Origin of the sequence: Georgenia sp. Z1344, from assembly GCF_049856295.1 — a bacterium.
Lineage (GTDB): Bacteria > Actinomycetota > Actinomycetes > Actinomycetales > Actinomycetaceae > JB111.
Genome location: NZ_JBNDMZ010000016.1, coordinates 1 through 53,757 on the forward strand (window position 1 = coordinate 1; position 53,757 = coordinate 53,757).

The 53,757-nt window shown below is 72.8% G+C and carries 49 protein-coding genes; 22 read left to right on the forward strand and 27 right to left on the reverse strand.

Annotated features, from left to right (window positions below; genetic code table 11):
• Window positions 1-48 precede the first annotated feature (48 nt).
• Both ACPYO6_RS15430 and ACPYO6_RS15435 read left to right on the forward strand, forming a co-directional pair.
• Window positions 49-1,173, forward strand: coding sequence for an IS30 family transposase (locus ACPYO6_RS15430; protein ID WP_425713196.1), 1,125 nt, complete (start codon window positions 49-51; stop codon window positions 1,171-1,173).
• 57 nt (window positions 1,174-1,230) lie between these two features.
• Window positions 1,231-2,220 carry an asparaginase gene (locus ACPYO6_RS15435; RefSeq protein WP_425715670.1) on the forward strand — a complete coding sequence of 330 codons (990 nt, stop codon included), beginning with the start codon at window positions 1,231-1,233 and terminating at the stop codon, window positions 2,218-2,220.
• 36 nt (window positions 2,221-2,256) lie between these two features.
• Here the strand turns inward: ACPYO6_RS15435 and ACPYO6_RS15440 are convergent, their stop codons facing one another.
• Window positions 2,257-2,910, reverse strand: coding sequence for a response regulator (locus tag ACPYO6_RS15440; RefSeq protein WP_425715671.1), 654 nt, complete (start codon window positions 2,908-2,910; stop codon window positions 2,257-2,259).
• Window positions 2,907-4,349, reverse strand: a complete 1,443-nt coding sequence (locus tag ACPYO6_RS15445; RefSeq protein WP_425715672.1) for a sensor histidine kinase — start codon at window positions 4,347-4,349, stop codon at window positions 2,907-2,909. Before ACPYO6_RS15445 ends, ACPYO6_RS15440 begins: the two co-directional genes overlap by 4 nt.
• A gap of 140 nt (window positions 4,350-4,489) precedes the next feature.
• Between ACPYO6_RS15445 and ACPYO6_RS15450 the strand changes: the two genes are divergently transcribed.
• The 9 genes from ACPYO6_RS15450 to ACPYO6_RS15490 all read left to right on the forward strand — a co-directional run bounded on the left by ACPYO6_RS15450 (window position 4,490) and on the right by ACPYO6_RS15490 (window position 14,853).
• Window positions 4,490-5,356, forward strand: a complete 867-nt coding sequence (locus ACPYO6_RS15450; protein ID WP_425715673.1) for an ABC transporter ATP-binding protein — start codon at window positions 4,490-4,492, stop codon at window positions 5,354-5,356.
• A gap of 12 nt (window positions 5,357-5,368) precedes the next feature.
• Window positions 5,369-6,292 carry a hypothetical protein gene (locus ACPYO6_RS15455; RefSeq protein ID WP_425715674.1) on the forward strand — a complete coding sequence of 308 codons (924 nt, stop codon included), beginning with the start codon at window positions 5,369-5,371 and terminating at the stop codon, window positions 6,290-6,292.
• Between the two features lie 485 nt (window positions 6,293-6,777).
• Window positions 6,778-7,596: an ABC transporter ATP-binding protein gene (locus tag ACPYO6_RS15460; protein WP_425715675.1), complete on the forward strand. Its 819-nt coding sequence runs from the start codon at window positions 6,778-6,780 to the stop codon at window positions 7,594-7,596.
• Window positions 7,593-8,609, forward strand: a complete 1,017-nt coding sequence (locus ACPYO6_RS15465; RefSeq protein WP_425715676.1) for an ABC transporter permease subunit — start codon at window positions 7,593-7,595, stop codon at window positions 8,607-8,609. Before ACPYO6_RS15460 ends, ACPYO6_RS15465 begins: the two co-directional genes overlap by 4 nt.
• Window positions 8,610-8,629: 20 nt before the next feature.
• Window positions 8,630-9,946, forward strand: a complete 1,317-nt coding sequence (locus tag ACPYO6_RS15470) for a hypothetical protein (protein ID WP_425715677.1) — start codon at window positions 8,630-8,632, stop codon at window positions 9,944-9,946.
• A 357-nt stretch (window positions 9,947-10,303) separates the two neighbouring features.
• A complete protein-coding gene (locus ACPYO6_RS15475; protein ID WP_425715678.1) occupies window positions 10,304-11,641 on the forward strand; it encodes a quaternary amine ABC transporter ATP-binding protein in 1,338 nt (445 codons plus the stop codon).
• Window positions 11,638-12,507, forward strand: a complete 870-nt coding sequence (locus ACPYO6_RS15480) for an ABC transporter permease (RefSeq protein ID WP_425715679.1) — start codon at window positions 11,638-11,640, stop codon at window positions 12,505-12,507. The genes ACPYO6_RS15475 and ACPYO6_RS15480 overlap by 4 nt, the downstream gene beginning before the upstream one ends.
• A gap of 58 nt (window positions 12,508-12,565) precedes the next feature.
• On the forward strand, window positions 12,566-13,576 hold the full coding sequence (locus ACPYO6_RS15485; RefSeq protein WP_425715680.1) for a glycine betaine ABC transporter substrate-binding protein: 1,011 nt from the start codon (window positions 12,566-12,568) through the stop codon (window positions 13,574-13,576).
• 269 nt (window positions 13,577-13,845) lie between these two features.
• Window positions 13,846-14,853, forward strand: a complete 1,008-nt coding sequence (locus tag ACPYO6_RS15490) for a glycine betaine ABC transporter substrate-binding protein (protein ID WP_425715681.1) — start codon at window positions 13,846-13,848, stop codon at window positions 14,851-14,853.
• Between the two features lie 34 nt (window positions 14,854-14,887).
• On the opposite strand, the gene ACPYO6_RS15495 is transcribed toward ACPYO6_RS15490, so the two are convergent.
• The 5 genes from ACPYO6_RS15495 to ACPYO6_RS15515 form a co-directional block, all read right to left on the reverse strand.
• Entirely contained in the window at window positions 14,888-15,724 is an 837-nt protein-coding gene (locus ACPYO6_RS15495) for a hypothetical protein (RefSeq protein WP_425715682.1), read from the reverse strand.
• A 74-nt stretch (window positions 15,725-15,798) separates the two neighbouring features.
• Window positions 15,799-16,569: a hypothetical protein gene (locus ACPYO6_RS15500; RefSeq protein ID WP_425715683.1), complete on the reverse strand. Its 771-nt coding sequence runs from the start codon at window positions 16,567-16,569 to the stop codon at window positions 15,799-15,801.
• The gene (locus tag ACPYO6_RS15505) at window positions 16,566-17,456 is read right to left on the reverse strand and encodes a hypothetical protein (protein WP_425715685.1); all 891 of its coding nucleotides are present in this window, start codon (window positions 17,454-17,456) and stop codon (window positions 16,566-16,568) included. Before ACPYO6_RS15505 ends, ACPYO6_RS15500 begins: the two co-directional genes overlap by 4 nt.
• Window positions 17,456-18,172, reverse strand: coding sequence for a hypothetical protein (locus tag ACPYO6_RS15510; protein ID WP_425715686.1), 717 nt, complete (start codon window positions 18,170-18,172; stop codon window positions 17,456-17,458). Before ACPYO6_RS15510 ends, ACPYO6_RS15505 begins: the two co-directional genes overlap by 1 nt.
• Before the next feature lie 161 nt (window positions 18,173-18,333).
• A complete protein-coding gene (locus tag ACPYO6_RS15515) occupies window positions 18,334-19,275 on the reverse strand; it encodes a hypothetical protein (protein WP_425715687.1) in 942 nt (313 codons plus the stop codon).
• A gap of 241 nt (window positions 19,276-19,516) precedes the next feature.
• Here ACPYO6_RS15515 and nrdF point away from each other — a divergent pair, with 241 nt between their 5' ends.
• Both nrdF and ACPYO6_RS15525 read left to right on the forward strand, forming a co-directional pair.
• On the forward strand, window positions 19,517-20,491 hold the full coding sequence (gene nrdF, locus ACPYO6_RS15520; protein WP_425715688.1) for a class 1b ribonucleoside-diphosphate reductase subunit beta: 975 nt from the start codon (window positions 19,517-19,519) through the stop codon (window positions 20,489-20,491).
• A 118-nt stretch (window positions 20,492-20,609) separates the two neighbouring features.
• Window positions 20,610-21,515 (forward strand): macrolide 2'-phosphotransferase, encoded by a 906-nt coding sequence (locus ACPYO6_RS15525; protein WP_425715689.1) that lies wholly within the window; start codon window positions 20,610-20,612, stop codon window positions 21,513-21,515.
• Window positions 21,516-21,518: 3 nt separating this feature from the next.
• Here ACPYO6_RS15525 and ACPYO6_RS15530 read toward each other — a convergent pair whose 3' ends face one another.
• From ACPYO6_RS15530 to ACPYO6_RS15540, 3 genes are all read right to left on the reverse strand, one after another.
• A complete protein-coding gene (locus ACPYO6_RS15530) occupies window positions 21,519-22,127 on the reverse strand; it encodes a hypothetical protein (RefSeq protein WP_425715690.1) in 609 nt (202 codons plus the stop codon).
• A complete protein-coding gene (locus ACPYO6_RS15535; protein ID WP_425715691.1) occupies window positions 22,124-22,381 on the reverse strand; it encodes a helix-turn-helix transcriptional regulator in 258 nt (85 codons plus the stop codon). Before ACPYO6_RS15535 ends, ACPYO6_RS15530 begins: the two co-directional genes overlap by 4 nt.
• Before the next feature lie 97 nt (window positions 22,382-22,478).
• A complete protein-coding gene (locus ACPYO6_RS15540) occupies window positions 22,479-23,804 on the reverse strand; it encodes an NYN domain-containing protein (RefSeq protein ID WP_425715692.1) in 1,326 nt (441 codons plus the stop codon).
• A 173-nt stretch (window positions 23,805-23,977) separates the two neighbouring features.
• On the opposite strand from ACPYO6_RS15540, the gene ACPYO6_RS15545 reads away from it, so the two are divergent.
• The 4 genes from ACPYO6_RS15545 to ACPYO6_RS15560 are packed head-to-tail and all read left to right on the forward strand — an operon-like array spanning window position 23,978 to window position 27,100.
• Window positions 23,978-24,826 carry an ABC transporter ATP-binding protein gene (locus ACPYO6_RS15545; protein ID WP_425715693.1) on the forward strand — a complete coding sequence of 283 codons (849 nt, stop codon included), beginning with the start codon at window positions 23,978-23,980 and terminating at the stop codon, window positions 24,824-24,826.
• Window positions 24,823-25,476: an ABC-2 transporter permease gene (locus ACPYO6_RS15550; protein WP_425715694.1), complete on the forward strand. Its 654-nt coding sequence runs from the start codon at window positions 24,823-24,825 to the stop codon at window positions 25,474-25,476. Before ACPYO6_RS15545 ends, ACPYO6_RS15550 begins: the two co-directional genes overlap by 4 nt.
• A 14-nt stretch (window positions 25,477-25,490) precedes the next feature.
• Window positions 25,491-25,856, forward strand: coding sequence for a GntR family transcriptional regulator (locus ACPYO6_RS15555; protein WP_425715695.1), 366 nt, complete (start codon window positions 25,491-25,493; stop codon window positions 25,854-25,856).
• Window positions 25,856-27,100 carry an acyltransferase family protein gene (locus ACPYO6_RS15560; protein ID WP_425715696.1) on the forward strand — a complete coding sequence of 415 codons (1,245 nt, stop codon included), beginning with the start codon at window positions 25,856-25,858 and terminating at the stop codon, window positions 27,098-27,100. The genes ACPYO6_RS15555 and ACPYO6_RS15560 overlap by 1 nt, the downstream gene beginning before the upstream one ends.
• Window positions 27,101-27,324: 224 nt before the next feature.
• Here the strand turns inward: ACPYO6_RS15560 and erm are convergent, their stop codons facing one another.
• The 6 genes from erm to ACPYO6_RS15590 form a co-directional block, all read right to left on the reverse strand.
• A complete protein-coding gene (gene erm / locus ACPYO6_RS15565; RefSeq protein ID WP_425715697.1) occupies window positions 27,325-28,182 on the reverse strand; it encodes a 23S ribosomal RNA methyltransferase Erm in 858 nt (285 codons plus the stop codon).
• A 438-nt stretch (window positions 28,183-28,620) separates the two neighbouring features.
• Complete coding sequence (gene ehuA, locus ACPYO6_RS15570; protein ID WP_425715718.1) at window positions 28,621-29,406, reverse strand: ectoine/hydroxyectoine ABC transporter ATP-binding protein EhuA; 786 nt, start codon at window positions 29,404-29,406, stop codon at window positions 28,621-28,623.
• 22 nt (window positions 29,407-29,428) lie between these two features.
• Window positions 29,429-30,082 carry an ectoine/hydroxyectoine ABC transporter permease subunit EhuD gene (gene ehuD, locus ACPYO6_RS15575; protein WP_425715698.1) on the reverse strand — a complete coding sequence of 218 codons (654 nt, stop codon included), beginning with the start codon at window positions 30,080-30,082 and terminating at the stop codon, window positions 29,429-29,431.
• Window positions 30,079-30,804 carry an amino acid ABC transporter permease gene (locus ACPYO6_RS15580; protein WP_425715699.1) on the reverse strand — a complete coding sequence of 242 codons (726 nt, stop codon included), beginning with the start codon at window positions 30,802-30,804 and terminating at the stop codon, window positions 30,079-30,081. The genes ehuD and ACPYO6_RS15580 overlap by 4 nt, the downstream gene beginning before the upstream one ends.
• Window positions 30,805-30,808: 4 nt before the next feature.
• Complete coding sequence (locus tag ACPYO6_RS15585; protein ID WP_425715700.1) at window positions 30,809-31,741, reverse strand: transporter substrate-binding domain-containing protein; 933 nt, start codon at window positions 31,739-31,741, stop codon at window positions 30,809-30,811.
• A 391-nt stretch (window positions 31,742-32,132) separates the two neighbouring features.
• On the reverse strand, window positions 32,133-33,047 hold the full coding sequence (locus ACPYO6_RS15590; RefSeq protein WP_425715701.1) for a hypothetical protein: 915 nt from the start codon (window positions 33,045-33,047) through the stop codon (window positions 32,133-32,135).
• Window positions 33,048-33,232: 185 nt separating this feature from the next.
• Here ACPYO6_RS15590 and ACPYO6_RS15595 point away from each other — a divergent pair, with 185 nt between their 5' ends.
• Entirely contained in the window at window positions 33,233-33,769 is a 537-nt protein-coding gene (locus tag ACPYO6_RS15595) for a low molecular weight protein-tyrosine-phosphatase (RefSeq protein WP_425715702.1), read from the forward strand.
• Between the two features lie 172 nt (window positions 33,770-33,941).
• Here the strand turns inward: ACPYO6_RS15595 and ACPYO6_RS15600 are convergent, their stop codons facing one another.
• The 5 genes from ACPYO6_RS15600 to ACPYO6_RS15620 form a co-directional block, all read right to left on the reverse strand.
• Complete coding sequence (locus tag ACPYO6_RS15600; RefSeq protein WP_425715703.1) at window positions 33,942-35,288, reverse strand: ABC transporter substrate-binding protein; 1,347 nt, start codon at window positions 35,286-35,288, stop codon at window positions 33,942-33,944.
• Window positions 35,289-35,479: 191 nt separating this feature from the next.
• Window positions 35,480-36,412 carry a carbohydrate ABC transporter permease gene (locus ACPYO6_RS15605; RefSeq protein WP_425715704.1) on the reverse strand — a complete coding sequence of 311 codons (933 nt, stop codon included), beginning with the start codon at window positions 36,410-36,412 and terminating at the stop codon, window positions 35,480-35,482.
• Window positions 36,409-37,410 carry a carbohydrate ABC transporter permease gene (locus ACPYO6_RS15610; RefSeq protein WP_425715705.1) on the reverse strand — a complete coding sequence of 334 codons (1,002 nt, stop codon included), beginning with the start codon at window positions 37,408-37,410 and terminating at the stop codon, window positions 36,409-36,411. The genes ACPYO6_RS15605 and ACPYO6_RS15610 overlap by 4 nt, the downstream gene beginning before the upstream one ends.
• The gene (locus ACPYO6_RS15615; RefSeq protein WP_425715706.1) at window positions 37,407-37,862 is read right to left on the reverse strand and encodes a SprT-like domain-containing protein; all 456 of its coding nucleotides are present in this window, start codon (window positions 37,860-37,862) and stop codon (window positions 37,407-37,409) included. The genes ACPYO6_RS15610 and ACPYO6_RS15615 overlap by 4 nt, the downstream gene beginning before the upstream one ends.
• A gap of 4 nt (window positions 37,863-37,866) precedes the next feature.
• Window positions 37,867-38,283, reverse strand: coding sequence for a hypothetical protein (locus tag ACPYO6_RS15620; protein ID WP_425715707.1), 417 nt, complete (start codon window positions 38,281-38,283; stop codon window positions 37,867-37,869).
• 183 nt (window positions 38,284-38,466) lie between these two features.
• On the opposite strand from ACPYO6_RS15620, the gene ACPYO6_RS15625 reads away from it, so the two are divergent.
• Window positions 38,467-39,960, forward strand: coding sequence for an NAD(P)-binding domain-containing protein (locus tag ACPYO6_RS15625; protein ID WP_425715708.1), 1,494 nt, complete (start codon window positions 38,467-38,469; stop codon window positions 39,958-39,960).
• A gap of 97 nt (window positions 39,961-40,057) precedes the next feature.
• Here the strand turns inward: ACPYO6_RS15625 and ACPYO6_RS15630 are convergent, their stop codons facing one another.
• From ACPYO6_RS15630 to ACPYO6_RS15645, 4 genes are all read right to left on the reverse strand, one after another.
• Window positions 40,058-40,336: a GNAT family N-acetyltransferase gene (locus ACPYO6_RS15630; RefSeq protein WP_425715709.1), complete on the reverse strand. Its 279-nt coding sequence runs from the start codon at window positions 40,334-40,336 to the stop codon at window positions 40,058-40,060.
• Window positions 40,337-40,485: 149 nt separating this feature from the next.
• Window positions 40,486-41,277: a hypothetical protein gene (locus ACPYO6_RS15635; protein ID WP_425715710.1), complete on the reverse strand. Its 792-nt coding sequence runs from the start codon at window positions 41,275-41,277 to the stop codon at window positions 40,486-40,488.
• A 319-nt stretch (window positions 41,278-41,596) separates the two neighbouring features.
• Complete coding sequence (locus tag ACPYO6_RS15640) at window positions 41,597-42,643, reverse strand: hypothetical protein (RefSeq protein ID WP_425715711.1); 1,047 nt, start codon at window positions 42,641-42,643, stop codon at window positions 41,597-41,599.
• A gap of 150 nt (window positions 42,644-42,793) precedes the next feature.
• The gene (locus ACPYO6_RS15645) at window positions 42,794-47,458 is read right to left on the reverse strand and encodes a DUF3418 domain-containing protein (RefSeq protein WP_425715712.1); all 4,665 of its coding nucleotides are present in this window, start codon (window positions 47,456-47,458) and stop codon (window positions 42,794-42,796) included.
• Between the two features lie 441 nt (window positions 47,459-47,899).
• On the opposite strand from ACPYO6_RS15645, the gene ACPYO6_RS15650 reads away from it, so the two are divergent.
• The 3 genes from ACPYO6_RS15650 (at window position 47,900) to ACPYO6_RS15660 (ending at window position 51,724) form a co-directional block, all read left to right on the forward strand.
• The gene (locus tag ACPYO6_RS15650) at window positions 47,900-49,048 is read left to right on the forward strand and encodes an endonuclease/exonuclease/phosphatase family protein (RefSeq protein WP_425715713.1); all 1,149 of its coding nucleotides are present in this window, start codon (window positions 47,900-47,902) and stop codon (window positions 49,046-49,048) included.
• 244 nt (window positions 49,049-49,292) lie between these two features.
• On the forward strand, window positions 49,293-50,324 hold the full coding sequence (locus tag ACPYO6_RS15655; RefSeq protein WP_425715714.1) for an endonuclease/exonuclease/phosphatase family protein: 1,032 nt from the start codon (window positions 49,293-49,295) through the stop codon (window positions 50,322-50,324).
• A 173-nt stretch (window positions 50,325-50,497) separates the two neighbouring features.
• Window positions 50,498-51,724: a GNAT family N-acetyltransferase gene (locus ACPYO6_RS15660; RefSeq protein ID WP_425715715.1), complete on the forward strand. Its 1,227-nt coding sequence runs from the start codon at window positions 50,498-50,500 to the stop codon at window positions 51,722-51,724.
• A 14-nt stretch (window positions 51,725-51,738) separates the two neighbouring features.
• On the opposite strand, the gene ACPYO6_RS15665 is transcribed toward ACPYO6_RS15660, so the two are convergent.
• The gene (locus tag ACPYO6_RS15665; RefSeq protein ID WP_425715716.1) at window positions 51,739-52,311 is read right to left on the reverse strand and encodes a DUF4287 domain-containing protein; all 573 of its coding nucleotides are present in this window, start codon (window positions 52,309-52,311) and stop codon (window positions 51,739-51,741) included.
• 270 nt (window positions 52,312-52,581) lie between these two features.
• Window positions 52,582-53,709, reverse strand: coding sequence for an IS30 family transposase (locus tag ACPYO6_RS15670; protein WP_425715717.1), 1,128 nt, complete (start codon window positions 53,707-53,709; stop codon window positions 52,582-52,584).
• Window positions 53,710-53,757 lie beyond the last annotated feature (48 nt).

The following is a 53,757-nucleotide window of genomic DNA, read 5'->3' on the forward strand; positions in this document are numbered from 1 at the left end:
GGCGGTTTCAATCGGTTGTTGCAACGTGCGCCTTGGGAGGGTGTACGGATGGCTGGGAAGAGATTGACACTTGAGGAGCGGGCGAAGATCGAGGCGCTGTTCGGTCAGCGATTGACGTTCCCGCAGATCGCTGAGCGGATCGGTCGTCACCGGACCACGGTGTGGCGCGAGGTCACTCGCAATAACTCCTACCGGGGCGCTCACCTGGACACACCCGGGACGCGTTCCCCGGCGGGACGCCGGCAGGCCAATCCCGCCGGTCGTGGTGGCGCCTACCGGTGGGCGTACTCGTGCCGGAACGCGCAGCGCAGGGCCGACAAGCGGGCCCGCAGGCCCAGGCCCGGCAAGTTGACCGGCGATCGCCGCCGCGGGGTGACCTCGGGTCGCGGCCGGCTATGGCCCCTGGTGCGGGACAAGCTCGAACAGCGGTGGTCTCCGCAGCAGATCGCACACTGGCTTCGTCAGGAGTATCCCGACCGGCCGGAGCGATGGGTGTCCCACGAGACGATCTACCAAGCGATCTACTACCAAGCTCGTGGCGGGCTGCGCAGCGAGATCGCACGCCAGGTCGCACTCCGTACCGGGCGGACCAGGCGGCGCCCCCAGTCCCGCCTCGCGCGGGCGGCACACTCGGGCAAGGCCTGGACCCATGGCCTGAACATCAGCACCCGGCCGGCCGAGGTCGAAGACCGGGCCGTGCCCGGGCACTGGGAAGGTGACCTGATCATCGGTGCGCGTAGCGCGTCGGCGATCATCACCCTGGTCGAGCGTTCCACGCGGTACGTCATGCTCGGCGCTCTACCGGAGAGCAGGGTCTCCGAGCAGGTGATCGACGTGCTGATCGAGACGATGGGCCGCCTGCCGGCCGAGCTGGCCGCGACTCTGACCTGGGATCAGGGCGCTGAGATGGCCAAGCACGCCCACTTCACGCTGGCGACAGACTGCCGGGTCTTCTTCTGCGACCCGCACTCGCCCTGGCAGCGAGGCTCGAACGAGAACACCAACGGCCTGCTGCGGCAGTACTTTCCCCGCTCGAGTACCGACTTCCGCACCTACGCCCAGCGCGACCTCGACGCCGTCGCCCGCGAGCTCAACACACGACCACGCATGACACTGGGCTGGCAGACTCCAGCGAAACGACTCAACGACCTACTCGTTGCAACAACCACTTGAAACCGCCGTGCGGCTCAGGGCCGGAGCTTCCCTCACTAGTCGTGGCAGGGTGAGGGGATGACGCACCTGGCGCTCGGGGCGATGGGCGGCACCATCGCGATGTCCACGTCCACGCCCGGCGAGGGTGCGGTCCCCGCGCTGTCGGCGAGCGACCTGCTCGAGCTCACGCCAGGCCTCGCCGACGTCGCCGAGATCTCGGCCGAGCAGCTGACGAACGTCCCCTCGGCGTCGCTCACCCTCGACGACGTGCTCCGCGTCCACGCATGGGCGGACGCGAGGGTGCGCGCCGGCGTCGACGGCATCGTCGTCACACACGGGACGGACACCCTCGAGGAGACCGCCTACCTGCTCGACCTGCTGTGGGGCCACGACGTCCCGATCGTCGTCACGGGCGCCATGCGGTCCGCCGCGATGGCCGGCGCCGAGGGGCCCGCGAACCTGCTGGCCGCCGCCGTCACCGCCGCCTCCGCCGACGCCCGTGGTCTCGGCGTGCTGGCCTGCCTCAACGACACCGTCCACCTCGCCGCCCGCGTGACGAAGGTGTCGTCGACCGCGCTCGAGACGTTCGAGTCGCCCGGGACGGGGCCGGTCGGCGTCGTCGTCGAGGATCGGTACTGGCCGAGCTGGACGCCGGTCGACCGCCTTCCGGCACTCGTCGCCCCGCCCGACGGTCGCGTGGCCGTCCCGCTCCTCGAGTCCCCCTTCGACGACGACGGATCGGTCCTGCGAGCCGTCCTCGCCACCGGCGTGCGGGGTGTGGTGCTCGCCGGGACGGGCGTCGGGCACGTGTCGGGAGAGGCCGCCGAGCTCGTGTCTGCGGCGATCGACGACGGCGTGACGGTGGTCGTCGCGTCGCGCACCCTGCGCGGCGGCACGACCACGCGGCTCTACGGGTTCCCCGGTTCCGAGCAGGACCTCATCGCGCGGGGTGCCCTCATGGCCGGTCGGCTCTCCGCGCGCAAGGCCCGGCTGCTGCTGCACCTGCTGCTCGCGGGCGGGGCCGATCCCGCGACGATCGCCGACGAGATCGCGGCCCGAGGCCGCTGAGTCCGAGGCCGCTGACCCGCACTCTCGACATGTTCGTCAGCTGCGGCCACCCGCCACGCGCACGTGGATCGCGACCTTCACCCGGTTGTCGACCCCGAGCTTGCCGAAGATCCGCGTGACGTGGGACTTCACGGTCGTCTCGGACATGTGCAGCGCCGCAGCGATCTCGGCGTTCGACTCGCCGCGGGCCACGGCGTCGGCGACCTCCCGCTCGCGCGGGGTGAGCTCGTCGAGGAGCCGCCGGGCGGCCGCGACCTCCGCGGTGTCGTCCATCGGGGCGTAGGCGTCGATGAGCGTCCGGGTCGCGGCGGGGGAGAGGATCGCCTCGCCCGCCGCCACCGATCGCACGGCGTCGACGATCTGACGCGGCCCCGCGTCCTTGAGCAGGAAGCCGGCGGCGCCCGAGCGCAGCGCGCCGAACACGTACTCGTCGAGCTGGAACGTCGTCAGCACGCAGACCCGGGCGGTCGGGACGGCCCGCGTGATCTCGGCGGTCGCGGTGATGCCGTCGAGGACCGGCATCCGCACGTCCATGAGCACGACGTCGGGGCGGTGGGCGATCGCCGCCTCGACCCCGGCGCGCCCGTCGGCGGCCTCGGCCACCACCTCGAGGTCGTCGACCGAGGCGAGGATCATCGACAGGCCCGAGCGGACGAGCGCGTCGTCGTCGACGACGAGGACCCGGATCATGGCGTCTCCCTGGTCGGACCGGTCGGGGTGGGTGCGGCGGGCGCAGGCGACGTGTCAGGGGTGGTGCCCGGCGCAGCTGCCGACGGTTCCGCGGGGAGGTGGGCCCGCACGATCCAGTACCCGGCGTCGTCGTGCCCCGTTCCAGGAACGGGTCCGGTTCCGTCCCCCGGCTCCTGCCCGGCGCTCAGCGTGCCGCCGACGCTGCGGGCGCGCTCGGTGAGCCCGCGCAGCCCGAGGCCGGTGCGCCGGGCGTCCTCCGTCGACCCTGCCGTCGCCGAGCCGGCCGAGCGGCGGGGCATCGCGTTGCGCACCCTCACCCGCACGCCGTCGGCGCGGTCGGCGGCCACCGTCACCTCGACGACGGCTCCCGGCGCATGGCGCAGCGCGTTCGTCAGCGACTCCTGGACGATCCGGTACGCCGCGCGGCCGGTGGCGTCCGGGACCTCGGCGCCGGGTTCGACCGCCACGTCGCGGCGCACGGTGGCGCCGGCGCGTTCGGCGTCGTCGAGCAGGGTGTCGACGTCCGCGAGGCCGGGCTGCGGGCCGAGGGCGGCGGGGGCGTCGTCGGTGCCGAGGACGTCGAGGACGGCGCGCAGGTCGCGGGTGGCGGCCGTGGCGGCGGCGCGGACGGCGGCCGCGTGCCGCTCGACGACCTCCGGCCCGGCCCCCGGGTTGACCTCGAGCGCGCCGGCCTGGAGGTTGATGAGGGCGAGCTGGTGGCCGACGGCGTCGTGCATCTCGGCCGCGATCCGGCGCCGCTCGGCGAGGACGGCCTCCCGCTCCCGGGCGACCCGGGCGTCCTCGGCCAGCCGGGCCCGCTCGGCCTCCTCGGCGGCGAGGCGGCGCCGCGCGGCCAGGTAGGCGGCGAGCAGGGCGGGCACGACCACGGCGGCCGCGACGCTGAGGGCCACCTCGAGGGCCGTGGCCCAACCACCCGGACCATCGACCCCGCCACCAGCCCCACCACCACCGTCCCCCGTGACCCAGACGTCGGCGACCCGCTCGCCCCACGGGGAGAGCTGGGTGAGGGCGGCGAGGAGGAGAAAGCCGCCCGCCACCAGGTCGCGGCGGCGCAGGACGAGGGCGAACACCCCGAGCGTGACGAGCGAGGACCCGGTCAGCGCGCCGAGCAGGAGCGTCGCGGCCGGGAGCACGAGGGGCGCGCGCACCCGGTGCAGCACGCCCACGACCACGGCCGGCAGGAGGACGAGGGCGACGACGTCCTGCCACGGCGCGTGCTCCGGCTGGAGCAGGTTGGAGACGTAGTCGCCGACGACGAGGACGAGATAGACGGCCGAGCGCCACAGCCCGGGGCGACGGCGGGCGGCGCCTGGATGGGCGCCGCCCGGGCGGGCGGTGCCGGGGCGGGCGGTGCCGGGGAGGCCGGTGCTGCCCAGCGCACCCCGTCGCTCGCCCGTCGTCCCTCCGACCTCGGTCACCCCGACAGCGTAGAGAGCGGAAGCGCCGGGCGACCCCGACGTTCGGGCGCGTTCCGGCCGCCGCTCCTCCGACTTTCGTCGGGGGCAGGTCTGACCGCACGGCCGAGGATCGCATCCCGCTGGATCACGAGGCTGGAGCCATGATCACCACCGAGCTCCTCACCAAGACCTACGGCCGGCGCACCGTCGTCGACGACCTGACGCTCACGGCGCCCGCCGGTGCCGTGACCGCGTTCCTCGGCCCCAACGGGGCCGGCAAGTCCACCACGATGCGGATGGTCTGCGCGCTCAGCCGGCCGACGTCCGGCACGGCGCTCGTCGACGGCCGCCCCTACACGGAGCTCGTCAACCCGGGCCGCGTGGTCGGCCAGCTCCTCGACGCCGCCGCCCTCCACCGCGGCCGCACCGGGGCCGAGATCCTCGAGCTCGCCCTGCTCACCGTCGACCGGCCGGCCCGTCATGCGGTCGAGCTGCTCGAACGGGTCGGCCTCACCGACGCCGCCGACCGCCGCGTGCGCGCCTACTCACTCGGCATGCGCCAGCGCCTCGGCCTGGCCGTCGCCCTCGCCGGCGACCCGCGCGCCCTCATCCTCGACGAGCCTTTCAACGGCCTGGACCCCGAGGGCATCCGCTGGTTCCGTGGCGTGCTGCGCGACTTCGCCGACGACGGCGGAACCGTTCTCCTGTCCTCCCACCTTCTCGCCGAGGTGCAGACCGTGGCGGACCGGTACGTCGTCATCGGGGCGGGGCGCCTGCTCGCGCAGGGGACGGCGGCCGAGGTCGTCGGCGCGGGGTCCGTGCGGGTCGACGCGACCGACCGGTCCGCGCTCCTCGCCGCCCTCACCGCGGCGGGACTCGACCCCGTGACCGGGACCGACGGCGTCGACGTCCGGGCGAGCGCCGACGAGGTGGGCCGCGCCGCCCAGGCCGCCGGCGTGCCGCTCACGCTCCTCGCCCCCGCGAGCTCCGCGCTCGAGGACGCCTTCCTCTCCCTCACGGCCGCCTGAGAAGTGATCGCGATGACCGCCCCGACCAGCGCCGCCGGTACCCGACCCGGCGCCGACGCCGGTACCCGCACCACCACCGGCTCCCGCACCGCCCCCCGTTCCCCGCACGCACCGGAAGGACCCGAGATGACCACCACCGAGCTGGACGCAGGACCCGCCGCCATGGGCGGCACCGTCACCACCACGCCCGACGACGAGGCGACCCCCGTCCGTGGCCTCACCACGTGGCGCCGGCTGCGGATCGAGCTGCGCAAGTCGGTCGACACCGTCTCCGGCGCCGTGCTCACCGCCGTGACGCTCGGGGCTGCGCCGCTCCTCGTCGTCGCCGCGATCGTGGCCGAGGGCGCGGCCGGGACGACGGTCAGCTTCGTCCTCGGCGCCGGCTCGATCGCCGCGGCGCTGCTCCTGCCCGTGCTCACGAGCCTGCTCATCACCTCGGAGTGGGGGCAGGGATCGATCGTCTCGACGTTCGCGATGGATCACCGTCGAGGGCGCGTGATGGCGGCGAAGATCGCGGCGGGCCTCGTCGTCGGGCTGGTCGTGGCTCTGTCCTGCCTCGTGGTGGCGATCGCGGTCTCCGCCGTGGCGGGCGTGGACCTGGGCTCCGCCGGCGAGCTCGTGTGCGTGTGCGCCGGCGTGACCGCGGCGCTCCTGCTGTACGCCGCGCTCGGGTCCGCCTGGGGCGCCGCGACGCTCAGCACCCCGCTCGCGATCGTCATCGGCCTGGCCGGGCCGCAGGTCGTCAACTCGCTCGAGCTCATGCTCGGGGACCGCTTCGCCGAGATCGCCCCGTGGCTCGCGTTCAGCCAGGCCGTCGGCGACCTCACGCAGGGCACGGTGGCCAGCTGGCCGCACCTGCTGACCGCCGTCGGGCTGTGGATCGTGGCGCCGATGGCCGTGGGCGTATGGCGGGTCCGCCGGGCCGACGTCTCCTGACCCGGCTTCTTCGTCGAGATTGCGGTTGGTGCGCGCCGAGATTGCGGTTGGTGCACGTCGAGCATGCGGGTCAGGACCGCCGGGAGCGGTGCGGACAGGTGTCGAGAGTGCGGGTGGGGGGAGCCCCACCCGCACTCTCGACCGCTGCGATCCACGACCGTCTCAGCGACGACGAAACGTACTCTCGACCGCTGCGATCCACGACCGCCCCGGCGACGAACCGCAATCTCGACGACGACGAACCGCAATCTCGGTGACCGGGCTGAGCCGCACTCCTGGCACATCGCGGCTCCTCAGCCGCACTCTCGACACCGGGACTATGCTGACCGCAACCTCGACCCGGGCAGACAGGGACCCGCGTCATCCCGAGCCGGCCCCAGGGCGGCACCCGGTCGAGGTGGGCACGGGTGACGCGGAACCGGGTCGGACGGCCAGGGCCGACCGGCGGCGCCTACCACCGTGACCCCGACCGAGAGCGCCCCCCGATGACGGCACAGGCCGCACGATTCTCGACCCCGCACGCCGACGCACCGGCCGACGCACCCCCCGACGCCCGGGCCGGCTCGCCGATGCTCACTCTCGACGGCGTGGGCAAGACCTTCGGCGCCGGGAACGGCACCGGCACCGTGGCGCTCACGGACGTCGACCTCACCGTCTCCCCGGGCGAGCTCGTCACGGTGGTCGGCCCGTCGGGCTGCGGGAAGTCCACGCTCCTGCGCCTCGCGGCCGGCCTCGACCGGCCCACCGCCGGCACCCTGACGACCCGGACGGACGCGATCAGCTACGTCTTCCAGGACCCCACCCTCCTCGAGTGGCGCACGGCGCTCGGCAACGTCGAGCTCGCGGGCCACCTCACCGGGGTGCCGCGGGCGCAGCGCCGCCGCGAGGCGCTCGCCGCCCTCGAGCTCGTCGGACTCGCGGGCTCCGAGGACCGCTACCCGCGAGAGCTCTCCGGCGGCATGCGGATGCGCGTCTCGCTCGCCCGCGCGCTCGTCCGGGAGCCCGAGCTCGCGCTGTTCGACGAGCCCTTCGGCGCCCTCGACGAGATCACTCGCCTGACGATGCAGACCGAGCTCCTGCGCCTGTTCACCACCGCCTCCTTCGCCGCCGTGTTCATCACGCACTCGGTGTCCGAGGCCGCCTACCTCTCCACCCGGGTGCTCGTCATGAGCGGCAGGCCCGGCCGGATCGTCGCCGACGTCCCGGTCCCGTGGGGCCGCCATCGCCCGCCCGAGCTCCGCTACGAGCCCGAGTTCGCCGCCCTCACCGGCGAGATCTCGGCCGCGCTGGGGGCCCACGCATGAGCGCCCGAGACACGGACACCGCTCCCAACGACATCGCCCCCGCGGTCACCGGCCGGCCGTCGGAGGACCCCCGGTCCTCACCCCGCCCGACGACGAACGACCCCGCCCTCCCCGCCGACGCCCCGTCGTTCCCTGCCGAGCCCACCCTCCAGGGTGCCGATGCCCGCCCGGACCCGGGCTCCGGCGTCGGGGACGCTCCGGCACTTCCGCGGCGCACCCGGGGGAGCGGCCCCCGCGCGTGGCTCGGCGCGGCCTGGCCGGTCGCCGTGGCGATTGCGGGCATCGTGGCGATCTGGTACGCCGTCTCCTACCTCGTCCTGCCCGAGGACCAGCGGTTCCTGCTCCCGCCGCCGCACGAGGTCTACGCCGGCGCGCTCGCCGACGACCGCGTGATGGGCCCGATGCTCGACGCCCTGGGGAACACCGTGGTGGTGGCCATGGCGGGCCTGGGGTTCGCCGTCGTGCTGGGTGTGGCCTGGGCCGTGCTCATGTCGCTCGCCGGGTGGGTGGAGAAGGTCCTCTACCCCTACGCCGTCATCCTCCAGACGATCCCGATCCTCGCCCTCGTGCCGCTCATCGGCATCTGGTTCGGCTACGGGTTCCCGGCGCGGGTCATCGTCTGCGTCATCATCGCGCTGTTCCCGATGATCTCGACGACCCTGTTCGGGCTGCGCTCCGCCGGCAGCCCGGCGCACGACCTGTTCACCCTCCACCGCGCGAGCCGCTGGCAGCGCCTGCGCCACCTCACCCTCCCCGCCGCCGTGCCGTCGATGTTCACGGGCCTGCGCACCGCGGCGGGGCTCTCGGTCATCGGCGCGCTGGTCGGCGACTACTTCTTCCAGCAGGGTCCGGCCGGCATCGGCGGGCTCCTGCGCACGTACACGCTGCGCCTGCAGATGGACGCGCTGTTCACGGCGATCACGCTGACCGCGCTGTTCGGCGTCGTCGTGTTCGCGGTGTTCGCGATCCTCGACTCCCTCGTCATCAGCCGCTGGTACGGACCGCGCGCGTGAGCCGCAGAACCGGAGACCCCATGACTCCCCGACGACGAACGACGCCCCCGACGACGACGAACCCCGCCCCGGGCGTGCACGAACCGCAATCTCGACGACGACGAACCGCAATCTCGACGACGAACCGCAATCTCGACGGGTACGAACCGCAGTCTCGACGGAAGGGGCGGGGCGGGGTGGCGCTCGTCGGGCTGGCGATGGTGCTCGCGGCCTGCGGCGGAGGGTCCGACGACGACGGGGCGGGCGACGGCCCCGCGCCCGGGACGACCGCGGCCGAGGCGGGCAGTGCGCTCGACCTGGCCGAAGTCTGCCCGGCCACCGTCGTCATGCAGCAGGACTGGCAGCCACAGGCCGAGCACGGCGCGATGTACGAGCTCGTCGGCGAGGACCACGAGATCGACACCGAGGCCAAGTCCGTGACGGGCTCCCTCGTGGCGGGCGACGTCGACACCGGCGTGCAGATCGAGGTGCGCCCGGGCGGGCCGAACGTCGGCTTCCAGTCCGTCGCCGCTCTCATGTACCTCGACGACGACATCACCGTCGGGGCCGTCAACACGGACTCGGCGATCGTCAACCACGAGGCGCAGCCGACGGTCGCGGTCGTCTCCCAGCTCACGGTGTCTCCCCAGATCCTCATGTGGGACCCGGAGACGTACCCGGAGGCCGAGACGGTCGAGGACATCGTCGCGACCGACGCCACGGTGGTGACGAGCGGGCCGGTGCTGCCCGCGCTCGTCGCGTCGACCACCGAGTTCGACCTCTCCCGGTCGGACACGAGCTACGAGGGGACGCCGGCCCGGTTCGTCTCCGACCCGAGCATCGTCCAGCAGGGCCTGCTGACCAACGAGCCGTACGTGTACGAGAACGAGGTCGAGCCGTGGGGCCGCCCCGTGGCGAGCGGGCTGCTCGCCGAGGTGGGGCACTCGACCTACCCCGGGCCGGTCGCCGTGCGGGCGGACCGGGTCGAGGAGCTCGCGCCCTGCCTCGAGCGGCTCGTCCCCGTCCTCCAGCAGTCGCAGATCGACTTCCTCGCCGACCCGGGCCCGGCCACGGACCTCATCCTCGACCTCGTCGAGAGCTACCAGCTCTCCTGGACCTACTCCGAGGGCGTGGCGCAGTACTCGGTCGAGACCCAGCTGGCCGAGGACCTCGTGCACGACGATCCGGCGTCGGGGACGTTCGGGGCGTTCGACCCGGAGCGGATGCAGGAGATCGTCGACACCTACCTGCCGGTGCTCGTCGACCAGGGCGCGGTGTCCTTCGACACCCTCGACCCGGCGCAGCTGTACACGAACGAGTACCTCGACGACTCGATCTCCATGGCAGATCAGTCCTGACGCGGTGAGCCGGGCCACGAAAGCGCATGATCCGGTCACAAAGGGTTAACGATCACCCATCCGTGCCAGATCGTTGATATTCGTTGGGGTTCCACCGGATTCGGGCCGTGGGACGCAGGGAATACGGTCATCGTCATGTTTGCCATCCCTCCACCTGACCCCCACCCTTGAACGGTCACAGCGCTGCTCGGCCGCGCCCGGAAACGGATCCGGCCGGGCCAGGTGCCGCCCTCGCATCCCGGGGACGATGCCGGCCAGGCGCGTGCTCGTGACGACGAGAAGCCTGGTGCGCGCCGAGCGGACCACCGTGTGCCGTCCGAGGACGGGACGCGGACAGGCTCGGATCACGGAGGACAGATGGTCGCACTCAGTGCACGGAACGTCTACAAGGTCTTCGGCCGCCAGGGCCGTCGAGCGGTCGATCGCCTCGAGAAGGGCGCGAGCCGCGACGAGATCAAGCACCTCGGCACCGCGGCCGTCATCGACGCGAGCTTCGACGTCGAGCCCGGCGAGATCTTCGTCGTCATGGGACTGTCCGGCTCCGGCAAGTCGACCCTGATCCGCACCCTCAACGGGCTCCACCCCGCGACCTCGGGGAGCATCGAGATCGGCGGGACCGACATCGCCAAGGCCTCGGGGGCCGAGCTGCGGTCGATCCGCCGCACGAAGGTCTCGATGGTGTTCCAGCACTTCGCGCTCCTCCCGCACCGCACCGTCCTCGACAACGCGGCCTACGGGCTCGAGATCCAGGGTGTCGGGCGGTCCGAGCGCCTCGAGCGTGCCCGCGAGGTCGTCGAGATCACCGGCCTGGGCGGCTGGCAGGACGCCGTCCCGGCCCAGCTCTCCGGCGGCATGCAGCAGCGCGTCGGACTCGCCCGTGCGCTCGCGTCGGACACCGAGATCCTCCTCATGGACGAGGCGTTCTCCGCGCTCGACCCCCTCATCCGCCGCGAGATGCAGGACCAGCTCGTCGAGCTGCAGACCAGCCTCGGCAAGACCATCGTCTTCATCACGCACGACCTCAACGAGGCCGTCCGTCTCGGCGACCGCATCGCGGTCATGCGGGACGGCCGGATCGTGCAGATCGACTCCGGCGAGAAGATCCTCTCCGACCCGGCCGACGAGTACGTGGCCCGCTTCATCGCGGACGTCGACCGGTCGCGCGTCATCACGGCCGGTTCGGTCATGACCCGTCCGGCGACCACCGTGTGGGAGAACTACGGCCCGGGCGAGGCGCTGCGCACCCTGCGCGACGGCCAGGTCTCCGCCGCGTACGTCATCGACCGGCGGCAGAAGCTCGTCGGCTCGGTCTACGACGACGAGCTGCTCGACGCCCAGCGTCGCAAGGAGTCGACCATCGCGCCGTACATCCACCCGGACGACAGCGCCGTCAACGTCGACACCCCCATCTCGGAGGTGTTCGCCCCGGCCGCCGAGGCCCGCCTCGCGGTCGCGGTGACCGACGACGACGACCGGCTGCTCGGCGTCGTCCCTCGCGTGTCGCTGCTCGAGGCGATGGTTCCCAACGAGCTCGAGGACACGGGGACACCGGTCGAGGAGCTCCCGCCACCGGACGCGGCGGGCACGGGGGGTGACGCCGGTTCGACGACCGGCGCCGCCTCCGGCGCCCACCTCGCCGCGGCGACCGACGGCACGACCACCGACAGCACGACGACCGAGACGGAGACGCGATGAACGACGACCTGCTCTTCCGCGTCCCGGTCGGCGAGTGGGCCGACGCGGCGGTCGACTGGCTCACCAGCACGCTGGACGCGTTCTTCGACCTCATCGGCGTCATCTTCAGTGGCGCCTACGACGGCCTCGTCGTCGCCCTGAGCGAGCCCCCGTTCTGGGTGATCATGGCGATCCTCGTCGCCGCGGCCTTCCTCGCCAAGGGATGGCAGCTGGCGCTCGGATCACTCCTCGGCCTGCTGCTCATCTACGGCATGGACCAGTGGACGAACGCGATGATGTCGCTCGCCCTGGTCCTCGTGGCCAGCATCATCGCGGTCATGATCGGCATCCCGCTCGGGATCTGGGCGGGGCTCAGCTCGCGCGCGTCGGCGATCGTGCGCCCCTTCCTCGATCTCATGCAGACGCTGCCCGCGTTCGTCTACCTCATCCCCGCCGTCGTGCTCTTCCGCGTCGGCGAGGTCCCGGGCATCGTCGCCACGATCATCTTCTCCCTGCCGCCCGCCGTGCGCATGACCGAGCTCGGCATCCGGCAGGTGGACCCCGAGGTGGTCGAGGCCGGTCAGGCCTTCGGCTCCACCCCGGGTCGCATCCTGCGGCAGATCCAGCTGCCGCTCGCCCAGCCGACCATCATGGCCGGCGTCAACCAGGTCATCATGCTCGCGCTGTCGATGGTGGTCATCTCCGGCATGGTCGGCGCCCCCGGCCTCGGTGCGGAGGTCTACTCGGCACTCACGCGCATCAACATCGGGCTCGGCTTCGAGGCCGGCCTCGGCGTGGTCATCCTGGCCATGTACCTCGACCGGCTCACCGCCTCCCTCGCCCAGCACGGCGCGGTCAACCGCGCCAACCGCATGGCGAAGGGCTGACCCGGACGATCCCGCGCCCCCGCGCAGAACGACACCCCTGAGGAACCCAAGGAGAGACATGCGAACCAAGCGACTCATCACCACAGCGGCCACCGTCTCGGCCCTCGCCCTCACCCTCGCCGCGTGCGGCGGAGGAGAGGACGAGTCCGAGGACACGGGCGGCGACACCAGCGGCGACTCGGGCGAGGGCGGCGGCGACTCGGGCGAGGGCGGCGGCGAGGGTGGCGAGATCACCATCGGCGTCCACTCCGGCTGGGAGGAGGGCATCGCCGTCTCCCACCTGTGGCAGGCCATCCTCGAGGAGCAGGGCTACGACGTCACGCTCGAGACCGCGGAGGCCGGCGTGGTCTTCACGGGTCTCGCCGAGGGCGACTTCGACCTCAACTTCGACACCTGGCTGCCGAACACCCACTCCGACTACATCGAGCAGTACGGCGATGACCTCGAGGAGCTGGGCATGTGGTACGAGAACGCCCCGCTCACCATGGCCGTGAACGAGGATGCGCCGATCCAGTCCCTGGACGAGCTCGCGGACAACGCGGACGAGTTCGGCAACCGCATCGTCGGCATCGAGCCGGGCGCCGGCCTCACCCGCATCACCACGGACGAGGTCATCCCGACCTACGGCCTGGAGGACATGGAGTACGTCATCTCCTCGACCACGGCGATGCTCTCCGAGCTCAGCGCCGCGATCGACGCCGGTGACAACGTGGTCGTCACGCTGTGGCGCCCGCACTGGGCCTACGACGCCTTCCCGATCCGCGACCTCGAGGACCCCGAGGGCGCCTTCGGCGAGCCGGACAACATCTACACGTACGGCAACGCGGAGTTCTCCTCGGAGTTCCCCGAGGTCGCCGAGTGGATCTCGGGCTTCACGTTCGAGGACGCGCAGCTCGCCGAGCTCGAGAACATCATGTTCAACGAGATGGGCGGCAACTCGAACGACGAGGCCGTCGACCAGTGGCTCGAGGACAACCCCGACTTCATCGACTCCGTGGTCGGCGGCGGCTCGGGCTCCGAGTCCGGCTCCGAGTCCTCCTCGGAGGACGGCGCCGAGACCGAGAGCTGATCCCGCGCCGCTGATCGAGCGGCGACGCCGGGCGCGGCCCGGCACGAACGAGCACGACGCGCGGCCCGCCCCGGCCTCCGGGGCGGGCCGCGCAGCCATCCGGGGGCGCGGCGACGCGGGTAGCCCGAAGGGGAGTCGACCAGGAACGACGAGGATCCGGTGGACGGCGGCGGCACGGGGCGCCGGACCCGAGGTCGCCGAGGATCGATCCCCACCGACGGAGCGCGCAGCTGGGCCGCTCCTGGCAGATGAGCAGTGGAAGGAACCATATGCGCACCATCACCCATCGCACCGCGTCCGTCTCGGTGGCCGTGGCAATCGCCCTCACCCTGGCCGCCTGCGGCGGCTCCGACGACGACGCGGGCAGCAGCGACGAGCCCGTCGTCATCGGCATCCCGGCCGGCTGGGAGGAGGCGCTCGCGACGGGTCACCTGTGGCAGCGGATCCTCGAGGACCGGGGGTACGAGGTCGAGCTCGAGACCGTCGACATGGCGGTGCTGTGGACGGGTCTGGCCGAGGGCGAGTACGACCTCAACTACGACGTATGGCTCCCCGACGCCAACGCGCCGCACATCGAGGAGTACGGCGACCGGGTCGAGGAGATCGGCATGTGGTACGAGGAGGCGCCGATGACCATCGCGGTCAACGAGGACGCCCCCATCACGTCCCTCGACGAGCTCGCTGACCACGCCGACGAGTTCGGCAACCGGATCGTCGGCATCGAGGAGGGGGCCGTGCTCACCGGGCTCACGGAGGACGAGGTGATCCCCACCTACGGGCTGGAGGACATGGAGCTCGTGACCTCGTCGACCACCGCGATGCTCTCCGAGCTCGACGCCGCCGTGTCGTCCGGTGAGAACATCGTCGTGACATTGTGGCGCCCGCACTGGGCGTACGACGCCTTCCCCATCCGGGACCTCGAGGATCCGCAGGGAGCGCTCGGCACCCCGGACGACATCTACGTGTACGGCACCGCGGGCTTCTCGGAGGACCACCCCGAGATCGCCGAGTGGCTCAGCGGCTTCTACATGACCAGCGACCAGCTGCACTCCCTCGAGAACATCATGTTCAACGAGCTGGGCGGCGAGTCGAACGACGAGGCCGTGGACCAGTGGCTCGAGGAGAACCCCGACTACGTCGACGCGATGCTCGCGGGGGAGTACGCGGGAGGGCCCGGCGCAGAGTCGAGTTCGGAGTCCGGTTCCGGATCCGGGTCCGGGTCCGGGTCCGGGACGGAATCATCCGACGACGACGAGAGCTCCGAGACCGAGAGCTGACGCCCGGGGCGGGGGACGGTCGGCGTCGGTGCGCTCAGCGCGTGGCGTGCGGACCGGCCCCCGGCCCCAGGCCGTCCGGGGCGCGAGCCCCCGGTCGCGGCACCGTCGGCTCCGCGTACCCGGGTGGCCGCGGCGTCCGGAACCTCAACCACGACACCACGCTCACGAGCGGCACGAGGACCGCGACGAGGACCGCCACCAGGACGAACGCCTCGCCGTCCTCGAACGCGACGAGCCCGACGAGCGGCCCGGCCGGGGCCATCAGCCAGGCGGCCCCGATCCGGGACACCTTCGCGACCCGTGAGCGGGGCGCCAGTAGCCGCGGGTCCCCCTTCCGTGGCTGTGCCTCGCCGGCCCAGACCTGCGCGGTCGCCCCGCGCAGGGCGAGCAGAGCCGTAGCTGCGGCAACCGCTGCGAGCCCGCTCTCCGGGTGCCGGGAGAGGTCGATAGCCGGCAGGACCACCAGCGGCGGGATCGTGAGCAGAGCGGCCTGGACGAGGTCGACGAGCAGCACGGCGCCGGTGCCCATCGATCGCGTGTCGCCGCGTCCCTCGTACCAGGGTCGGCCGTTGCGCCACCGCCGGTAGACCGGCAGGACGACGAGAGCGACGACGAGTCCGACGGCCGCGGCCGCAATCGCCGCGGCCGGCGCGCCGTCGGTCCCGTCGAAGAGGTCGACACGCAGACGGCCGGTGTCGTCGAGCAGCGCGGGGGCGAGGGTGGCGGCGACGACGACGGCGACGACCGCCATCGTGGTGGTCGCTACGAGGTCCCAGCCCGCCGACGGCCACGATCGGCGTCCCGGCCACAGCTCGTCGGCCGGCCCGCGGTCGGGGGCCGGCCAGGGCCGTCCGTCCGGCGGCCGGCTCATCGGTCCTCCCTCGGCGCCCTGCTCATCGGCACCCCCGTGGCGCGCAGCTCATCCGCGCCCCCTCGGCGCGTCCCTCACCCGCGCACCTGCTGCTTGCGGCGCGCTCGTTCCTGGCGCTCGGCGATGATCCGCTCGCGTCGTCGGCCCTCTTGCCTGTCCCAGCGGTCGTTGAGCCGGAGGAACACGCCGGCGGCCGACCCGAGCACGAGGATGATCGCGAGCATCATGCCGAGCACGGGGCGAGGCTCGGGCACGAGCGCACCCGCAGCCGCCCCGGCGGCCGCGAGCACGAGGCCGAGCAGCATGCGCAGGAGCCGGGACGGGACGGCGCGCCGGACGAACCCGACCACCGGCTCGTAGCGCGCGGACTGGTTCGGTACCTGACGTAGGCCGGTGTGGAGGAGCGGCCAGCGCACGGCCCACATCGCGGTGAGGACGCCGAGCACGACCGCGCACGTCGCCCCGGTCAGGGCGAGGTGCCGGTCGCCCCGCTCTGCGGCGAGCACGGTGAGCACCACGGGCGGCGCGTAGAGCAGGACTCCCTGGACCTGGTCGAGGACCAGCGCGGTGGGCAGGCTCATCGACCGGCGGTCGCTGCGCGGCGTGTACCAGGACCGGGCGTCCATGCGGAACCGCTGGACGATGCGGACCACCGCGTAGGCGACGGCGCCGGTGCAGGCGGCGATCGTGGCGTTCGCGCCGGGTGCGTCCGGATCGGCGTACGTGGCCATGAGGTGGAGGACGCCGACGGCGGCGGCCGTCATGAGGAGCGCGCCGAGCGTTGTCGCCGCGATGTCCGAGATGCTCGACCTGCCGCCGTCGAGCGGCGGCTGCTCCCAGGTCATCGCGCCCGCTCCTCCGGTCGGGTGCCGCCGGGGGCCGTCGAGAAGGCCTTGCGCTCGACCTTGTCCCACCAGGCGTGGATGCCGAAGAAGATCCAGCCCGCGATCGCCATGACCACGAGGATCCCGACCATCATCCCGGCCTCGGGCGTGGGCTCGGGGACGACGACGGCCACCGCGCCCGCCGCCGAGCCGAGCACCACCCCGAGCAGGAACCGTGTCCAGCGCGTGGCCCGGCCGCGCCGGGCGAAGCCGTCGACGACCTCGTGGATCCACTCGTGGCGGAGGTTGCGCCGGAACCCGTCGCCGCGCAGCGGGTCGCGGGAGCCCCACACCGCCAGCGTGAGGCCGACGAACATGGTCGAGGCGAAACCGGCGAGCGAGAGCAGGCGCTCGCCGGCCGCCGCTGCGCCGATCGCGAGGCCCACGGGTGCCGCGTAGCCGAGCAGGGCCTGCGCGAGGTCGAGGCCGAGCGCGGTGAGCGGGCCCATCGAGCGGGCGTCGCTGCGCGCGACGTACCAGGCACGCTCGTGCACCCGGAAGCGCTGGAGGAGGAGCACCACGCCCCCGACGACGACACCCGCGCCTGCCGCCAGCGTCGCGATCAGCCCGGGGGCCATGTCGTCAGGCCCGTCGGCGTCGATGAGGACGGCCGCCGGCGCGGCGACCGCGGTGAGGACGATCGAGGCGATCGTCGTCGTCGTGAGGTCGGAGCGTGTGGACCTGCCCGGGTCGATCGGACGTCCGGAGCGTGCGCGTGCGTCGTCGCGGAGCTGATCGACCGACAGGCCGCCCGGTCCCCCGGGCGGGAGCTCCCAGAACCGGCCGTTCCACACGCCGCCGTCAGCACGGCGTGCGCCAGGTGGCGGCGCGGCGTGCTGCTGCGCCATCAGAGGCCGCCCGGGAGGATGTGCCCGAGGAGGTAGCCCACCCACGAGACCACGAGGGCGCCGACCAGCAGGATGAGGCCGAGGACGACCTGCTCGCCGCCGTACCCCGGCACGAGGAGGATCGGCGCCAGGCTGAGCAGCCCCAGCAGGAGCGCGACCAGCGCGCGGGAGACGCGCGTCCGGCGGGTCGCCCGACGGTCGTCGGGGCCGTGGTCGAGCAGGCGCCAGGGGATGCGCAACGCGGCGACGTAGCCGAAGGTGGCCGACGCCAGCGCACCCGCGAGTGCGAGAGGTGCGTCGTCGAGGCCGTTGCCGGCGCCGGCGACGACCGCCGCGGGGACGATCGCGAGGAGGCCGCGCAGGAGGTCGAGCCACGGGTTCTTCGGCTCGGTCACGTTCCGTGCGCCGCCCGACCAGCGTCGGTAGGGCAGGGCGGCGAGCAAGATCCCGTAGCCGAGCAGCGCGACGACGAGGACGCCGGCGACCGTGATCACCTCGTCGAACGTGGTTCCGCGGAAGTCGGGGATCTCGCCGAGGATCGGGAGGGCGACGGCCGCGGCGGCGGTCGCGAGCAGCGCGCCCGTCCCGATGGCGATGGTGCGGCGGCGGGCGAGCCGGCGGACCGTCGTCCGGGCGAGGGGCGGTGCCTGGGCGGCATGCCGGCCCTGGACGGTGTGGGCGCCGGGCGACGGGTGCGCCCCGTAGGGGTCGTGCATGCCCGGACGGTCGTGCGCCCCGTGAGGCGAGCTACCGGGTGGTGGGCCCGCCGAGGGGCCGCCCGGCCCGCCGGGCGGGAGCTCCCAGAAGCGGCCGTTCCACACGCTCCCGTCGGGGGCGCGCGTGCCGGGCGCCGGGACGGGGTGATCGCCGTGCAGGGTCATGCGCCCATTGTCGGGTCTGCGGTTCCGTGTGGGCGCCGGGTCCGGGACCGGAGCCAGACCACGAACGTGATGATCGGGAGCATGACGGCAGTGACTGTGGCGCCGGCGTGGATGAAGTCGGTGTCATCGAACGCGAGCAGCCCGACGAGCGGGGCACCCGCCGCAGCAACCACGGCCAGTGCGACCCGGAGGAACGTCGCGCCCCGACCGCGTCCCACGAGCGGACGGCTGTCGCCGGTACGTGGAGACGGTTCTGCCGCCCAACCGAGCGAGCCGAGGGCACGGGAGATGTGCAGGAAGGCGGCGGTGCTCACCATCGCGAGGCCGACCTCCCGGTCCGCCCGCACATCGGTCGTCAGCAGGATCAGCGCCGGCGGAAGAACGAGGAGCACCGACTCGACGAGGTCGACGCCGAGGCACGCCCCCGGACTCATCGAGCGGGCATCGCCGCGGCCCTCGTACCAGTCTCGGCGGTCGCGCCAACGGCCGTGGAGCCGCAGGACCACGAGCGAGAGGACCAGGGCGATCGTGGTCGCGGTGAGTGCGGCGCCCGAATCTCCCTCGGGCATGCGGCGCCCGCCCTCGAGGCGGAAGTCGCCCTGTTCGTCGATCAGGAGCGAGGCGAGCGTGGCAGCGAGGAGGGTGGCGATCAGCGAGGTGGCGGTGACGGCCGCGACGTCGGCCGCCGCGGAGAGCCACGGGCGTCGTCCCGCATGCCGGTCGTCCCACGGGCCCCGGACAGGTGGCGAACCGGGAAACGGGTGGGCGTTCGCCCCGTCGGGCGTACCCGAGAGCAGGCCGGGGGCCTGGCCGCAGTGGGGCCCGATGTGCCGGTCAGGATGCTGCGGACCGGGGTGAGGCCCGACGAGTCGGCCAGGATGCTGCCCGGGGTGCGGGCCGCGGTGAGGTCCCGGATGCGGGCCGTGCGAGTTGGTCACCCCGGCATTCTCACCGGCGAGCTCCTGGTCGTCACGGTCCTCACGTGGTCCGTCCTCCCCACGACCGTCCGACCGCCGGTCAGGGCGGGGCGTGGTGACCGGCGCGTCGACGTCGTACCTCACCTTGTCGGTCGGCGACGCCGTCGGTGCTTCGTGGGACGATGGGCGCACCGTCCCCGCGCCCCGCGCGGAGTCACCCGACCGCGCGCACGGCCCGCGCGGCTGCACGACAAGGAGCACCGTGTCCGAGAAGCTCAAGCTCGTCTCGTCGGTCCAGGCGATCAACTGGAACCGCATCATCGACGACAAGGACCAGGAGGTCTGGGACCGCCTGACCTCGAACTTCTGGCTGCCGGAGAAGGTGCCGCTGTCCAACGACATCCAGTCGTGGGCGACCCTGACCGACGACGAGAAGCTGATGACGACCCGCGTCTTCACGGGCCTCACGCTGCTCGACACGGTCCAGGGCACCGTCGGCGCCGTCAGCCTCATCCCGGACGCCGTCACCCCGCACGAGGAGGCCGTCTACACGAACATCGCGTTCATGGAGTCGGTGCACGCGAAGTCGTACTCCTCGATCTTCTCCACCCTCATCTCCACCGCCGAGATCGACGAGGCGTTCCGCTGGTCGGAGGAGAACGAGAACCTCCAGCGCAAGGCCGCCATCGTCATGGAGTACTACCGCGGCGACGACCCGGAGAAGCGCAAGGTCGCCTCGACGATGCTCGAGTCGTTCCTCTTCTACTCCGGCTTCTACGCGCCGATGTACTGGTCGAGCCGCGCAAAGCTGACGAACACCGCGGACCTCATCCGCCTCATCATCCGCGACGAGGCCGTCCACGGGTACTACATCGGCTACAAGTACCAGAAGGCCCTCGAGAAGGCCTCGCCGGAGCGTCGCCAGGAGCTCAAGGACTACACCTTCGAGCTGCTCTTCGAGCTGTACGAGAACGAGGAGCAGTACACGGCGGACCTCTACGACCCGCTCGGCCTGACCGAGGACGTCAAGGCGTTCCTCAAGTACAACGCCAACAAGGCGCTCAACAACCTCGGCTACGAGGGCCTGTTCACGTCCGACCAGACCGCCGTCAACCCGGCGATCCTGTCCTCGCTCAGCCCCAACGCGGACGAGAACCATGACTTCTTCTCCGGCTCCGGCTCGTCCTACGTCATGGGCAAGGCGGAGAACACCGAGGACGAGGACTGGGACTTCTGACGTCACCGGCCGCCGGCTGACCGGCGGTCACCACCCGACGACGACGGCGCCGCATCTCGCGCAGGGGCGGCGCCTTCGGCGTCCACGACCGAGGAGGACCGATGAGCGAGGGGGACCGATGACCGGGACGCCACCCGCGGACACCGTGGCCGGGCTCGTCGAGCTGGCCCGGCGGCACGGGCTCGACATCGATGCGGACTCGCTGCGGCTCGAGGAGATCGGGCTCGACTACCGGGTGGCCTTCGCGACCGCGAACGACGGCGAGCGGTGGGTCCTTCGGGTCCCGCGGCGGCCCGACGTGGCGGAGCGGATCGCCGACGAGGCCGCCGTCCTCGACGCCGTCGGTCCTCGCCTCACCGTGGCCGTCCCCGACTGGCGGGTCCGGTCGGCCGAGCTCGTCGCCTACCCGCAGCTGCCCGGTGAGCCGGGTCTGACGATCGACGCCGCGGGCGAGCCGGTGTGGCGGGTCGACCCGACCTCGACGGCGTACGCGCGAGCCTTCGGCGCGCTCGTCGCGGAGCTGCACGGCATCGACGTGGAGGTGGCGCGGGCCGCCAGGATGCCGGTCGAGTCGCCCGAGCAGGTCCGACGCCGGTGGTCCGGCCAGGTGGACCGGGTCGCCGAGGGGTTCACGGTGGCGCCCGAGCTGCTCGAGCGGTGGCGCTCCTGGCTCGCGGACGACTCCTTCTGGCCGACCTGGTCGGTGCTCACGCACGGCGAGCTCTATCCCGCTCACGTCCTCGTCGACGCCGACGAGCGGCCGACGGCCGTGCTCGACTGGACGACGGCGAAGGTCGGCGACCCCGGCGCGGACCTCGCCCTGCACCACATGACGGCCGGCACGGCGGCCTTCGCGGTGACGCTCGAGGCCTACGAGGCGAGCGGCGGCCGGACGTGGCCGCGCCTGGCCGACCACTGCGCCGAGATCGTGGCGGCGAACCTCGTGGGGTACGGGATCTACGCGCTCGAGACGGGTGACCCGACGCACCGGGCCGCGGCCCAGGAGCTGCTCGACCCGGCCTGACGGCTACGCGTCGTCGCGGTTCCGGCGGCGGCCGGGAAGATAGGACGTCACGACGGCGACGAGCAGTCCTGCGAACCCCCCGATCACGGCGCCGCGCGCGACGCTCGGGGCGATACCGGTCGCGTCCGGGCCGGCGACCTCGACCGACGGCAGTGCGACGAGGGCGTCGCCGGTGAACAGCGTCCAGGCGAGCGCGGCGAGCACGAGCAGGAGCCCGACGCCGGCGACCGCCCAGACGCGGGTCTTCTGCCGGGCCGGGAGTCGGCCGGCGAGCTCCGCCAGGTCGACCCCGCGGCGCCGCGCCCACAGCATCATCGTCCACGAGGGGATGGCCGTGAGTGCGACGGCGACCACCGGCACGACGAGCGAGCCGAGGACCGCCGCGACGAGCGCGATGCCCAGGCCCGCGTAGATCCCCGCCGACATGCCGACGGCGGCGGCCTCGTTGGCCACCGCGTGCTCGCGCTCGTCGCCGATGACGGACGGTGCGGAGACGGATCGGCGCGGGTGGGCCGCAGGCGTGGTGGGCTCGGGGTGATCGGTGCGGGGCGACGCGTCGTCGGTGGTGGCGAAGGAGGACTCGGGGCCGGCGGTGCGGTCGTCGGTGCTCATGAGGGGTCTCCTGTGTGGCTCGGGGTGGCGTCGGGGTGCGCGCCGAACAGGTCCTCGACCGTGGCGTCGAGGACGCGCGCGAGGCGGAGGGCGAGGAAGACCGAGGGGGCGTAGTCGCCCTGCTCGATCGCGATGACGGTGTGGCGGCTGACGTCGACCAGCGCGCCGAGCTCCGCCTGCGTGAGGCGGTGCTGCTTGCGGCGCTCGCGGACGGGGCTCTCGGTGCCCGCGTCGGTGCGCGTCGGTGGCGTCATGCGTCGATGTTAAGGATCCTCGACATTCAATGTCAAGGATTCTCTACATTCTGTGTCGAGGATGTTCGACATCCTGGTCGGGTGACAGGCGAGGAGGTCAGCCCTCGGGGACGGTGACGAGGTAGTCGCCGGCCTCGTCGTCCCACTCGAGCTCGACGTGCCCGCCCGCCTCGGCGCCCCGCACGAACTGGAGAAAGCTGCGGTAGCCGAGCGCCTTCTCGCTGAACTCCGGTCGCTCCTTGCGCAGCCGGTTCTTCAGGCCGGACAGGGCGAACGCGCCGTCGTCGTTGCCGTCCCCCTTGGCGACGATCTCGACGAGCACGTCGAACGTGTCCTCGAGGTCGCTCCCGCGGTCGGGCAGCGAGACCTCGGGGTCGCCCGTGGCGGGGCCGGGGGAGAGGTCGACGACGCCCCGGCCGGCCAGGTGCCGCAGCACCTCGCCGAACGAGCGGAACCCGAGGTCCGACTCGCTGAACGTCGGGTCCTTCCGCAGCAGCGCGCGCTTGAGCACCGACGCGGTGACGGAGTCCGCCGTCGAGGCCAGACCGGCGAGCGTCTGCGCCACGCGGACCTCGATCGGCTCGGACTCCGCAGCCTCGTCGGGGGAGCCGTCCGCGTCCTCGGCCGGGACGACGGCGGAGGGGGAGGCGGGGGTGTCGTCGTCGGGCGTGCCGACCCGTGCCGAGCCGGAGGAGTCGGCCTGTCCCGTGCCGCCCTGGCCGGTTCCGGCACCGCCGCCGGACGTCGAGCTGGTCCCGCCGGCGCCGCCCGCGCTCCCCGCGCCGGCGCCACCCGCGCTCTTCGCGGTCGAGCCGGACCCGCCGGCAACCGACGACCCCGCGCCGGTCCCGCTGCCCGACGGCAGCACCACCTGCGCGCCGTGCCGCGCCTGGGCGGCGGGACCCCGGGCGTGCGCGCCTCGTCGTCGGGGGGCCTCGTCCCCGGGCTCCACGCCCTCGAGGCGGTCGTAGAAGAGGAACTCGTCGCAGGCCGGCGGCAGGAGCCGGGAGGTCGAGAGCTCGACCCCGACGCCGATCACGCGCTTGTCGAGCTCGCGCAGCTTGTGGACGAGCGGGGAGAAGTCGCTGTCCCCCGTGCACAGGACGAAGGTCGAGACGTAGTCGCGCTCGAAGGCCATCTCGATCGCGTCGACGACCATCTTGATGTCGGCCGCGTTCTTCCGCGAGGCGCCCATGCGCTGCGGGATCTCGATGAGCTCGAACTGGTGGCGCGTGAGCATCCGACGGTCCTCGTCGAAGTACGACCAGTCGGCGTACGCGCGGCGGGTGAGGCTGCGGCCGCGGACGGCGAGCGCATCGGCGATCGGCCCGAAGTCGAACGTCATCCCGCCCAGGTGGTCGCGCGCGCCGAGCGCGAGGTTCTCGTAGTCGAGGAACACGGCCATCCGTGCGTCGTCGTCCATGTGGCCAGCCTATGGCGCCGCTCGGGCGGGAAACTCCGCCGACGACGCGGGCGCCCATGGCGCCACGGCCGCTGACGAGACCTGCGACACTCCCGCACCCGCCGAAAGGCATTGACCCCGCCCCGCTCACTGTGTCTACTGTCTATGCACAGTAGCAACACAGGAGGTGGACCATGCTCGTCGTCGACGGACTGACGAAGCGCTACCCGGGATTCCGGCTGGAGGACGTGTCCTTCGAGATCGAGCCCGGCTACATCACCGGCTTCATCGGCGTGAACGGGGCCGGCAAGACCACGACGCTCAAGTCGATCCTCAACATCGTGCGTCCCGACGCCGGCACCGTGACCTTCGAGGGCCGGGACATCTACGCCGACGAGGCCGGGGCCAAGCAGCTCATCGGGGCCGCCCTCGGTCCGCTCGACGTCTACCCGAAGCACCGGGTGCGCACCGTCGTCGACGTCTACCGGCGGTTCTACGACCACTGGGACGGCCGGCTCTTCGCGCACTACCTCGAGCGGTTCGGCATCGGCGACGCCAAGAAGATCAGCGAGCTGTCGACCGGCATGCGCGTCAAGCTCGGCGTGGCCATGGCGCTCTCGCACGGCGCCCGGCTCATCCTGCTCGACGAGCCGACGAGCGGGCTCGACCCCGTGGCGCGCGACCAGCTGCTCGGGGTGCTCCAGGAGGTCGTCGAGGACGGCGACCGCGCCGTCCTGTTCTCCACGCACATCACGAGCGACCTGGACAAGATCGCCGACCTCATCGTCTTCATCCGCGACGGGCACGTCATCGCGGACGACACCAAGGACGACCCCATCGACGGCCACCGGCTCGTCGGCGGCTCCCGCGAGGAGCTGACCGACGACCTGCGCGGCCGGCTCATCGGCCACCGCGACCACGCGTTCGGATTCTCCGGCCTCGTCCGCACCGCCGACCTGGCCGAGGTCTCGCCGCACGTGCAGGCCGAACGACCGAACCTGGAGGACCTCATGGTCTTCTACGACCTGGAGGGAGCACGATGAGCATCGCCACGCTCGTGCACAAGGAGGCGCGCCTCGTCGTGCCGCCCGCCTACCTGGGGTTCGCCGCCCTCACGCTGTTCAACCTCATCCCGCACTACCCGATGATCATCGGCGTCAGCTACTTCATGCTCGCCCTGTTCATCGCGCTGTCGGAGGCGAACGCCAACAGGGACCATGTCTTCAGCATCTCGCTGCCGATCGCGCGCGCCCGGCTCGTGACCGGCAAGCACCTCATCGTCGGCGCGGTCGAGCTCGTCCAGCTCGCCGCCCTGGCGGTGGTCGCCGTCGTCGTCGCGCAGATGCAGCCGGGAGGCAACGCCGTCGGTCTCGACGGCAACCCCGCCTTCTTCGGCTTCGTCCTGCTGGCCTACGGCGTCTTCAACATCGTGTTCCTGCCCGGGTACTTCACCACCGGGCACCGCATCGGCCGCCACGGCGTGCTCGCGGGGATCGCCTTCGCGGTGGTCTACGTCGCCGCCGAGCTGTCCGTCGCCCTCGTGCCCGGCGCGAGCGGGGTCCTCGACACGCTCGACCCCGCCGACGCCGTACCGCAGCTGCTCGTGCTCGTCCTCGGGGCGCTCGCGTTCATCGGCCTCACCGCCGCCTCCCACCGCCTCTCGGTGCGCGCCTTCGAGCGCGTCAACCTGTGAGCGCGGCGGGTGGGATGGACCTCGTCCTCTCACCGCGCGGCAGCGACCCGATCTACGAGCAGATCCGGTCGCAGATCGCCGCCCAGATCCTCGACGGGTCGCTCGCCGCCGGCGAGATGCTGCCGTCGATCCGGTCGGTCGCCAAGGAGCTCGGGATCAGCGTCATCACCATCAAGAAGGCCTGGGAGCTCCTCGAGGCCGACGACCTCATCTACACCCGCCAGGGCAAGGGGGCCTACGTCTCCGAGCACGCCGCCGACGGACTGAGCGCCAAGCGTCACGCGTTCGCCGTCGAGCGGTTCCGCACCAACGTCGACTACTACCGCTCGCTCGGGCTCACGCGCGAGGAGCTGATCCGCATCGTGGAGGAGGAGTACTGATGTCCACGACGAAGAACCCACCGACCACCCGCGCCGCCCCCGCGACGAGGCGGCTCGTCCACATCGACCACCTCCGCGTGTTCGGCACCCTGCTCGTGGTCGCCCACCACGTGGCGCTCGCCTACGGCAACCTCGGGATCTGGCCGAACTGGCAGGAGCCGGACTCCGAGCTCGCGGCGCTCCCGCTCGACCTGCTCGTGCTCGTCAACCAGACGTTCTTCATGGGCCTGTTCTTCATGCTGTCCGGCTTCTTCGCGCCGGGATCGGTCGACCGCAAGGGGCCCGGGCGCTGGGCGCTCGACCGCGTCAAGCGCCTCGGCCTGCCGTTCGTGGCGTTCATGGTGCTGCTGCGCCCGCTGTACTCGCTGCCGACCTACCTCGACCAGCCTCCGGGTGAGCGCGAGCCCTACTGGCTCTTCTACCTCACCGACTGGGAGGTGGGGCCGATGTGGTTCGTCCTCGCGCTGCTCGTCCTCTCGCTCGGCTACGCGCTGGTCCGGGAGCGTCGGCCGCGGACGAATCCTCTCCCGACGACGCCGCGCACGGTGCGATCGGCCGGCGCCTCGGCGGCCCGCCGCGCCCCGGTGCCTGACCGCACGTCGACGGCGGGGCTCACCACGCGGGGGACCGCCGTCTCCCTGCGCGCACGGCACGTCGTCGCGTTCGCGATCGGGCTCGGCGTCGTCTCCTACGTGTGGCGGATCTGGTTCCCGACCGGCTCGTTCATCCCGGTCATCGGGATCCCGAGCCCCGGGTACGTGCTGCAGTACGTGGCGCTGTTCGTCGTCGGGATCCTCGCCTTCCGCCGGGGCTGGTTCAGCGGGCTGCCGCGCCGCGCGGGCCTGCTCGGTGCGGGCCTCGTCGTCGCGTCGTTCGTGCCGATGGTCCTCGGCGGTTACCGGACGCTCGACACGGCCGACCCGGTGCCGGCGGGCCCAGACCCGGCGCACCTCGGGTTCGCCCTGTTCGACGCGCTGTTCGCGGTCGGGGTCATCCTCGTCCTGCTGCGCGTGTTCGAGCGGTACGCGTCCCGGTCGACGCCGGCGGGCCGGTTCCTCACCCGGAACGCCTTCGGCGTGTACGTGGTCCACGCGCCCGTCATCGTCGGCGTCGTCGCGCTGCTCGGCCCGCTCGGCCTCACGCCGGTGGTCGCGTTCGCCCTCGCGCTGGTGATCTCCGCGAGCGTCAGCTGGGCGGTCGTCGCGCTCCTGCGGCGCAGCCGGCTGGTGCGGGAGGTCATCTGACCCGGACCGGGAAGCGTGACCGACGGCGGGGGCCGGACGAGTCTATGCTCGTCCGGCCCCGCCGGACTAGAGCAGGGAGGATGACCCGAGGGGGTGGTCGGGCGGGTTCCTTTCTCTTCCGCCCCCCGCCGTCGTTCCTGGTCGGCGCATCCCCGGCGGGTCGCACGTGCGAGCACCGGTGGGCGCGCGGGTGCCCGGACGCCCGGCGCGAGGAGCGCCGGACCTCACCCGCGCAGGTCGTGCCAGAGTGAGGCCCACTGCTCGGGCCCGACGTCGCGGGGCAGCGCCCGCCCGTCGACGCCGGCCCGGGCGAGCGCCCGCTCCGCCGCCCGGCGGTCGACGCGGGCCGCGCGCTCGACCACTCGGGCGATCCGCCCGCCGCGGCCGGTGAACACCGCGCGGACGAACGCCTCGTAGCCGCGCCGCTGGGAGACCGGAACGAGTGGGCGCGGTCGGCGCACGATGCTCAGCACACCGCCGTCGACGCCGGGCACGGGCCGGAAGTGCCGGGCCGGCACCCGGAACTCGATCCGGACCTCGAACCACGGCGCGCCCTGGGCGGTCATCATGGTGCCGCCTCCGACGCCGGCCCGCTTCCGCGCCACCTCCCACTGGGTGAGCAGGACGGCGTGCTGCCACCGGCCGGCGGTGAGCAGCCGACGCAGCAGCGGGCTCGTGAGGTGGAAGGGGATGTTGCCGGCGACGACGGGGGCGTCGAGCGGGACACGCATCGCGTCGTCGTGCTCGATGCGCACGGTGGCCGTGCCGGTGCCGGTGCCGGTGCCGGTGGTGGTTCGGGGGTCGGCTGTCGTCGCGGTACCGCTGCGACGGAGCATCCGGCGCAGGCGCTCGACCCGGTGCTCGTCGATCTCGACGGCGGTCAGCGGACGGCCCAGGCGGGCGAGCTCGCGGGTGAGCGCACCGTCGCCGGCGCCGAGCTCGAGGATCGCGCCGTCCGTCTCGCGCACGAGGTCGGCGAACCGCCGCACGGTGGGCGGGTGGTGGAGGAAGTTCTGGCCGAGCTCGTGCCGTCCTCCGGCGGCCGAGCGAGGGGCGGTGTGCGGGGTCGTGCGTCGAGGCATGGGTGGGCTCCACGAGAAGGAGGTGGAGCACCCCGGGGCAGGGTGGCGGTGTGCGTGGGCGCTGCGCGTCCGAGGTGCGAAGGGCTCTCGGAGCGACGACGCGTCGACGCCCGGCGCCGGTGGCGCGGGGCGGACGGACCTGCGGGTGGGACCGGACGCGCCGTCAGGCGCGGCGGTCGCGGTAGTCGCGGGCGGCCGTCGTCGCGGGCCCGCTGCACAAGATGCCTGCCATACCGCGATGCTAGACAGCCGCGGGTCGGCGGCGTCCAGGGAATTCTCGGGGCGACGGGCAGGTGGGGACGGCACGGCCGACGGCCGGCACGCCAGGCACGACGGCCGGCACGGCAGACGGGAGGGCCGACGACGACGGGGGGTTCGTCGTCGTCGGCCCTGTGGTCCGCAGATCGGGTGCGCGGGGCTATGCGGGACGGGCCCTGGTCAGAGGATCGCCTCGAGGAACGACCGGGTCCGCTCGTGGCTCGGGTTGGTGAAGATGACGTCGGGCGGCCCGTCCTCGACGATCTGGCCGCCGTCGAACATCATCACGCGGTGGGAGACGTCCTGGGCGAACTGCATCTCGTGCGTGACGATGAGCATCGTGATGTCCGTGTTGTTCGCGACCTCGCGCAGGACCCACAGGACGTCCTTGACGATCTCGGGGTCGAGGGCGGAGGTCACCTCGTCGAGGAGCAGGATCTCGGGGTCCATCGCGAGGGCGCGGGCGATGGCGACGCGCTGCTGCTGACCGCCCGAGAGCCGCGTGGGGTGCTCGTCCGCCTTGTCCGAGAGGCCGACCTGCTCGAGCAGCTCGAGACCGCGGCTGCGCGCCTCCTCCTTCGAGCGGCCGAGCACGTGGATCGGCGCCTCGGTGATGTTCTCCAGCACCGACATGTTGGGGAAGAGGTGGAAGTGCTGGAAGACCATCCCGATCCGGGTGGTCATCCTCGCGACGTCCTTCGCCCTGCGCTCGACCCGTCGGCCGCCGCGCAGCTCGTGGGTGAGCGGCTGGCCGTCGACGTAGATGTAGCCGCCGGTGAGGTGCTCGAGCGTCATCACGAGCCGCAGGATGGTCGTCTTGCCGGAGCCCGAGGGGCCGATGAGCGTGACCCGCTCGCCGCGGTCGACGCTGAAGTTGAGGTTCTCGAGGACGGTGTTGTCGCCGAACTTCTTGACGACGTTCTCGAACCGCAGCTTCGGCTCGCCCGTGGCGGGGCTCGGCGTGATGCCGGCACCGGGCGCGGAGTGGTCAGTAGGTGGCAAGGCGATTCTCCATCTTGCGTAGCAGGACCGAGGTGCCGTAGCTCGCGACCAGGAAGATGAACCCGGCGAGCACGAGCGCCTCGGTGTAGGTGAACGTCCTCGAGCCGTACCGCTCCGCCTCGCGCACCATCTCGGTGACGAAGATGACGGTGAGGAACGGGGTGTCCTTGAACATCGAGATCACCCAGGTGCCCAGGGCGGGCAGGGTCGTACGGATCGCCTGCGGGATGATGACCTTGACCCAGGTGCGGGTGCGGGACATCGACAGGGCGGTCGCGGCCTCCCACTGTCCCTTGGGGATCGCGTCGATCCCGGACCGGTAGACCTCCGCCATGTAGGTGGCGTAGTGGATCCCGAGGACGACGATGCCGATCGTCAGGCCGTCGATGCTGTTGAACGTGTAGTAGGCGAACAGCAGCTGGATGACGACCGGGGTCATGCGGATGAACTCCATGACCGCGTGCACCGGCATCCAGAGCCACTTCGGCATCACCCGGCGGGTGATGGCCACGATCAGGCCGAGCACCGCCGCGATCGCCGACCCCAGGACGGTCGCGACGAGCGTGACCTGCAGGAAGGTCATGAGGAGGTCGGGGAAGACCTCCGCCGCGCGGTCCCAGCTCCAGATGTCGTCGTTCACAGTGGGGTCACCTCGCTCGGCTTGCCCGCGGTCACCTTGAACATCTGGTTGAGCGGTGCGGCCTGGCCGAGCTTGTGCTTCGCGTGCCGCTCGAGGAGGGCCGCGAGCAGCACGATGACCAGCGAGATGAGGAAGTAGATGACCATGCCGACGCCGTACGAGAAGAAGGTGCTCCCCGTCTGCTGGCGCAGGATGTCCGTCTCCCACGTGAGGTCGTGCATGAGGATGATGTAGGCGACGGCCGTGCCCTTGAGCAGCATGACAGCCAGATTGCTCAGCGACGGCAGCATGATCGCCCACGCCTGCGGCCAGATCACGCGCCGCATGTGGTGCAGCGGGCTGATGCTCAGCGCCGTGCCGACCTCCCACTGGCCCTTGGGCACGTTGTTGATCGACCCGCGGACGACCTCCGCCCCGTACGCGCCGTAGTTGAACGACAGGGCGAAGATCCCGCAGAAGAGCCCCGTCAGCGTGATCCCCACCTGCGGCAGCACGTAGAAGAGCACGTAGAGCTGCACGAGCAACGACGTCCCGCGGAAGAACTCGATGAGCAGGCGCGCCGGGATCCGCAGGTACCAGTGCTCGCTACGGACCACCAGGCCGAGCACGATCGCGATGACGAAGGCGCCGATGATCCCGCCGGCGGTGAGCTGGAGGGTGACGAGGACGCCCTCCCACAGCCGGGGGAGCGCCTCGACGAGCGTGTCGAGGTTGTCGCTCACGCGATCAGATGTCGCCGGCGCAGAGCTGCTCGGTCGACAGCTCGCCGGTGGGGCGCTCCTCGGCCGTGAAGCCGAACTCGCCGACGATCTCGAGGTAGCGCTCCTCGTCCTCGACGATCTCCGCGAGCACCTCGTTGTAGGCGTCGCGCAGCTCGGTGTCGGCGTTGCGGAACACGGTGCCGCCGGCCCCGACCTGCTCGACGCCGTCGATCTCGGCCACGAACGACTCGGTGACCTCGATGCCGGCGTCCGGGTTGTTGTCCGCCATCCAGTTGAGCGAGATGCCCGTGAGGGCGAAGACGTCGGCGCGGCCGTTGACGACGGCGTCCATGCCGTCCTGCGGCGTGCCGACCTCCATCGAGTCGATGCCGAGGTCGGCGGCGTAGGTGGACTCGATGGCGCCGGTCATCGACGCCATCTGCACGTCGGACTCCTGGACGGACTGCATGCTCGGCTCGAGCCCGTCCGGGTTGCCCTCGGGAACCATGAGCGCGGTCGTGTACATGAACTCCGGCTCGGAGAAGATCGCCTGCTCGCAGCGCTCCGGGAGGATCGACATACCGGCGGCGACGACGTCGAAACGCTCCGCGTCGAGCGCCTGGATGAGCTGGCCGAACTCGGCCTGGACGCCCTCGACCTCGTCGACACCGAGCTCCGCCCAGATCGCCTCGTGCAGGGCGACGGTGGCGCCCGTGAGCTCTCCGCCGTCCTCGAAGCTGTACGGGGCCTCGCCGGCGAAACCGACGGTGACGCTGCCGGCCTCCTGGAGGTCCTCGAGCGTGAGGGCCTCGCCGCTGCCGCCGCCGCTGTCTCCGCCACCGCCGCCGCGGTCGGCCGACTCCTCCTCGCTGGCGCAGGCGGCAAGGGTCAGCGCGAGGGCGGCGAGGGTCGCGGTGGGGACGATGGTGCGGGCGCGACGCTGTGCGTTGGTGGTCAAGGGGTTCCTTCCGGTGGGCGCCCGGCGCCATGGTGGACAGACGCGCGAACGTTGCGTGACAGCGCCCGAACGTGCGTACGGGCCCTTGAGTGGCCCCACCGTATGGGGGGTCGTCCCGGTCATCAACCGGCCGGATTCGGGCGTCCAGGGGTCGTTTTGGGGTGGTCGCGGATCGGGACCTTTTCCCATGCTGGTGCGGATCGCGCGGGGTCGGCGAGTGGCGTGGGCCACGACGGGGAGGCCGCTTTTGAGGTCGGGCATTGTTACCCGCTTGTGATTGTTCGACGCGATCGTGACCGAGAACTGTGACGGTTCGGGCAGAGGGGGTGCGTCGTCGTGCTCGTCGAGGAGGTCGGGACGCTGCTGCCCGCGCGCGGAGGACGACCACCCGTCAGGGGGCGGTGACGTCCTGGGGCTCGTCCAGCTCGCTGATGACGGACGTGGTCGTCGCTGTGCCCGCCGAGGTCGTCACGTTGTTGACGGACCGGAGTGCGACGTAGTCCTGGGTGAGGAAGTACTCCACGGCGATCTCCTCGCCGTTCGCGCCCTCGCCCGTGCCCGTGACGACGGCGACCTCGGTGCCGTCGATCGTGGCCGAGCCCGTCACCGCCACGTCGATGGGTTGGGTGCCCCCGGCCGCGACCGAGGGGTCGTGCAACTGCTGGAGCGACCGGGCCGCACCCTCGGCGCTGCTCAGCCGGGGGATCTCGGCTGCCTCTGCCGGCTCGAGCCAGTCGCCCTCGTCCGTCGCGGCCCACCAGTCGTCCCCGACGACGAGGACGTGGGCGACCCCGAGGTCCGCCTCGACCGCGAGCTGCTCGCCGGTGGAGACGCGCAGCTCGGTGCGGGCGTCGGCTCCGGCGTCGGTGGTCTGGACGTAGCCGGCCGTCTCCGCGAGGGACTCGACCTGGCAGGCGGCGAGCTCGGTGGTCGTCAGCTCCGTGCGCCCCTCGGCGAACGGGTCGGTGCACAGGCCCGACGCCGAGTCCCGGGGCTCGGAGGTCTCCTCCGACAGCCAGGCCGGGTGCTCATCGACCTGGTCGGCGACGGGCGCGAGCTCGTCGACCGGGGTTGCCTCGGAGGTGTCGCCGCTTCCGCCCGATCCGTTGCCGGAGTCGCTGGAGCCGTCGGAGCCGTCGGAGTCGTCGCCCGAGCCGCATGCCGCCAGGGTGGCCGCGAGCGCGAGCACGGTCGCCGCGAGCGTGCGACGTGCGCGTCCCGGTGCGTGGCGACGCGCGGCCGGCCGCGGCTGAGTGCCGGCCCCGGTGGCGACGGGGCGGCGGACGGATCGGTTCGGCTGGCGCACGTCGACAGGGTGGCACGCCGGGCCGCCGCGGTGGTGCCGCGTGCAGGGCCCGTCCCGCGCCGACCCGGCCACCGCCGGGGCTCCGTCCCGCACCGACCTGGTACCCGCGCCCTGTCGGTCTCGGGACGGCCGCACATGGGTCCTCAGGCCTCCCCGGGTGGTCGGCCGCCTGCCACACTGGAGGCATGCGACTCCCCGTCTCGCGACCGGTCAGGGTCCTTGTCGTGTGCACCGGCAACATCTGCCGATCCCCGATGGGTGAGCGGATGCTGGCGGACGAGCTCGAGCGCGCGGGCGTCGATGCCGACGTGACGTCGGGCGGGACGTCCGACTACGAGGTCGGTAACCCGATCGACCCCCGTGCGGCGAGCACGCTGCACCGACGCGGCGTCCCGGTCGAGGCACACACGGCGCGGCAGGTCACGGCCGAGGATCTGGGCGCGGTCGACCTGGTGCTGGCGATGACCGAGGAGCACGCCGTGTGGCTGCGTCGGCTGGCGGAGCGGTCGGGCGTGGACCCCGGCGTCATCATGCTGTGGCGCGCGGCGGAGGGACCGGACGCCCCCGGTGCGGGGAGTGCGCGCGACGTCGGGTCGCTCGACGTCCCGGACCCGTGGTGGGGCGACGACTCCGACTTCGAGTCGACCTACGAGCTGCTCGCGCCCGGTGCGCGCATGCTCGCGGCAGCGCTCGCCGCCGGGCGGACCGAGCTGCACCCCTGACACTGCGCGGCCCGTTCGTCGAGACTGCGGTTGGGGCACCAACCGCACTCTCGACAGGTCGGGGTGCTCCCAACCGCAATCTCGACGAGCACCAACCGCAATCTCGATGGCGACGAACCGCAATCTCGACGAGCACCAACCGCAATCTCGGCGAAAGTGAGAGCGGGCGGGGCTACTCGATGCCCATCTCCGCGTTGCCCTCCTCCTGCGCCTGGGCGAGCGCCTCCTCGACCGGGATCGCGCCGAGGAACATGTCCTGGAAGATCGGGGTGATGACGTTGGAGCCGGCGTTGATCTCGGCGCCGATCGGCGAGGGTGCGGTCGGCTCCTGGGCGGCGTCGACGAAGACGGACACGTCCACGCCCTGCTCGGCCCAGTAGTCGATGTATCCCTGCTGGGCGTCCACGGCTCCGGGGAACGCGGCACCGGTCTCGCCGAGCGGGGCCTGCCCCTCGGCGGACCCGAGCCAGCGCAGGACCTCGGTCGTCGCGTCGAGGTGCTCGGACTCCGCGTTGCCGACGGCCGCGACGCCGTGCACCACACCGATGCGCCCCTCCGGCCCGCCGACCATCGGCGCGATGCCCCACTCGAAGTCGGCGTTCTCGGCGATGTGGGGCAGGGAGTACGGGCCGGACTGGAACAGGCCGAGGTCGCCCTGGACGAACAGGTCGCGCGAGAAGTCGCCGTTGACGTTGGTGTCAGCGGCCGACGGCGCCACCTCGTGCGTGTTGACGAGGTCGACGAGGTACTGGAACGCCTCGATGCCCTCGGGGGAGTCGAACGCGAAGCCGTCGGTCTCCGGGTCCTGGAACAGCGCGCCGTTCTGGGCGAGGAAGTCGACGTAGATCGCCTGGAGGTCGGCCTGGCTGTTGAAGCCGTAGGTCTCCCGCGCCCCGCCGTCGAAGCCGTCCTCGCCGGGGTGGCGGCCCTCGGAGTCGGTGGTCAGGGCGGTCGCGGCCTCGAGGAGCGTGTCGCCCTCGCCGGCGCCGGGTCGCCACTGGAGGTCCTCGACGTCGATCCCCGCCTCCTCGACCAGCTCCGCGTTGTAGAACAGGGCGATCGAGTCCCACAGCTGGGGCACGCCGTAGTTGACGCCGTCTCGCGTGTAGAGGTCGACCACGGACTGCTCCCACTCGTCGTGGTCCTCGCCGAGGGCCTCGTCGATGTCGATCAGCGTGCCGTTGTCCGCGTACGTGCCGAAGTTCGAGGTGTTCGTCCAGAAGATGTCCGCCATGTCCCCGGACTGGACGTCGAGGGGGAGCTGGGTCCAGTAGTCGGCCCAGGGGATGACCTCGACCTCGACGGTGATGTCGGGGTTCTGCTCCGTGAACGCGTCGAAGGAGGTCTCGTACGCCTCGGCCGCCACCTCGTCCCAGAGCCGGACGGTGACGGTGGTGCCGCCCTCGCCGCTCCCGGACTCGCCGGAGGAGTCGTCGGACCCCGGCGAGCACGCGGCCAGGGTCAGGGCCGTCGCCGCCAGCAGGGCGGTGGTGGTCAGCGGTCGACGGGCACGGCGCATGGGGTCCTCCAGGGAGCCTCCGGTCACGGGAAGTTGAATATTACATGAGTTGACCGTCACATCCCGCGGATGTTCGCGGGTCGGGACGTGGGACGAGGGTGACGTCGGCCGGGTCTGCGGTCACCACGCGGGACCGGCGACGATCGGGGTCGGCCACCACTGATGGTCGACGACGACGATCGGGTGGGCCGTCAGCGCACCGCGCCCACGCCGATCGCCCGCGTGATGTGCCGCTGGAAGATGAGGAACAGCACGATGAGCGGCGTCATCGCCACGACGGCGGCGGCCATGACGAGGACGATCCGGTCGTCGTACTGGGTCTGCATCGCCGACGTCGCCGTGGTGAGCACGTGCCACTCCGGCCGCGGCGCGATGATCGACGGCCACAGGAAGCTGTTCCACTGCGTGACCACGGTGATGAGCAGCAGCGTGACGACGATCGGCCGGTTCATCGGCAGCACGACCGACCACAGCCGGCGCAGGACGCCCGCGCCGTCGAGGGTGGCGGCGTCGAGGAGCTCGCGCGGCATCGACCGGAAGTTCTGGCGCAGCAGGAACACGGCGTAGGGGGAGCCGAGGACGAACGGGACCACGAGACCGGCGAACGTGTTCTTCAGGTCGGCGAGCGTCATCATCGTGTACAGCGGGATGATCGTGACGACCGCCGGGACCATGAGCGTGGCGAGGTAGCACCAGAACAGCAGCTCGCGCCCCCGGAACTCGAGCGTGGCGAACGCGTAGGCGGCGAGGATCGAGCTGACGAGCTGACCCACCACGAGCACGACCACCATCTGCAGCGTCACCGCGAGCGGGACGATGAAGTCGCCCTCCTCACCGAACAGGGCGCGGAAGTTCTCCAGCGTGAGCGGGTCGGGCAGGGCGAGCGGTCCGTCGGCCACGTACTGCCGGTTCGTCTTCAGCGCCGTCATGAGCGGGAGCAGCAGCGGGGCGAGCGTGACGACCGCCCCGGCGAGCAGGAGCAGGTAGGTCAGTGCGTGCGCGGCGCCGCGCCCGAGCGAGAACGGGCGACGGCGGCGCGCGGGGCGGGGGGCGTCGTCGTCGGGGGAGGTCTCTGGTGGAGGACCGGCCGCAGAGAGCTGGGTGTCCGGCTGGTTGGTGCTCATGACATGTCGTAGGTGGTGCGCGACGCGAACCACCGTTGCTGGACGAGGGTGACGACCACGAGGAGGGCGAACAGGACGACAGCCATCGCCGACGCGCTGCCGAGGTCGAGGGCGACGAACGCCTCGTGGTAGATCCGGGCGGCGATGACGTCGGTGCTGCCGGAGGGGTACCCGGGGCTGCCGCCCGTGAGGCCGTACACGAGGTCGTAGACCTGGAAGCTCGAGATGATCGTGGTGACGAGGACGAAGAACATCGTGGGCCGCAGCAGCGGGATCGTCATCGACGTGAGCAGCCGGAACGGTCCGGCGCCGTCGAGCCGGGCGGCCTCGTAGATGCTCGGCGGGATCTGCTGGAGACCGGCGAGGAAGAACAGCGAGACGTAGCCGATCGAGGACCAGGCGGAGACGACGGCGACCGCCGGCAGCGCGAGGGCGGGGTCGCTCATCCACTCGACGCGCTGGCCGAGGACCGCGTTGACCGCGCCGTTGCTGGGCGCGAGCATCCACTGCCACACCACGCCCAGGGCGAGCGGGGAGCACACCCACGGGAGCACGTAGATCACGCGTAGCATGCCCGAGCCCGGCAGGTGGCGGTTGAGCAGTACGGCGAGCCCGAGGCCGGCGCCGACGGTCAGCGGGATCGCGATGAGCACGTACAGGGCCGTGACGAGCAGGGAGTTGCGGAACTGGGAGGAGCTCGCCAGATCGACGTAGTTGTCCACCCCGGCCCAGGTGGGCGGGGAGAGCAGGTCGTAGTCGGTGAGGCTCATGGCGAGCACGAGCAGGACCGGAACCGCCAGGAACGCGATCAGCCCGATGAGCGACGGCGCGAGGAGGGCGTAGGCGGCGGCGGTCTCCCGGCGGCGCCGTGCGCGGGCCGACGGCGGGAGGGCTGCGTGGCTCGTCCCGCCCGTCGACGGCGGGGGGCCGGAGGGGGGCGGCGTGGCGGCCGGAGGTGCGGAGGCCGGTACCGGGGCGGACCGGGCGGTCGGGGTCACGCCGCCCCCCGGACGTAGGTCCACTCGATGACCGCGGCGCTCGTGCGGGTGCGGGGGCAGCGGCGGCACAGGTAGGTCGCGCGCGGGCGCTGGAAGCGCTGGTGCTCGTGCCCGGCGGGGCAGCGGCCGACCCAGGGGGCGGGGACGGTGGGGCTGTCGGGCCGGGTGGTGCGGCGCGGGGTGCCGCCGATGCGGACGACGGCCGCGCGCCACCGGGGGCCGTGGCCTGCCTGGGCTCCCGCGAGGGCGTGCCCGATCTCGTGGAGGATCACCTCGCGCACCTCGTCCTCGGTGTAGAGGCCGACGAGGTGGCGGGACAGGGTGATCCGCTGGTCGCGGTAGTGGGTGGCGCCGGCGCGTCGGACGGCGCGGTCGAGCCCGACGGACCACCCCCGCAGGCCGTGCTCGGCCACGAGGGAACGTGCGAGGCGCAGCGCGCCCGGTGCGTCCATCGCCCTACGCCCGGCCGGTGTCCGGGTCCGCGTCGGCGTCGCCGGCCGGGTTGGTGTCCGGGGCGTGGCCGGTGGCCGGGCCGGGGTCGTCCGCCGGGCCGGCGGAGCGGTGGTCGTCGCCGGGCGGGGTCGTGCCGGCGGGGGGCTCGTCGTCGTCGGAGGATGCCCGGCGAGCCCGGGCCGCGCGCCACGCGCTGAGGGAGGCCACGAGGATGACGGCGAGCATGAACCAGCGGACGGGGCCGCGCGTGGCGCTCGCGACGATGACGACGATGACCGCGAACGCGATGACCGAGACCGTCGGCATGCGGTGGAGCGGCGAGCGGCCGAAGCGGACGGGCTCGTAGGGGCGCGAGGCGTCGTTGCGGCGTCGGCCGTCCCGGTGCGCGTCGTCGCGCTCCGGCGAGTCGTCCATGGTCACCGGGCCACGGTACGTTCCCCCGCCGCCGGTGGTCCCGCGCCCGGCCGACGACGTGTGGATCCCCACGCGGGAAGCGCCCTGTGGTGACGGCGTGCCGGCGGTGCAGCCGGGGTGAGGCCGGTGGCGAGGCGCGAGGCCTTCGTAGACCGGTGGAGGGTGGACCCGCCGGGTACCGTCGCGATCATGGACGGCCCGGCGACGCATCCCGACCGCGGTGCGCCCGAGGCGGTCCGGCCGTCCGACCCCGACGAGCTCGGCGCGACCGCCGTCGCGAGCGGAGAGGACGTCGACGTCGACGACGGCGCCGGTGCTCTGCGCGACGACGGTGTCCTGCGCCAGGACCGCGACGACGAACCCCTCCGCGACGGAGGCGGCGAGCGGTGGGGCGAGTACGTCGGGTCGCGGGAGCCGCGGCCGGGTCCGACCGGCTGGGTCCCGGTCCTCTCACCGACCGGCGACCCCGACGGCGAACGGCTCACCGTCCGGCCGCGCCGCCTCCCCGGAGACCTGGGCGTCGACGGGGCGACCGACGAGAACGGCCACCCGATGGATCGCGGGCGGGAGGATGCGCGGGAGGTCGACGTCGTCGTGATCGGTGCCGGCCAGGCCGGCCTGTCCACTGCGAACCGGCTGCTGCGGCGCGGGTTCGTCGGGTACTCGGGCGACCCGGCCGAGCAGGTCGGCGCGCCGCGGCACCGGGGGGACGTGCGGGACTTCGTCGTGCTCGACGCCGAGGACGGGCCCGGCGGGGCGTGGCGGCACCGCTGGCCCACGCTGACGATGGCGACCGTCAACGGGATCCACGACCTGCCGGGCGCGGGTTTCCCGCAGCCGGACCCGCGCGAGCCCGCGGCCACCGCCCTCCCGCGGTACTTCGCCACGTACGAGGACATGTTCGACCTGCCGGTCCTGCGGCCCGTGGTCGTCACGAGCGTCGAGCGCGTCGACGACGACCCGCGCGGCCGCCTCCTCGTCCGCACCGACCACGGGAGCTGGGCTGCGCGGGCGGTCATCTCGGCGACCGGCACGTGGTCGCGACCGTTCTGGCCGAGCATCCCCGGGTCGGAGACGTTCCGCGGTCGGCAGCTCCACACGCACGACTACGAGGGCCCCGAGGATCTCGAGGGCGAGCGGGTGGCGATCGTCGGGGGCGGCATCTCCGGAGTGGGGCACGTCCTCGAGATCGCGCGCGTGGCGGAGACGTTCTGGTACACCCGCACGCCGCCGCGGTGGAAGACCGACATGTTCGACCAGGACGCCGGGCGCGGGGTCGAGGAGCGGGTGGCCGCACGGGTGGAGCAGGGACTCAGGCCGCTGCCGGTGGTCGCCGAGACGGGGCTGTTCCTCGGGCCGGCCACGCAACGCGCGATCGACGCCGGGATCCTGGAGCGGCGGCCGATGTTCGGCTCGATGACGACGAGGGGCGTGGTCGAGGCCGACGGGACCGTGACGCCCGTCGACACGATCGTGTGGGCCACCGGCTTTCGCCACGAGCTGCGCCACCTGCGGCCGCTGCGGATCCGAACGCGCGACGGCGGGGTGCTCGTGCGCGGGACCGCGGTGGTCGACGAGCCGCGGCTGCACCTCGTGGGGTACGGGCCGGCGGCGTCGACGATCGGGGCGACGCGGGCCGGGCGCCGCGCGGTCGCGGCGATCGTGGAGCTGCTCGACGGGTGACGGGAGCGGCCCTTCCCACCAGTGAGGGACTTTCGCCCCCAATGGTGGGCTTTGACGGTCCCGGAAGCGGCCCCCACGCCCGCGGACAGCGGCCTGACTACGCCCGGATGTCGGCGAACTCCGGGTGGCTGTCCATGTAGTCGACGACGAACGGGCACACCGGCCGCGCCGTCCCGCCACGCTCGCGCACGTCCGTCAGCGCGAACTCGACCAGCCGGCCGGCAAGCCCCTGGCCCCGCTGCTTCGGGTCGGTGAAGGTGTGGTCGAAGACGTGCATGCCGCCCTCGAGGACATAGGTGGCCTCGCCGGCCTCCTCGCCGTCGACCGTGATGACGTATCGGCTCTTCGCGGGCTCGTGGGAGATCTCGGTGCTCATACGGCGACGCTACGGCCCCCGGCGCCTCAGCGCTCGGGGGCCGTAACTGGTGTCGTTCGTCGTCGGGCAATGGTGGTTGTGATGGCCGCGGCAGCCGCCGGATCTCCGGAACGGCAGGTCACCCCGGCGCCATGCCCGACACGGCTGCGTCAGCCGGCGGCCAGCTGCAGGCTTGAGTCGATGGCGTCGACCATCTCGGTCGAGTCGCCGTTGACCGTGACGGTCAGCTGCATGAGCTCGCCCGTCGCGGAGTTCTCCACGATCCAGTGGACCTCGCCCGGCTCCAGCCCGATCGTCTCGAACCGGTAGATCCGCATGCCCTCGGGGGCGGCCACCTCGGCGTCGTCCCAGGAGATGCGCGGCGGGAGGTCCTCCGACATCGTCGCCTCGAAGTCGGCGATCTCCTCCTCGAAGGAGTCGTCCATCGCGTGGTTCTGCGGGCCCTGCACGACGAGCTGCTCGGACGCGTGCGGGTCGGTGGCCTCGGTCGCCGGCATCGCCCAGGTCCAGTAGCCCTCGTCGTCACGGTCGGCCTGCGCGTCGGCGGGGAGCTCGAAGGCCACCCAGCCGGCCTCGGCCAGCCCGGCGCCGGACTCCGCCGGCGGCTCCTCACCCTCGGCGGGCGGCTCCTCGCCCTCGGCGGGCGGCTCCTCGCCCTCGGCCGGGGGCTCCTCCGCGACGGGCGGCTCCTCGCCCTCCGCAGGCGGCTGGGCCTCGCCCGGGTCGGTCTCGGCGGGCGCCTCGTCCTCGGGTGCCTCCTCCTCCGGCGCCTCGCCCTCGGGCGCGTCGGGCTCGTTCTGCTCCGGAGGCGCGACGTTCGAGTCGGGCGGGGTGGAGCCGTCCGGGTCGACGGTGTCGTCCCCGGTGCTGCACGCGGCGATCGAGCCGGCGAGCAGGAGTGCGGTCGTGGTGGCTGCGGCGTATCGGCGGATGGTGGACATGGTGTCCTCCTCTCGGGACCGGTGGTCCCTGTGGACCCGGTCGGGTCCGTCGCGTCGTCGGGGATTCCCCCTCGGTCATGGAGGCGATGACCTGCCACCGACTTGCGTGCCAACGACGCTATGAGCCGCCCGGTGCCGCCGCACGGCCGGTCGGCGGGTACTTGATACCGGGGACCTCTGTCCCCGGCGTGGGACGTCGCCGCAGGTCCGGGGCGAGGACGCACAACCTTGCACGACGACGAACCCCTCGTGCCCCGCCGCGCGGTGCTGCCGGCGCCTGCGCGTCCGCACCGATCACCGCGGCCACGGCCGCCCGTGACTACGGCACGTACGGGGCGTGCGGCACGGGCCGCTGGTCGTCCTCGATGTACGCCCAGGCGCACGGGAAGTACCCCGGCATGCCGGCGAGCGCCGCGGGCTGCTCGTCGTACATCAGGTGGACGAGCATCCAGTTCGGGCGCCACAGGAAGTGGTGGCCGGACACGTCGACCTCCATCCACCAGTCGGGGGCGGGCTCCCCGATCGGCGCGGAGCCGTCGGTCGGCGCGGCGTGGATCTCGACGTCGCCCGCGGGCCACATCTCGTCGCCCGCGTACTCGACCTGCGGGCAGATCCCGCCCTCCCCGGACATGCCGCCGGCGAGCACCGGCCAGCCGTCCTCGAGCGTCACCTGCCGGGTCACCGGGATGGTCCCGCCATCGACACAGGGTGCAGCGCTGCCTGCCGGTCGAAGCTCCTCGACGACGACGAACACCTCCCCCTCGCCGGTGACCGAGAGGACGTCGTCGCCGCAGCCCGACTGCCGGGCGATCGGGCTCTCCACCTGCACCGCCGCCTGCGACTCGGGGTCCCAGCGCCAGACGTACCAGGTCTCCTCGTACGCGTTGCCGTCGAGGACCTGCAGCGACGCGGCGGCGTCCTCGTGCCCGTCCCCGTCGACGTCGGCGTAGGCGACCGCGTCCGACACGGTGAACTGGCGCAGCCCGTCGCCCTCGGCGGGCACCACGGACTCCCCGGTCAGTGCCTGCCGCCACGACTGCGCGGCGAGGTCGACGTCGCGGATCGAAGCCCCGGGCTCCTCCGTGGCGGGCGCGTCGGTCGGCTCGTCGGCGCCCGATCCGTCGGCGGGGAGGGCCTCGCCCGTGGCCGCACCGTCGCTCGCCGCCTCGCCGGAGGCGGACTCCACGGCGTCCGGCGAGCCGGCGTCGGCTCCGTTCCCCGTGTCGTCCCCGGCGGGGTCGGCGTCGTCGGGCGGCGCCTCGGCGGGCGGACTCGCGGATCCGTCGTCCTCGGTCGATCCGCCGCACCCGGCCAGGGCGAGGGCGAGCGCGACGAGAGGCACGGTGCGTCGGAGCGGGGAGGACATGGGTGGGGCCTTCCTCGTCGATCCCCCTGCGTCGGCGCTCGGGGGTGCGCCTGCTCAGATCCTTGTCAGTCCGCCCCCCCGGCCGCAAGACCCTGCACGACGACGAACCACGCCGCGTCCGCTACGCCGCACTCTCGACCAGAGGACGGGCTAGCCCGCGAGGGCCGCCGCGATCGCCTTGCGCACCCGGGTCGTCGAGACCTTGACCGGCGTGCCGAGCTGCTGCGCGAACAGGGAGACCCGCAGCTCCTCGATCAGCCACCGGACCTCGTCGAGCCTGGTGAGCGCCCCGATGTCGTCGCCGGCCCGCTGCCGCGCGGTCGCGAGCTCGTCGACCATCTCCTGGACCTGCCAGGCGGCCGCGTCGTCGGCATGGACGTTCTGCGCCGCCCGCTCGAGCCGGCGCTGCGCGGCCGTGAGGTACCGCGCCACGTGCACGAGGTGGGCGGGCCCGGTGGCCGAGACGAAGCCGTCGAACACGAGCTCCCCGACCGCCGCGCGCACGTCCGTCACCGCCCCGAGCAGGTGGATGCTGTTCGAGTCCTTGATCGTGGCCTGCAGCTCGCGCCAGGCGTTCATGATCCGCACGACGATCCCCGCCAGCTCGGCCACCCGGTCCTCGAGCCGGGTGCGCACGTGCGCGACCAGGGCGTCGAACTGGGACTTCTCCCGCAGCATCCCGGCGCCGCCGGTCACGTGCTCGGCGCACCAGTCGTCGACGATCTCCGTGGCGGCGGCGAGCTGGAGGTCCGCCACGAGCGCGCCGGTGCTCGGGTAGGGGGAGGTGGCGAGGGCGAGCGCGTCGGCGCCGGTCCACCGGGTGGAGACGCGCTGCTCGGCCAGTGCGGTCGCCGCGAGGGCGAGCCGGCGCACGCCGCGGCGGTGGGCGCGGACCTGGGCGGCGGCGTCGGGCAGCACCCGCAGCGCCACGTCGGTCCGCTCCTCGACCAGCGCCGGGTAGCCGCGGACCACGAGTCCGGCCGGGCCGAGCGTCTCGACGCTCGCCGGGATCGTCCCGCCGCTCACCTCGGGCCAGCCGGTCAGCTTCTCCTGCTCGACGCCGGAGCTCGCCCCGGGTGCACCGGGTCCGCCTCGGCCGGCGTCACCTCGCCCGGCACCTGCTCCGCGCGAGCCGGCACCGCCGCCGGCGGAGCCGGCGTCGTCGCCCCGGTCGTTCGTCCCCGGGCCGCCGCCGGACCGCCCGGGCGAGCCTCCGGCGTCGGGCCCCGTTCCTCGGCCCTTCCGGCCGCGACGCGAGCCGCGAGGTCCGTCCGCGCCCGGGTGGCCGGCCTCGGCCATGGCCACCGCGACGGCGCCGCGGACCGCGGAGGCGACCGCGGACTCGACGGCGGGGGCGAGCTCCCGCTGGAGGGAGAGCAGCGAGTCGCCCTCGCCGAGCACGGCCCCCTTGGCGGAGACGACGCGGAACTTCATCCGCAGGTGACCGGGCAGCTCGGCGGACTCGCGCCAGGCGGCCTCGTCGATCTCGACCCCGCGGACCTCGCGCACGGCGCTCGCGAATGCGTCCTGCCAGGCCGGCACGGTGGTCGGGTCGACCCAGCCGCCCCTGGCCTCGGCGTCCCCGGGCGCGGCGGCGACGGCCTCGTGCCAGCCGGGCATCGCGGCGAGGACGGCGCGGGCGACGTCGGGCGCCGGCACGAGCTCGCGCCGCACCCGCTTGGGCAGGGCCCGGATCGTCGCGACGGCGAGCTCGTCCAGGTAGCTGGGCACGAGCCAGTCGAATCCCTCGGGGCGCAGGCGGCCGAGCACCTCGACCGGGACCGTGGCGGTGATGCCGTCGGCCCAGGCACCGGGCGTGAAGTCGTAGGAGAGGGGGAGGGTGAGGTCGCCCTGCCGCCAGGTCGAGGGCTGGTCGGCCTCGGTCACCGGGTTCTCCGGGACGAGGTCGGCGAGGGTGAGCGTGAGCAGGTCCGGCTGCTCGCGCTTGGTGCGCTTCCACCACGTGTCGAAGTGGCGGGCGGAGACGGCCTCGGCGCCGACCCGCTCGTCGTAGAAGGCGAACAGGGTGTCCTCGTCGCCGACCACGCCGCGCGTGCGCAGGCGGGCCTCGACCTCCTTGGCCTCCTCGACGACCGCGGCGTTGTCCGCGACGAACCGGTGGTGCGTGCGCCACTGCCCCTCGACCAGGGCGTGGCGGATGAACATCTCGCGGGCCAGCTCGGCGGCGGTGGTGTCGCCGATCTGCTGGTCGCCCAGCTTCCCGAGCAGGGCGGGGCGGTCGGCGGCCAGCGTCATGCCGTAGAGCAGGACGCGCTCCTTGACCATCGCGGCCCCGTTGCGCGTGGACCAGTAGGGCTCGGAGTACGTGCGGCGCAGGAGGTGCTCCGCCGCACGCTCGACCCAGTCGGGGTTGATCCGCGCGACCGTGCGCGCGAACAGGCGCGACGTCTCGACGAGCTCGGCGGCCATCACCCACGCGTAGGTCTTCTTCGACAGCCCCGATCCCGGCCACACGACGAACCGGGTGCCGCGGGCGCCGGCGTAGTCGCGCTTGCGCTCGTCGTAGGACCCGAGGTTGGACAGCAGGCCGGTGAGCAGGGCCTGGTGGACGGAGTCGGCGCTTGCGGCGTCCGAGCTGCGGCCGAGCGCGGCGACGGTGGAGGCGACGAGGTCGGTGTCCGGGGTGTCGACGTCGGCGGCCGGCGGGAGCGCGAGCGGCTTGAGGTGCAGGCCGAGGGGCTTGGCCAGCTGGCGGAGCTGGGTGACCACGTCCTGCCACTCGCGGATGCGCAGGTAGTTGAGGTACTCGCCCTTGACGGTGCGTCGGAAGGCCGAGCCGGACAGGTCGCGCTGGAGGGTGCGCAGGTAGCGCCACAGGTTGAGGTAGGCGAGGAAGTCCGAGGTGTCGTCGGCGAACCGGCGGTGCTTGGCGTCCGCCTGGGTCTGCTTCTCGACCGGCCGCTCGCGCACGTCCTGGACGGACAGGGCCGCGACGACGATCATCACCTCCGCCGCGCAGCCGAGCCGTTCGGCCTCGAGCAGCATGCGGCCGAGCCGGGGGTCGACCGGCAGGCGTGCGAGGTCCCGGCCGACGCGGGTGAGCTCGGTCGAGCCGGGCTCGAGGGCGCCGATCTCCTCGAGCTGCTGGACGCCGTCGCGCACCGCCTTCGTGTCCGGCGGGTCGACGAACGGGAACTGCGCGACGTCGCCGAGCCCGAGCGCCGCCATCTGGAGGATGACCGAGGCCAGCGAGGTGCGGAGGATCTCCGGCTCGGTGAACTCGGGTCGGTTCTCGAAGTCGCGGCGCGAGTACAGGCGGATCGCGACGCCGTCCGCCACGCGGCCCGAGCGCCCCGAGCGCTGGGCGGCGCTCGCCCGCGAGATCGGCTCGATCGGCAGTCGCTGGACCTTGGTGCGCGTGGAGTACCGGGAGATGCGCGCGGTGCCCGGGTCGATGACGTAATGGATCCCCGGCACGGTCAGCGACGTCTCGGCGACGTTGGTGGCGAGCACGACGCGCCGGGTCTGGTGCGGGGCGAACACGCGGTGCTGCTCGGCGGCGGTCAGGCGCGCGTAGAGCGGGAGGATCTCGACGGCGCCCGGCACCGTCGAGCGGCCGCCCGGTGCGAGGTAGCGCTCGCCCAGGTGCTCGGCGAACGCCACGTGGGTGTCCCGGATCTCGCGCTCGCCGGAGAGGAAGACGAGGATGTCGCCCGGTCCCTCGGCCTCGAGCTCGTCGTAGGCCTCGAGGATGCCGGTGACCTGGTCGATCGGCTCGTCGTGGCCGGTGGAGGCGTTCCGGTTCGTGGGGGTGGTGCGGGTTGCGGGCGCGTTGCGGCCGGCCGCCGAGGAGTCGGGGCGCCGGGCGGGGGGTTCGTCGTCGGGCCGTTCGTCGTCGTGGGCGTTGTCGGTCTCGTCCTCCGTGTCCGCGACGAGCGGGCGGTAGCGGACATCGACCGGGTAGGTGCGGCCCGTGACCTCGACGACCGGCGCCGGGCCGGCCATGCCCGCAGCCTTGCCGAAGTGCTCGGCGAACCGCTCGGAGTCGATCGTGGCGGAGGTGATGACGAGCTTGAGGTCGGGGCGGCGGGGGAGGAGCTGGGCGAGGTAGCCGAGGAGGAAGTCGATGTTGAGGGACCGCTCGTGGGCCTCGTCGACGATGATCGTGTCGTAGCGGCGCAGGAGCGGGTCGCGCTGGATCTCGGCGAGCAGGATGCCGTCGGTCATCAACTTGACCAGGGTCGTCGCCGAGACCTCGTCGGTGAACCGGACCTGGTAGCCGACCTGCTTGCCCATCTCGACGTCGAGCTCGGACGCGATCCGCTCCGCGACGGACCGCGCGGCGAGCCGGCGGGGCTGGGTGTGGCCGATCATGCCCTCGACGCCGCGGCCGAGGTCGAGGCAGATCTTCGGCAGCTGGGTGGTCTTGCCGGATCCGGTCTCGCCCGCGACCACGACGACCTGGTGGCTCGCGATCGCCGCCGCGATCTCGAAGCGGCGCTCCGCGACCGGGAGCTCCTCGGGATAGCTGATCACGGGGACGGCTGCGCGCCTGGCCTCGATCTGCTCCGGCGTGAGGGGGCGGGGGCCGCGGGCGACCCGGTCGGCGCCGCGGGCGGCTCCTCGGTTGCGGCGGTTGCCGCGGTTGCGGGTCCGGCCTCGGTTGCCGGTGGAGCGGGAGGCCATGGTGTCGCTGCCGGAGCTCGTGTCGGTGCCCCCGTTGCCGTTGCTGCCGCCGTTTCGGCTGCGGCTTGAGCGCGTGGTGCCGGCTCCGTTCCGGGTGGGGCCGTCGTTGCCGCGCCGCTGCTGCTCCCCCTGGTCGGGGGTGCGCGGATCGGGGTCGGCGGAGGTCACGGGCGTCCATTCTTCGGCATCGGGCCACCAGGATGCACCGGGAATCGGGTGACGAGGGGCGCACGGGGCTCGTCGGGGGCAAGCTGTGTGCGCCGAGTGAGCGGGATCCGTGTCGAACAGTCTGTCTGTGTGCCGAACAGAGGGTTGGTGTGTCGAACAGTCGGTTTGTGTGTCGAGAGGACCCCCGCCGCCCGACGTCTCGGTGCGTTGACCGACTCCTCGGCGGGGAACCGACTCCCCGGTGCGTTGACCGACTCCTCGGCGCTGAGCCGCACGCAGGCTGAGCCGCACTCTCGGCGGGAAACCGACTCTTCGACGACGAACCCCCCGCCGCTCAGCCGCACTCTCGACGCCAACCCCGGGAACGGGGACCGCTACCCCGGGTCGGACTCCCCGCCCGGGGGTGGCTCGACCACGGTGCCGTGACCGACGATGGAAGGTATGCGCAGGGGGGCGAGGGTGATTGCCGTGGTCGCGGCGGTGCTCGTCGCGCTCGCGAGCCTGTACTCGCTGCGCCCCCTGTGGCTGAGCGAGCGGATCCCGGTGGCGCAGGTGGTCGCGCTCAAGGGCGTCCTCGCCGCCGTCCTCGTGGGGCTCGGTCTGGCGATCGCGCTCGCGGCGGGGCTCGTCGTCCACGCCAGAAGTCGTCGGCTGCGGGTGAACTCGGCGGACGAACCCGGGGCCCGGCGCCGGACCGCGCGCATGACCACCGCGGTGACCGTGGTGCTGGTGGGCGGCGTCGTCACGGCGCTCTCCGGCGTCGCGCACGGGCTGGCGCTCGCCGATCGGGGCACGTCCGGCGGGCTCGGACCGGTCTCGGACGACCCGCCGACCGCGGACTCCTTCACCGTCCTCACGCTCAACACGCTCGGCGGGGCGAGCTCGCCGTCCGACGTCGTCGCGCACGCTGTGGCCACCGGCGCCGACGTCCTCGCCCTGCCCGAGACGCCCGCCGAGCTGGCCGTGCGGATCAGCGACGGACTCGAGCAGCGCCTCGGTGAGGGCTTCACGTCCTACACCGACGGGTCCGGCCCCATCGGGTCGACCTCCCTGGTGGTGGCGGACGCGCTCGGGCCGTACGAGCAGCTGACCGGCGCGACCACCGGCGGGTTCGGGCGCGTCCACCTCGACCCGGTCAGCGACGACCCCGACCAGCCCGCCCTCGTCGCCGCCCACCCGATCCCGCCCGTGAGCGGCAACATGGCGGCCTGGCGCCAGGAGAACCTCGCGATCCTCGGTACCTGCCAGCGGGCAGCGCGGCCCACCGTCATCGCCGGCGACCTCAACATGACGCTCGACCACGGCACGCTGGTCGGCATCGACGACCCGGGCGGCCGCTGCCACGCCGCGGGCGTCGACGCCGGGATCGGGGGGATCGCCACGTGGCCGACCTCCTGGCCGACCTGGGCCGGCGCCGCGATCGACCACGTCCTCGTGGCGGGAGGGCTGCGCGGGGTCTCCGGCACGGTGGACGAGGTCGGCGGGTCGGACCACCGGGCCGTGGTGGTCGAGGTGCGGCTCGTCACCGCCGCGGAGACCAGCGTGCCGCGCGTGCCGGGCGGCGAAGGTTCGGACGCCCGGTCGCGCTGAACCCGATATCCGGGTACGACAACGACCACCACCCCCGACGACGACGAACCGCGCGTTCGACCACCGTGGCGGCTCCCAACCGCAATCTCGACGACGACGAACCGCAATCTCGACAACTGTGGCGACTCCCAACCGCAATCTCGACGACGACGAACCGCAATCTCGACGACGGGGGAGGGGCGCGTGACCGGTTCGAGACCCCGTTCCTGCGGACCCCCGCGCGCGGGTACGGGACACTGACCCCGTGCGCATCGTCATCTGGATCGTCGTCGCGGTGATCGGGCTCCTCGCCGCCCTCACGCTTGATCCCGAGCTGCCCGGGCGGATCGTCCCTCCCCTTGAGGGGCTCTCCGGGATCGCACCGATCGCCCAGGTGGTCGCGCTCAAGGGCTGGCTCGTCCTCACCCTCGCGGTGATCGGGGTCCTGTTCGTCGGCATCGGACTCGTGCGGCGCCAGCTCATCCAGGCGGGCACGGCGATCATGGTGCTCGGCGGCATCCTCGTGGTCGTCGCGATCGGCCACCTCGCGATCATGTTCGACCGTGGCACGTCGGCGGCCACGGAGATCAGCCGCACCGACGACACGGCCGCCGCGCCCGACGCCGCCCTGACGATCCTCACGGTCAACATGGAGGAGGGCGACGTCGAGCCGTCCGACCTCTCCGCACCGATCGTCGACCAGGGCGTCGATGTCGTCGTCCTGCCCGAGATGCTCGAGGAGAACGCGACGGCGCTCGCCGCCGAGCTCACCGAGTCCGGGCACCCGTTCACCGCCTACGGGGCGGGGTCCGCCACCGAGGACCGGGGCGCCACGGCCGTCCTGCTCGCCGACTCCCTCGGCGGCTACGTCCCTGTCGACGCCGAGCCGACCGCCGAGGCATTCGCCCTGCGCCCCGTCTCCGGGGTCGGGCCGACGATCGTCGCCGTCCACCCGACCGCGCCCCGGCCGGACGAGATGGACGTGTGGCGCCAGGAGGTCGAGCAGGCGCTGACCTGGTGCCGCACCGGCTCCGGCCCGGTCGTCGTGGCCGGCGGGCTCAACGCGACCGTCGACCACGCGCCCGCCCGGGACCTCGGCCGCTGCGTCGACGGCGCCCAGGAGGCCGGCCTCGGCGGCGTGGCCACGTGGCCCGCGAACATCCCGTGGTTCTTCGGCTCGCCGATCGACCGCATCCTCGTCGACGAGGCCAGCTACCGGGTCGCCGAGGGCGCGGTCTTCGACGTCGGACGGGCCACGCACCGCGCACTTGTCGTGCGGGTCGAGCCGGTCGGCTGAGCGTCCGGCCGCAGATCTGGCGAGTGAGCGGATGACCTTTGCGCGGCACTGAGCCGCACTCTCGACGACGAGACGGGGTCGGGCCGCCGAGGCGGTGGGTGCGAACGCGGTGGCGGCGTCGTCGGGGGAAAAATCGCGTGCGGGCGCGCGCCCGCCGGCGCCATCCTTCCCGCATGACTTCCACCGACGCACGTGTGACGGTCGAGCGGCCGGCGGGGCTGCCCGCGGACGTCCACCTGTTCCACCTCGCGGCGCCCGCGGCCGAGGAGCTCGACGCCGGCGCCGCGCCGTCGGCCGCCTTCCGCGCCCTGACCGAGATCGACGGCGAGTACCTCCTCGAGCGGCTCGGCGACACGGACCTGCTCGGCGACCCCGGTACCCGCCTGCGGACGTACGCCGACCAGACCTCGGTCCTCCGGGTGGGGATCGTCGCCGCCACGGGGCCGGCCGCCGACCGGCTGGCCGCGGACGGCGCGACCGCGACACCCGCTGCGGTGGCCGCCGGCGCCGAGGACCCCGGGCCGGGGACGGACGACGTCGTCGGGTACCTCGCCCTCGACCTCGACCTGCTCGACAACACCACCTCGTGCGGCGTGGAGGTCTACGTCCGCGCCCCGCACCGGCGCCGCGGGATCGGGGACGCGCTGTGGCGGGCGGGGACGACGATCGCCCGGGCGGACGGCCGCACCACCGCCCAGGCGTGGGTGGACCACGAGGCGCCGGTCGACGGCGAGGAACCCCTGCGCCCGACGAAGAGCGAGGGGGCGATCGCCCGCGACCTGCCGGCCCGCTTCGCGATCGACCGCGGGCTCGTTCTCGAGCAGATCGAGCGCCACTCGGTCGTCCACCTGGCGGGTCGGGCCGACAACTGGCGCGACCTGCTGGAGGCCGCGCGCGCCCGGATGGCGCCCACGGACGAGATCGTCACCTGGGCGGGCGCGACCCCGGAGGCCGAGCTCGCCCACGTCGCCGAGCTCATGCGCCGGATGAGCACCGACGTGCCGCTCGGCGGGCTCGAGTGGGAGGAGGAGGCCTGGGACGCGGACCGCGTGCGGACCACCGAGGCCGCGCGGCTGGTGTCCGGCGGGCGCACCTTCCTGCACTCCGCGGTGCGCGACACGACCACCGGCGTGCTCGTCGCCTTTACCAAGCTGTCGATCCCGATCGGCCGGCCCGCCGCGTGGCAGGACGAGACGCTCGTGATGAAGGAGCACCGCGGCCGCCGCCTCGGGACCGTGGTCAAGCTCGCCAACCAGCTCGCCCTGCTCGAGCAGTTCCCCGCGGTCGAGCGGATCCACACGTGGAACGCGTTCGAGAACCGGCACATGCTCGACGTCAACCACGCCGTCGGGTTCGAGCTCGCGTCGCTCGCCGGCGCCTGGCAGGGGCGGCTCGGCTGACGATCAGGCGCCCCTCAGGCGGCCGAGAGCAGGTCCGCGAGACGGGCGAACGCCGTCTTCCAGGTCGACTTGAGCTCGGGGATCGCGTCGCCCGACGCGAGCCCCGTGTGCTGGACGGACAAGCGCACCCGGTGCCGGCCGTCGGCGCTCGGCTCGAGCCGGTCGATGCGCAGGGTGACCCGCTCGTCGCCGTCGGCGAAGCGCACCGACGTCGGCTCGGTCTGCCCCGTGACCTCGAGGTGCTTCTCCATCCAGTCGTTCCGCAGCGACTTCTCGGCGAGGTAGGGCCACAGGTCATCGGCCGTGACGTACAGCGTCTTCGACGCCGACGCCTCCCAGCCCCCGTCGCGCCGCTGCCCGGGTTCGCGCAGGCCGCGCGCCTGCTCGTACGCGACGGTCACGCCCTGCGCCCACCACCCGTCGACGTCGTGCTCCTCGCGCAGCCACGTCGCGATGCGGGTGTGGTCCCAGGTGGCGGCGTCCTCGGCGTCGAGGAGCGCGAACCACTCCTCGCGCGGGCGGCCCGTCGCCTCGCGCACCTTCTCGTCGCTCACCGTGTTGTCGATGGACCGCGCTCCCGAGGACATGTGATCCAACCTACAACCGGGGCACGACGACGAACAGCGCCGTTCGTCGTCGGACCGTGGCTGTGAGCCGACCCGGTGACAGGTCCGACCTCTGATCCGCACTCTCGAGCGCATTCATCGAAACTGCGGTTGGTGCACGAACCCCCGCTCGACCAGCCGGGGTGGCGCCGCGCCCGCTCATCGAGATTGCGGTTGGGGCCCCAACCGCAATCTCGGCGACGACGAACCGCAATCTCGACGGGTTGTGCGGCTCCCCACCGCAGGGCGGTTTCAAGTGGTTGTTGCAACGAGTAGGTCGTTGAGTCGTTTCGCTGGAGTCTGCCAGCCCAGTGTCATGCGTGGTCGTGTGTTGAGTTCGCGGGCGACGGCGTCGAGGTCGCGCTGGGCGTAGGTGCGGAAGTCGGTACTCGAGCGGGGAAAGTACTGCCGCAGCAGGCCGTTGGTGTTCTCGTTCGAGCCTCGCTGCCAGGGCGAGTGCGGGTGGTCGCAGAAGAAGACCCGGCAGTCTGTCGCCAGCGTGAAGTGGGCGTGCTTGGCCATCTCAGCGCCCTGATCCCAGGTCAGAGTCGCGGCCAGCTCGGCCGGCAGGCGGCCCATCGTCTCGATCAGCACGTCGATCACCTGCTCGGAGACCCTGCTCTCCGGTAGAGCGCCGAGCATGACGTACCGCGTGGAACGCTCGACCAGGGTGATGATCGCCGACGCGCTACGCGCACCGATGATCAGGTCACCTTCCCAGTGCCCGGGCACGGCCCGGTCTTCGACCTCGGCCGGCCGGGTGCTGATGTTCAGGCCATGGGTCCAGGCCTTGCCCGAGTGTGCCGCCCGCGCGAGGCGGGACTGGGGGCGCCGCCTGGTCCGCCCGGTACGGAGTGCGACCTGGCGTGCGATCTCGCTGCGCAGCCCGCCACGAGCTTGGTAGTAGATCGCTTGGTAGATCGTCTCGTGGGACACCCATCGCTCCGGCCGGTCGGGATACTCCTGACGAAGCCAGTGTGCGATCTGCTGCGGAGACCACCGCTGTTCGAGCTTGTCCCGCACCAGGGGCCATAGCCGGCCGCGACCCGAGGTCACCCCGCGGCGGCGATCGCCGGTCAACTTGCCGGGCCTGGGCCTGCGGGCCCGCTTGTCGGCCCTGCGCTGCGCGTTCCGGCACGAGTACGCCCACCGGTAGGCGCCACCACGACCGGCGGGATTGGCCTGCCGGCGTCCCGCCGGGGAACGCGTCCCGGGTGTGTCCAGGTGAGCGCCCCGGTAGGAGTTATTGCGAGTGACCTCGCGCCACACCGTGGTCCGGTGACGACCGATCCGCTCAGCGATCTGCGGGAACGTCAATCGCTGACCGAACAGCGCCTCGATCTTCGCCCGCTCCTCAAGTGTCAATCTCTTCCCAGCCATCCGTACACCCTCCCAAGGCGCACGTTGCAACAACCGATTGAAACCGCC

Bases quoted from the DNA above. Each gene is read 5' to 3' on its own strand.
- ACPYO6_RS15550 (WP_425715694.1), top strand. From the start codon at position 24,823: ATGAGCATCGCCACGCTCGTGCACAAGGAGGCGCGCCTCGTCGTGCCG.
- ACPYO6_RS15555 (WP_425715695.1), top strand. From the start codon at position 25,491: ATGGACCTCGTCCTCTCACCGCGCGGCAGCGACCCGATCTACGAGCAG.
- ACPYO6_RS15630 (WP_425715709.1), bottom strand. From the start codon at position 40,336: ATGAGCACCGAGATCTCCCACGAGCCCGCGAAGAGCCGATACGTCATC.
- ACPYO6_RS15545 (WP_425715693.1), top strand. From the start codon at position 23,978: ATGCTCGTCGTCGACGGACTGACGAAGCGCTACCCGGGATTCCGGCTG.
- ACPYO6_RS15660 (WP_425715715.1), top strand. From the start codon at position 50,498: ATGACTTCCACCGACGCACGTGTGACGGTCGAGCGGCCGGCGGGGCTG.
- ACPYO6_RS15595 (WP_425715702.1), top strand. From the start codon at position 33,233: ATGCGACTCCCCGTCTCGCGACCGGTCAGGGTCCTTGTCGTGTGCACC.
- ACPYO6_RS15510 (WP_425715686.1), bottom strand. From the start codon at position 18,172: ATGCACGACCCCTACGGGGCGCACCCGTCGCCCGGCGCCCACACCGTC.
- ACPYO6_RS15605 (WP_425715704.1), bottom strand. From the start codon at position 36,412: ATGAGCACCAACCAGCCGGACACCCAGCTCTCTGCGGCCGGTCCTCCA.
- ACPYO6_RS15430 (WP_425713196.1), top strand. From the start codon at position 49: ATGGCTGGGAAGAGATTGACACTTGAGGAGCGGGCGAAGATCGAGGCG.
- ACPYO6_RS15460 (WP_425715675.1), top strand. From the start codon at position 6,778: ATGACGGCACAGGCCGCACGATTCTCGACCCCGCACGCCGACGCACCG.
- ACPYO6_RS15505 (WP_425715685.1), bottom strand. From the start codon at position 17,456: ATGGCGCAGCAGCACGCCGCGCCGCCACCTGGCGCACGCCGTGCTGAC.
- ACPYO6_RS15465 (WP_425715676.1), top strand. From the start codon at position 7,593: ATGAGCGCCCGAGACACGGACACCGCTCCCAACGACATCGCCCCCGCG.
- ACPYO6_RS15530 (WP_425715690.1), bottom strand. From the start codon at position 22,127: ATGAGCACCGACGACCGCACCGCCGGCCCCGAGTCCTCCTTCGCCACC.
- ACPYO6_RS15625 (WP_425715708.1), top strand. From the start codon at position 38,467: ATGGACGGCCCGGCGACGCATCCCGACCGCGGTGCGCCCGAGGCGGTC.
- ACPYO6_RS15635 (WP_425715710.1), bottom strand. From the start codon at position 41,277: ATGTCCACCATCCGCCGATACGCCGCAGCCACCACGACCGCACTCCTG.
- ACPYO6_RS15490 (WP_425715681.1), top strand. From the start codon at position 13,846: ATGCGCACCATCACCCATCGCACCGCGTCCGTCTCGGTGGCCGTGGCA.
- ACPYO6_RS15600 (WP_425715703.1), bottom strand. From the start codon at position 35,288: ATGCGCCGTGCCCGTCGACCGCTGACCACCACCGCCCTGCTGGCGGCG.
- ACPYO6_RS15560 (WP_425715696.1), top strand. From the start codon at position 25,856: ATGTCCACGACGAAGAACCCACCGACCACCCGCGCCGCCCCCGCGACG.
- ACPYO6_RS15495 (WP_425715682.1), bottom strand. From the start codon at position 15,724: ATGAGCCGGCCGCCGGACGGACGGCCCTGGCCGGCCCCCGACCGCGGG.
- ACPYO6_RS15540 (WP_425715692.1), bottom strand. From the start codon at position 23,804: ATGGACGACGACGCACGGATGGCCGTGTTCCTCGACTACGAGAACCTC.
- ACPYO6_RS15480 (WP_425715679.1), top strand. From the start codon at position 11,638: ATGAACGACGACCTGCTCTTCCGCGTCCCGGTCGGCGAGTGGGCCGAC.
- ACPYO6_RS15485 (WP_425715680.1), top strand. From the start codon at position 12,566: ATGCGAACCAAGCGACTCATCACCACAGCGGCCACCGTCTCGGCCCTC.
- ACPYO6_RS15450 (WP_425715673.1), top strand. From the start codon at position 4,490: ATGATCACCACCGAGCTCCTCACCAAGACCTACGGCCGGCGCACCGTC.
- ACPYO6_RS15455 (WP_425715674.1), top strand. From the start codon at position 5,369: ATGACCGCCCCGACCAGCGCCGCCGGTACCCGACCCGGCGCCGACGCC.
- ACPYO6_RS15475 (WP_425715678.1), top strand. From the start codon at position 10,304: ATGGTCGCACTCAGTGCACGGAACGTCTACAAGGTCTTCGGCCGCCAG.
- ACPYO6_RS15535 (WP_425715691.1), bottom strand. From the start codon at position 22,381: ATGACGCCACCGACGCGCACCGACGCGGGCACCGAGAGCCCCGTCCGC.
- ACPYO6_RS15500 (WP_425715683.1), bottom strand. From the start codon at position 16,569: ATGACCTGGGAGCAGCCGCCGCTCGACGGCGGCAGGTCGAGCATCTCG.
- ACPYO6_RS15525 (WP_425715689.1), top strand. From the start codon at position 20,610: ATGACCGGGACGCCACCCGCGGACACCGTGGCCGGGCTCGTCGAGCTG.
- ACPYO6_RS15435 (WP_425715670.1), top strand. From the start codon at position 1,231: ATGACGCACCTGGCGCTCGGGGCGATGGGCGGCACCATCGCGATGTCC.
- erm (WP_425715697.1), bottom strand. From the start codon at position 28,182: ATGCCTCGACGCACGACCCCGCACACCGCCCCTCGCTCGGCCGCCGGA.
- ACPYO6_RS15650 (WP_425715713.1), top strand. From the start codon at position 47,900: ATGCGCAGGGGGGCGAGGGTGATTGCCGTGGTCGCGGCGGTGCTCGTC.
- ACPYO6_RS15615 (WP_425715706.1), bottom strand. From the start codon at position 37,862: ATGGACGCACCGGGCGCGCTGCGCCTCGCACGTTCCCTCGTGGCCGAG.
- ACPYO6_RS15640 (WP_425715711.1), bottom strand. From the start codon at position 42,643: ATGTCCTCCCCGCTCCGACGCACCGTGCCTCTCGTCGCGCTCGCCCTC.
- ACPYO6_RS15440 (WP_425715671.1), bottom strand. From the start codon at position 2,910: ATGATCCGGGTCCTCGTCGTCGACGACGACGCGCTCGTCCGCTCGGGC.
- ACPYO6_RS15665 (WP_425715716.1), bottom strand. From the start codon at position 52,311: ATGTCCTCGGGAGCGCGGTCCATCGACAACACGGTGAGCGACGAGAAG.
- ACPYO6_RS15670 (WP_425715717.1), bottom strand. From the start codon at position 53,709: ATGGCTGGGAAGAGATTGACACTTGAGGAGCGGGCGAAGATCGAGGCG.
- ACPYO6_RS15470 (WP_425715677.1), top strand. From the start codon at position 8,630: ATGACTCCCCGACGACGAACGACGCCCCCGACGACGACGAACCCCGCC.